Raw genomic sequence first — 57,671 nt, forward strand, 5'->3', positions numbered from 1 at the left:
GACCCCGGAGCGTATCGTTCGGTCCATCTCGGCTATTTTACGCGCTGCTGAGAACATCAGACCGAATGCGTGCTCGGCAACTGATCGATCTCCGTATCCAGGGGTGGTGTAAACCTGCACACCGCGTTTTGCTGCGTCATGCAGATCGACGTATGTTCCTGCCCCCGTACCCATGAAAATGATCGCCCGGATTGAGGGACAAGCATCGAGAACAGCTGGTGGAACAACCGTGTGCTCGACGAGGAGCACTTCGGCCTGCGCGCTCATTGCCACGACGTCTGCTTGCGTGGGGTTCCCTTCGTTGATCGTGATCGCACCCGGCACCGGCAACTTGCGGTCCTTTATGACGCGGGCCAATTCTTCAGTACAATCGACAAATATCGCGCCCATGCGACTTCTCCCTGAGGTGGCGTTCAGCCACCTCCCAGCCGAGTCCGGCCTAATCTAGAGGTTGTCTCCGGCCTCGGCCGCAGTTCGGATCACCTGAAGGCACTACGCGGCGGCAGACACCTTGTCGGCATTCAACGCGTCGGCGAGGATGGCAGTGGCCTCGTCGAGTTCTCCATCGGAGAGGGTGACGGGCGCCAGGAAGCGAACAATGTTGCGATTAACCCCACACTTGATCACAAGCAGCCCCCGCTCGCGAGCCCGCTCCATGACCTGTTGCGCACGATCTGCATCGGGCCTCTTGGTCACGCTGTCCGACACGAACTCGATTGCGCGCATAAACCCGACGCCACGCACGACGCCAATGTCGGCGTGCTCTGCCTTGAGCGCATCAAGGGCGGCGGACAATTTCGTGCCCAAAGTTGCGGCGCGCTCGATAAGTCCGTCTTCTTCGAAGGCGTCGAGAACCGCCAGTGCTGCAGCGCATGCGATTGCATTGCCACCATATGTGCCACCGAGTCCACCGGGAGCGGGTGCATCCATGATCTCGGCCTTGCCGACGACGCCCGAGATCGGAAAGCCACCGGCCAGGCTCTTCGCGACCGTGACCAGGTCGGGCTGAATCTCCGCGTGCTCAAAGCCAAAGAGCTTCCCGGTGCGACCGAACCCGGTTTGAATTTCGTCGGCGATGAGGACGATGCCGTGGCGCTGCGTTATCTCTCTGAGAGCACGCAGGAACTCTGGTGGAGCCTGCAGGAAGCCGCCGTCGCCCTGCACGGGTTCAATGATGATGGCGGCGACGCGATCGGGCGCGACCTCAGTGGCGAACACTTCCTCGAGCGAGGCAATGGCGCCTTCTGTCGTGATGCCGCGATAGCTATCAGGATAGGCCGAATGGAAGACCTCGCCAGCAAAGGGGCCGAAATTCTGCTTGTACGGCTGAGCGAAGCCGGTGAGCGTTACTCCAAGCAGCGTGCGCCCATGGAAGCCGCCGCGAAAGGAAATCACGCCTGGGCGGTTGGTGTAGGCGCGCGCAATTTTTATGGCGTTTTCCACGGCTTCTGCGCCGGTCGTGAGGAATACGCTTTTGTATGCTGCACCCTTGCCGATCAGCTTGTTGAGTCGCTCCGCCAGAACAATGTAAGGCTCATACGCTGCCACCTGGAAGGCTGTGTGAGTGACGCGCTTGAGTTGCTCCTGGACCGCCGCAATCACCCGGGGATGGTTGTGGCCAACATTGAGGACGCCAATGCCTCCAACAAAGTCGAGATAGCGGCGACCGGCGGTGTCCCAGATGTGAGCACCTTCGGCCCGATCTACGATGATCGGGTGTGCCGTCAGCAGGCCCCTGGGGATATTGTTCGAGCGGGCCGTCAGAAGTTCATCTTGGCTGCGCTGGTTCGAAGACATGGGTTTTCCTTCCATCATGGAGTGACTGTGTCGGGACAAGGCGTCGGAAACCAGCCGGGTCAGATCCTCTGGCGGATCAGCCGAATGCTTCGAACGTCCCGACCACTGGCTTGTCCCCACTCGCGTCGAGGACGCACGCGCGGCCTGGAGACACATTTTCTGTCGTAATGCCCAATGCTGCGATGTCAGGTGGAATTTCGGCATTCAGCGCAAAGCTGGCCGCCAGCCGCGCCGCTGCCGCTCCGCCCATCACGCCATTACCACCCTGCCCCGCCAGCCAGATGAAGCTAGGCTCTTGGGCGTCGCGTCCGATAACCGGCTCATGGTCGGGAGCGAATGTCCGCAGCCCGCCCCATTTGTGCTTTACGGTGCGAACCTCCATCGTCGTATAGGTATGGATCCGATCAATAGCGATCGCCACTTCCAGTTCATCTGCTTGCGCATCGCAGGGCTCGGACATCGCCATATCGACTGGCGACACCATGATCCGGCCGGCTTCCGGCTTGAAATAGAACGTCTCGGCGACATCGAAAGTCATCGGCCAACTCTGTATGGAACTGCCCGAGGGAGGGTCGAACACGACCGCGGTCCTGCGGAACGGGACCACATTTCGATAGGGCAGCCCCGCAAGCGACGCGATCTCCTGGACCCAGCCTCCAGCGGCATTGACGATCACCGGCGCTTCAAAGGACCCGCTTGGTGTGGATATCCTCCAAACGTTGCCTGAACGCTCCAACACTTCGACCTTCCCGTTTGTGACCAGCCGCCCGCCTCGCGCCCGAAGCACTTTCAGATAGCCGGTCAGGAGGGCGTTTGTGTCGATGTCCATACAGTCCGGCTCATAAAGCGCAGAGACAAATTCGCTTGTCCTGATAACCGGGCAGAATCGCAAAGCTTCTTCCGAAGAGGTCAGCTCGATTGATGCGCCTCTGCTCAGAAGCTCATCCGCCTGCGCGGCGAGCTGCGCTTGCTCGCCATCGCGGGCAAGGAAGAGCGCGCCGCGGGGCGTGACGAGCGGGACGTCCGTAAAACCGTCTGGGGGCGTCTCGAGAAAAGCTCGGGATGCGGTGACAAGCCGGCTCCAAAGGGCCGGGCCATAGTTTTCCGACATCACGGCCGCAGATCGGCCGGTGGAATGATACCCCGGCGACGACTCCATCTCGAGAACGATGACTTTGCCTTGCAAGCTCAGCTCGTAGGCGACTGAAGCGCCAGCGATGCCAGCACCAACAACAATGAAGTCTGCTGTCTCTACACTCATCTTTGTTCCTCAAGCCGTTGTTTTGCGTTCGGACGGGTGCCCGCGACAGACTTTAGAATACCGCTTCACCAACCTGGATGTTGTGCGTGGGAGTCAGCACCTTGACTTCGCCAGCGGTATCGCGAGCTCCAAGAATTAGAATTTCGGAATTAAATCCGGCGATGTTGCGCGGCGGCATGTTAACCACGCAAGCGACCAGCTGACCGATCAGGTCATCCACTTTATAGCTGGTGATCTGAGCACTTGACCACTTGCGACCAAACGGCCCGAAGTCGACCTCCACCTTATAAGCCGGATGTCGCGCACGCTCGAACGGCAACACTGCCAGAACGCGCCCGATGCGTATTTCAACTTTTGCAAAATCGTCATAGACGATCTTAGCCTTTTCCATGTCTCACCTCTTTGTTCACTGTGAGCTTCTGGCGCAGCGAAGTTGGATGGATCACCGGGTCAATTGTGGGCGTTGCTATCGATGTTGGACGTCGCTTCAGCAGATTGTGCCGCAGCTGATAGCGGATGGGTCGGGCAGACCTTGAAGTGCACTCCACCGCATTTGCGGTCTGCATCGTTTGGCGTTTTCACGGTCTTGCCGGCCTAGCTAGCAGTGTTTCAGGCGCAGCTCGATCAGAAGTTTGTCGCCCTTCGAGATCGTGGACCCCCGCAGCAAAGTCTTCAACCTAACGGGTTACTACGATCTAATTCTTGCTGGTCTCAGACCAGGTCGCGCGGGCCACGCGCAGAAAGTTCCCCCCCATGATCCCTTCGATGTCTTGCTGCACATAACCTCGCGCTCGCAATGCGGTGGCGATCTCCGGCAATTGTTCGGGTGTTACGATCTCGCCCGTCGCAAGACGGTACTCATAAGCCGGTGGCCACCAATCATGGGGGTCGAGTCCTGTTGGAAGATCGCTGTGCTGTTGATTGAAAACATAGTCGAGCCCCAGGCCGACGTGCCGCGATCCGACGAGCTGTGACACGTAGTCAATGTGCCTGACGACGTTCGCCGTGGAGGTGCCCCCTACGCCCAGGAATTCGCTGATGCCGCAGATCCCGATGACGCCATCGGTTGCAGCGCAGGCACGGATTTGCTCGTCGTCGATGTTGCGCGGGTGGTCCTGCAGGGCTCGGGCGTTCGAGTGGGAGAACACGACCGGCTTGGTGGACAACTCAACGATGTCGAGGCTGGTGCGTTTGCTGGAATGGGAGCAGTCCATCATCATCCCGACGGCATTGATCTCGCGTACGACTGCACGGCCGAGCGCGGTGAGACCGCTACCGCTGCCGTGACAGCCACCAGCGATCGAGTTGTCGCGGTTGTAGGCGAGATGTATCTGCCGCACACCCAGGTCGCAGAAGAGCCGAACCATGGCCAAGTCGTCCTGCAACATTGCTGAACCCTCCAGATCAAAGGCGATGGAAAGCCTCCCCGTCGTCTTGGCGAGCAGTACGTCGTCTATGGTCTCGGCGAGTATGAAGCCGTCACTATGGCGGGTGATCCAGGCACGGAAGCCGGCGATCACCCGCACGACCTGGGCCAGTGGGGTAAAGTCCATACCGACATTGATCGAGACGAAGTTGGCGCCAGCCTTCCGGTGACGTTCGAGATGGGCAAGGTCCTGATCAGGCAGCAGCGGCACACAACAATGTGCGTCCCAGACCAATGGCACTGATCCATGTTCCGCGCCGAGCGTCAGGGTCATGAGGATCTCCATCTATTGTCAGGGCCGGAAATAGCGTCAGCCCGGGTCCGGTCGTCGATGGACGGGAGGCCAAGAGAAGGATCCGGCGTCAGCACGGCGCTCAGGAGCAGCTTGGTATAGGCGTGCTGCGGCCGCTGCATGATGTCAGGGGCGGAGCCATGTTCGATGATACGACCCATGCACATCACGCCGATCCGGCTCGCCATATGCTCGACCACCGCAAGATTATGCGAGATCAGCACGTAGGTCAGGCCGAATTCCACTCGCAGATCGTCGAGAAGATTGAGAATCTGGGCCTGGACAGACACGTCGAGCGCGGAGGTCGGCTCGTCGCACACGACGATCTCCGGGCGCATGATCAAGGCTCGCCCAATCGCTACGCGTTGGCGCTGTCCGCCGGACAGTTCGCCCGGCAAGCTGTCGAGGACGCGCTTGGGAAGTCCGACCAGATCGAGCATTTCAACCGCTCGGCGGTTCTGTTCGCGTGGCGAGCCAAGCCGATGGACGCGCAGCGGCAATGTCAGGATCGAGCCGATCGACTTGCGCGGATTTAGTGAACCATTGGGATCTTGGAAGATGATCTGAATCTTGCGCGCCCGCTCAAGGCGTGACAGCGCGGCCACGTCGGTGCCGCTTACCAGGATTTCGCCGCTACTGACCTGCTCAAGCCCAACCATCAAGCGTGCAAGCGTGGATTTCCCACAACCGGATTCACCGATGAGCCCGAAGACGCTACCTCGCTCGACGTTGAAGCTGACACCGTCCACTGCCGAGAACAGCTCTCTTTTTCCAAGGAGGCCCAGGTGTGAGGAATAGCTCTTTCGGACGCCGCGCAGAGCAAGAGCAGGCTCGAACACCATCAGACTACCCCCGCAGCAGCCCTAGACACTGCCTGTTCAGGGACCAGAGTGCAGCGACAAGCGTGGCCGACTCCAGCCGTGCGCATGGTGATCGGTTGCTGCCGGCAGACGGCGGAAGCGAACGCGCACCGGTTTGCGAAGCCGCAGCCTCTCAAGTCGCCGGTAAAGGTTGGCACGGTACCCGGGATCGTTCCCAGGCGTCCGGGTTTGCCTGGCTGCGGCAGGCAGGATAGCAGGCCCTGCGTATAAGGATGCGTTGGGTTTGCGAACAAAGACCGCGCTGAGGCGCTCTCGACGATCTCGCCGCCATACATGACCATGACGCGATCGGCGAGGCGCGCGACGACACCGAGATCGTGGGTAATAAAGATCAACGCCATGCCGAGCTCTCGCTGCAATCTCCGGAAAAGGCCAAGCACCTGGGCTTGGATGGTGACGTCGAGCGCTGTCGTTGGTTCATCGGCGATGATCAGGTCCGGTTCGCACATCAGCGCCATCGCGATCATCGCGCGCTGGCGCATGCCGCCGGAGAGCTGATGGGGGTACTGCGCGAGACGGTAGCTCGCTTCGCCTATACCGACCATTTCGAGCAGTTCCTCGGCCCTTCGACGACCCTGCGGACGGTTTCCCCGCCTATGCCGCAGAAACACCTCCGTGAGTTGCTCACCGATGGTCAGGAGGGGATTGAGGGAGGTCGTCGGCTCCTGAAAGATCATCGCCATCCGATTGCCACGCAGATCTGCCATCCGTCGCTCGGATAAGCGCGTTATGTCCACGCCGCAAAACCGGATGACTTGAGCGCGACGGCAGGCCGCTTTCGGGAGCAAGCCCATCAGGGCGAGCGATGTCAGCGACTTCCCGCAGCCGGATTCGCCGACTATGCCGAGAACCTCACCGCGCTCCACCTGGAAGCTTATGCCCCGCACTGGATTGAGGCTACCGGTCGCGAGTGCAATTTCAATCTCAAGACCTTCGACTTCCAGGACGGCGCTCATCGGCCATTCCCCCGCCCCAGAAGATCGCGCAGGCTGTCACCGAAAACATTGATCGCCAAAACGAGGATGAGCAGCGAAAGGCCTGGGATATAGAGCAGCCAGGCATCGAAAAACATGTATTGCCTGGCCTGCGCCAGCATCAGCCCCCAAGACGCCGTGGGCTCCTGGACACCGAAGCCCAAAAACGACAGGGCCGATTCCAAGAGAATCGCATAGGCCATCTCGATCGTGGCGATGACGATCAGCGCGTCGAGAATGTTAGGCAATATCTCGGTAGCAAGGATGCGTGCTCCCGACGCGCCGATAGCGCGCGCGGCCTGCACGTAGTCAAGACCGACACTTTGCTGTGTTGCGCTTCGGGCCACGATAACGAAGCGGTCCCACTGGAACAGCCCCAGGATAAGGATTGTCACCAGCAAAGACGCCCCGAATACGACCACGACCGCCATGGCCACGAGAAAGACAGGCAGTGCCAGCCGCGTGTTGATCACGAACATGAGAATTTGATCGATACGGCCGCCGTAGAAGCCAGCGATCATGCCGAGCGTCGTGCCAACGATGCCCGACAAAAGCATTACACAAACCCCGATAATCAACGCCACGCGTGTGCCGTAGATGAGCCGGGAGAGATAGTCGCGTCCGAATGCATCGGTACCCAGGAGATGGACAGGATCATGCCGCGCATAGCCGATGGGTTGAAGCAGACGGCGAGAAATGTCCTGTACATAGGGATCATGCGGTGCAAGCAAAGGTGCAAACACCGCAATCGCCGCGAATGCGAGCAGGATTGCACCACTCGTCAGGGCGCCCGGACTGCGGACCAGACGGTGCATGAGACTGACGTGCCCACCAAGCGCCAAACGTCTGTCGAGCACGTCGATATGCTCACTCATCGCGCCAGCCTCATGCGTGGGTCGAGTGCCGCGCTCAGGAGATCGCCGGCAAGCGTAAGAAACACATAGAATGCCGCGACCACGAGCGTGATTGCCTGCAGCACTGGCAGGTCGGAGCGGATCGTGGCGTCGTAGCCCAGCCAACCGATACCCTGCAGTGCGAAGATCTGTTCGACAACGATCGAGCCCCCGAGCAAGGCTCCGAATTGCACGCTGGAGATTGCGACGATCGACACGACAACGTTACGCAGAGCATGGCGAAAAAGGATGCGGCCGGTGAGCAGACCCTTGGCTCTGGCGGTGCGGACATAGTCCGACCGCAAGGCGTCAATCATGCCAGAACGCGTAAGGCGCATTAGTGCGGGCGTTGCGAAATAGCCCAGCGCAAGAGTGGGCATGACGAAATGCGCCCACGAGCCGTTCCCGGATATTGGAAGCCAGCGCAGAGTGAGGCCGAAGAAGACGATCATGATCAGCGCGAACCAGAATGTTGGCATGGCTTGGCCGACGACTGCGATGCTCATCGCGAGGCGGTCGATGAGTGAACCGGGCTTAAGGGCAGCCAAGATGCCGAGCGGCACGCCGAGCGCGAGGGCAAAGACCAGCGCACTCACACCGAGCGTCAGGGTGACCGGAAGTCGCGTGGCGAGCATGGTCGAGACCGGTTGGCGATAGTGGTACGATTTTCCGAAATCGCCGATCGCTGCCTTACCGAGCCAGTCCAGGTACTGAACGACCACCGGCCGATCAAAGCCATAGAAGTTGCGGATTTGCGAGATGTCTTCGCCCGATGCCTCCCGTCCGGCAACCGCAACCGCCGGATCGCCGGCCAGATAAGCCAGCGAGAAGGTGAACATGGAAACGACCAGGAGGGTGAGGACTGCTGAAACAAGGCGCTTGAGGGTGAACGTCAGCATCGGCACACCTCAACTCAGCGCCAGACGGCGCGCGCGACGCGCAGGAAATTTTCTCCCAGAATACCCCTGATGGCGCTTTCCGGATAGCCTTTGGCCAGCAGCAGATCTGTAAGCTCGGGAAGCTGCTCCGGCTGAAAGAAGGCTGTCATCTTATCGTAGTTGCCGCGCTGCGGGGATTTCACCGAGGCCATGTAGGCCTGCTCAGCCTCAACGTCGTAAACATAATCGAGGCCGAGACCGACGTGGCCGGGTCCGATCAGTTCAACGTAGTAGTCGATCTGCCGAGCAAGCATTTCGGTCGTGGCGATATTGTCGCCCATGAAGATGCCGACGCCGACCACCCCCACCAGGCCGCCAGTCGAAGCGCAGGCGCTCGCCTGGTCGTCCCTGATGTTTCGATCGTGTTCCCAAAGAGTTTTGGGATTTGAATGGGAGAAGATTACGGGAGCATTCGTTACCTCCATCGCTTCCATGGAGGTCCTGTAGCCGGTGTGGCTGCAGTCCACGATCATGCCGACGCGATTCATCTCCGCGATGAGATTGACGCCGAATTCGCTCAGGCCCGCGTCGGTGCGTTCGTGGCATCCGTCGCCCACAAGATTCTTCCTGTTGTAGGCGAGCAGCATCTGACGCACGCCGAGATCGTATAGCAGGCTTACCCTCTCGAGATTGCCGGCGAGCGCGTTGGTGCCCTGCAGGTTGAAGGAGACTGCAAGCTGGCCTCCCTTCTTGGCGGCCAGGATATCCTCGACTGTCTCCACGATTCTATAGTCTTGCGTCTTCTCGCGAAAAATGCGCCGCTCCCTTGCGAGCAGATCCAAGATGTCGAGCAGGCTCTCGGCATCGGAAGCAACCGTTAGCGAAACGAAGTTGACGCCGCTCTTCGCCATGCGCGGCAATGTGCGGTTGCGCAGGTCCGCACGACCTATTTGAACCCACGGCACGGTCAAATCACAGACCAGCGCACTATGATGAAGGTTCGGCGCTTTTTGCGGTTGGGGACCGGGGTTCATTTCGCTAGATCCTGCTTTTGACGTGCATGAATGGCGGATCCTTGCATCAGCGATTCGCCGGCGGCCTCATGGCGCGCATCTACGATGGCAGTGGCTATTTCCAGCCGTATTCGTAGAAACGTGGAATCTCATCCGGATAGGGCCTGAAATCGAGGTCGGAGTTCCAGGTATAGCTGCGAATCCCGCTAAACATCGGCACCCAATAGGCCTGCGAAGTGATCCGGGCGATTGCCTTGCTGTAGTGTTCCTTGCGTACGCCCGGATCCGTGCTTGTGTCGGCAAGTTTCAGCGCATCAATCACCTGCTGATCATGTGCAAAGTCATCGTCACCACCGTTAAAGAACACGCTGGTACTCGCCGATGCGTCCGCGAGCGAATAGGAACCCCAGTTGGTAAGGAAGAGAGGCGTCTTGTTGGCGACCTGGGCGTCGCGATAAGCCTCCCAGGGCAGCCGGTTCAAGGTGGTCTTGATGCCCACCGCCGCCAGATAGCCCATGACCGCTTCAGCCTCGTAGGCCGGTGCCTCGGCATAGATAGGAAGCTCAAGGCCATCTTTGAAACCCGCCTCGGCGAGGAGTGCCTTGGCCTTTTTCGGGTCATAGGGGTATTTCACCGCTGCGGCTTGGTCGCAGCCGAACTGGAGTGGGTGGCACGGCGTGTCGATCACGCGTGCAGCACCTGCCATAAGATTTTCTACGATGGCCTTGCGATCGATCGCGTAGTTCAGCGCCTGGCGAACCCGGATGTCTTGGATCGCTGGTGTCTTTGTCCGCCCCATCGCATCGAGACCCATATAGAAGACCCGATATGTCTCGGCGTTAGCCGCGGCCACGCCCGGCGCGTCCTTGAGCTGTTTGACCAGATCAGGCGTCATATCCGCGCTCACGTCGGCACCGCCGGACATGATCTCGGCAACTTGCGTCTGCGCGTCGGGTATCTCACGGACGATCACATTCTTGATCTTCGCAGCTCCTTTAGGACTGCCCCAGGTATAGTCGTCGTTGCGGATTAGCACGTACTCGTTGCCGGGCTTCATCTCCACGACCTTTAACGGGCCGGTGCCGATAGGTTTGTTCGACATCCCGGCCGACCCGACGGACTTGTAATATTCATTCGGATAAATTGGCATCGGTCCCGCCAAGAACTCGATGGCCTGGGGAAACGGTCCCTTGGTATGAATGCGCACCTTGTATTGATCGACCTTTTCGACCTTGTCGATCCAACTCACGATGCGCTTGAATTTTACACCATCGTCATGCGCGACGGTATTGTACGTGTAGACGACGTCATCGGCACCGAAAGGCTCGCCGTTGTGGAATTTGACCCCCTGCCGAAGCGTGAACTCCAGCGTTGTATCGTCGATCCACTTCCAGGCCGTTGCCAGATTGGGTTTGTAGTCTCCGGTCAGAGGATCCCTGTCGATAAGGGTGTCGAAGACCATCTTGTCGAACCAGATGCCAGTCCGTGTGGCGCCATAATAGTTGTCGGCGTTGACCATCACACCATCAACGCCCCAGACGATGCGTAGCGTGTCGTCTGCTTTGTTGGCCAGAGCCAGATCAGTTCCGAGCAGTGCGAAAACACCGCAGAGGCTGACGGAAATCGCATTTTTGAGCATCGTCGTTCCCCTTGTCACATGACCGCCTCGTTGCGTGCGGTGCAAAAATCTAGCGCGCCGTTTCATAAAACGCTAATATCAATACATGGCCCAATTGATGCCCAAATAGTCACAAATGCCAATCGAGCTACGCCATCTGCGCGCGTTCCATGCTGTGGCAACGGAGCTGAATTTTCGCCGCGCCTCGGAACGACTCAACATTGCCCAGCCAGCCTTGAGCCGGACCATCAAGGATCTCGAACACATGTTGTCCGTGACGTTGCTACAGCGCACCACCCGCGTTGTGGGGCTGACGGAGGCAGGCAGTTGGTTTCAAAGGGAAACGAGGGGTCTTTTGGATCAGGTGGATCAGGCAATCCACCGTGCGAGACGCGTGCAGATGGGCGTCGCGGGGGCGCTACGCATCGGCTTTAACGATCCGGCGATCAACGGCCTTTTGCCGGAGATCATTCGTGTATTTCGTGCCGCCGCACCAGAGATAGATGTCATTCTCGTGGACGAGTCGACGCCAACAATGATCGACCTCATTCTCGATCGCGAACTGGACATCGCGTTCCACCATGGACCTTATAGTCATACCCAGCTTGACCGGATCATCATTCGCAACGAACGGTTGATAGCCGTCCTCCCCGTCTCGCATCCATTGGTCGCGAAAGAGACAATTTCCATAACTGATTTGTCAAAGGAACCGTTTGTTCTCGGTCGACTGCAGACATGGCGAGTTTTCCACCGCGTCGTCAGGGACTTCTGCCTTCGCCACGGGTTTGATTTTCTTCTTGGGCAACAAGCCGAACACAGCGATGGCATTATGGCCTTGGTGGCTGCAAACATCGGCATCACGCTGCATTATGACGCAGAATGGATACATAGTCGGCCCGGTATTGTCGTACGAAGGTTAAAAGAGCCTGCGCCGCGGATAGTAACACAGGCGAGTTGGCGGCGAGATCGCGGGGGCCCCGCGATGGAACAATTCCTGAGCGCGACGGCAGCAGTGGTGAAGGAGAAAGGGTTGACCTTTGATCCTCCCGCCGGAAAGTAGACGCTCCAAAAACCCTGGAAAGTGACTTCGCGAATCTCGACGTTTCGCGACGGCATTAGCACCTTGTGATCTGAGCACTCGACCGCTTCCCGCCCGCGAGGGCCGAAATCGACTCCAGCTTTGTAGGTCGCTCTGCACGCGCTCAAACGAGCGTACCGCCAGGACGCGACCGTGCGGATGCCGACTTTCGCTGCATCGTCGTGAAAGCCGTCCGAGCGTTTTGGATGGGCGATCATTCTTTGCCTCATTTTTTGCGCTTCTGGAGCGGCAATATCGGGTAGATCGCGGTGGCGAATTGAGCATTGCTATCGACGCGGGATATCTCTTCAGCAGATTGTGCCGCGATACATGGCGGATGATGCGGCAAACCTTGGAGAACGCCGTGACAATCGCCCAGCAACTGAAAGATCCCTCGCTTTTTACCGAGCTTTGCTACATCGATGGAAATTGGGTGGGAGCGAACAGTGCCGTCACCACTCCGGTGGATAACCCGGCCTCAGGTGAGATTATCGGCAGTGTTCCGAGATGTGGGACTGAGGAAACACAAGACGCTATAGCGGCCGCGGACCTGGCTTTCAAATCGTGGCGTCGGAAGACCGCAGGCGAACGCGCGGCGCTGTTGGAGCGGTGGTTCGATCTCATTATTGAAAACAGTGATGATCTCGCGCGGATCATGACTTTGGAACAGGGAAAACCACTCGCGGAAGCGCGCGGCGAGATTGTCTACGGTGCCTCATTCGTGAAATGGTTCGCCGAAGAGGCCCGACGCGTATACGGCGAGACGATCCCGGCAGCGTCAGCTGACGGCCGCATCATCGTGCAGAAACATCCCATAGGGGTTGTCGCTGCAATCACGCCGTGGAACTTTCCGAATGCGATGATCACTCGCAAGGCGGCTCCAGCTCTGGCAGCCGGTTGCACCATTGTGATCAAGCCAGCAGAACTCACGCCCTTTTCTGCCTTGGCTCTCGGTATCCTTGCCGAAAGGGCGGGCATACCCAATGGCGTTATCAACATCGTGACCGGCCAGGCCGCCGAAATAGGCCGGGCATTAACAAGCAGCCCCGTTGTAAGAAAGCTGACCTTCACCGGATCGACCCGCGTGGGCAAGATTTTAATGGAGCAATGCGCAGCGACGGTGAAGCGGGTCGGGCTCGAACTGGGTGGCAATGCGCCTTTCTTGGTATTTGACGATGCCGACCTCGACGCGGCGGTCGCCGGCGTGATGGGAAGCAAATTCCGCAACGGTGGTCAAACTTGCGTGTGCGCAAACCGCATCCTTGTTCAGGATGGCGTCTATGACGCATTCGCCGAGCGGCTGACCGCGGCAACCTCGAAGCTCATAGTCGGTGACGGCCTTCTGGAGGGCACCGCGATTGGTCCTATGATCAATCAGGCGGCGATAACCAAGATCCAGGAACATGTCGATGATGCCACGTCCAAAGGTGCAGCCGTAGTCGTCGGCGGCAAGCTGCGATCAGGTCTATTCTATGAGCCGACGGTTTTGCGGGATGCCACGGTTGAGATGAAGATCGCGAAGGAGGAGACGTTCGGCCCGGTGGCCCCGCTGTTCAGGTTCTCGACCGAAGAGCAAGCCATTGAAATGTCGAACGACACTCCGTTTGGTCTAGCATCCTATCTCTATACACGAGACATCTCACGCGCTTTCCGCGTGGCCGAAGCTCTTGAGTTCGGGATGGTCGGAATCAACGCAGGATCCGTATCGACCACAGCTGCGCCCTTCGGCGGCATCAAAGAATCCGGCCTTGGCCGCGAGGGATCGCATCACGGGCTGGAGGAATTCCTGGAACTGAAGACGCTCCACCTTGGTGGGATCTAAGTGGTAAATGGAACAGCGCATCTCACCGCCTGAAAATGAGAACACACCAAAGCTTTCGCCCAGGCGCCAACGCATCGCGGCTCTGCTTTACGTGCTTTTTTGCATATTCGGCATCGCGGTAGTCGTTTGGTTCAAGGTATAGTTTTGCCGCGACCGAAACCAGCCTGTCCGGCAGACATCTGCCTGTCATTCGTTGCCCACGACGGATCAAGTCTCAAGGCGCCGGCGGATCGCCGTTCCCCGTCCGAAACGGCCAGTGTTCGAGGAATGAGTTGCGATGCGCAAGCCCAGCACGAATTACCTCAATATCGACGGGTATTCGTTGGAGGGAAAAATCGCAACACCTGCTTTCGAGTTGGAGGTGACAGGAGAAGCTACGCGCGCAAACGCCCATTCGAATCCAGATACCTTTCTCCTTTTCAGCAACACTCCCCGTGGCTCCCGTCTGAAGGTAGGCGCATTGTGGAAGCGTCGCAGTCGAGGCGGTGGAATAGCGTACTACTTGATCCTGCATCTTGGGTTCGGGCGCTGGTCCGCATATCTTACGCGATGGCATGGGAAGGGCGACAACACGCTCTGGTCTGTTGTTCCCTTCGATAGTGTAGTGAGAATGCAGCACATCGGTTCTGAGGCGCAATGGCCCGAAGAGTGCTGAATACCCCCTAAAGCGTCCAATCAGCGAAACTCGGCCAAGCCGCCATCGAGCCTTGCAAGAGGACGTCATGCTTCGGAACGCTTTCTATTCGGCGCGCACGATCGGGGCAATCTCCAGCTGATCTGCCACGGCCTGCCAGCGATCGGCGAAATAGCCATAAGCGGTCTTGATCTGCACACCGACGGGAAGCTCCGGGCATTCATTCTCGCCGTTGCTGCCCCAATTGACCCACCCGGACTGCCGTCGCTGGACGATCTGGAAGGCCCCGGACGGCTCCGATGTCCACCAGATCATGGCGCGACCCGTCGCCTCGTCAAATTCCACGGTCTTGTCGGCTGGACCAGGAAATATCGTTTCGTGCTCGACCGCGGACACGTCGACAGGCTGATCTGTCAGGACCCAACGACGATCCGTCAGGTCCGCCTTGACGTGCGCGGCGGCACGAACGCGCGCCAGCCGATCACGCAGCTCATTTTCCTCGAGCACGCCCTCCCATTTGCAGAACAGCCGCCAATAGAGATCCCAATGCGCGGATTCGATGTCGCTGAGATGCGAACGGAATTCCTCGAACTTCCGGCTTTGGCTGGGCGAGTTGGTCACCGTGTCCGCCACCATCGCGACGAGCTCGCCGGCATAGGGGTCCCCTGCCCGATAGCGCGTTCCGCCATAGGCGGCAAAGCGGTCGAACACGAGTTTGCCGTTGCCACCCTCGAACTCATCGCCAACGGTGATCTTGTTGGCGACGGAGCGGCCGTTGATGACGGTTTGGAACGGATCGACCCAATAGCGGCGCTGGAAAAAAGGCGTCCCGTAGGTGAAGACCCAGTCGATTGAGAAACGCTTGCCCTTGAGTTCATCCAGCAGGCCATCCGGGATCGTGCCGTGCATGCGATAATGGTGCAGAACCGGACCGCGCTCCAGCGTCTCGATCGTAACGGTCGTGTGTTCGGGAGGGTTGATGAGGCCATTCTCCGGGGTGAAGAAAGGCCCGTAAAAGCCGCCCAGGGCATTGTTGCCGGATGGCAGGAGTTCGAAATCGTCAAGCAATGACCGGAAGTGACGAACCCCCCATTTAGAGGAGCCCAGGCCTCGAGCTGTGCCGGAGCAGAGCTCAAGGTCGAACGCGCCAGTGTCAAGGCGCACGAAGCAATCCGCTTCCCTGCCTTCGAGAACCTTAAGGCCGGAAATGTCAACCCAAGCAGGATCGCATGGTTCATCCATAGTCAGCCGCAGACGGCCAACGAAGCTTATGGTCGCCACGAATCGCGTTTCTCCTGGCTTGGCGTCCTGCGTCAGGCGCTGGCACAACACCCGGTTGCCGGCGTCGTCGCGAGCCCACCACAGGGCATGCGGCAGGTCAGCCATGACGGAAAAAGCGATCGGCTCATGGTCGCGCCGGCCGGCGAGAGGATCTGTGATGGTGACGGCATGGGTCATGCTGGTTCTTCCAGTGCAAGGGTGGCGAGCTCGGATGGAGCGGCGCCGCTAGGACGTGGCGGTTACCGGCCCGAGCCACGGGGCGGCGCTTTCTTGCTGAAGCGGAAAAGCCCCGGCCGCTGCTTCAGGCTGTCGATCGCGACGGCCACGATGATGACGACGCCCTTGATCAGAAGTTGGGTGAAGAATGGCACGTTGAGCAGGATCAAACCCGTGCTCAGCACGCCAAGGATCACGGATCCAATTAGGGTGCCGACAATTCGGCCGCGGCCGCCGGCCAGACTGGTTCCGCCAAGCACCACCGCCGCGATTGCGTCCAGCTCGTAGCCGGTGCCGGCGGTAGGCTGGGCCGAAATGACGCGGGCGGCGAAGATGACACCCGCCAGGCCGGCGCAACCGCCTGCCAGGACATAGACCGACGTGACGACCCGCTTGACACGGACGCCTGCGAGTTTGGCTGCCTCGGCATTGCCGCCCACGGCATAGACATGGCGGCCATAGCGCGTCCGCTCCAGGATGAACCAAATGATCAGGTAGACGGTAGCCATCACAATGACTGGCATAGGGATACCCCAGAGGTATCCATTGCCGATGTCCTTGAAGTTCAAGGCGCTCGACACGATCGGCTGGCCTTCGGTGATGGTATAGGCAAGGCCGCGCAGGAAGGTCATCGTCCCCAGGGTGACGATGAATGGCGCGAGCGAGAGGTAGGCCGTCAGCGCTCCGTTAACCAGGCCGCAGGCGGCGCCGACGGCAATGCCGACAAAGATGGCGGCGGGGGCCGGCACACCCGCTATGGCGGCGATGACGGAGACCACGCCAGAAACGGCAATGATCGATCCGACCGAAAGGTCGATGCCGCCGGTCAGAATCACGAGCGTCATGCCTGCCGCCAAGATGGCGTTCACCGAGATGGCGCGCGCAATGTTGAGCAGGTTGTCGACACGGTTGAAGTTCGGAGCGATCGCCGACATCAGGATCACCAGCGCGACGAGCACCATAAGAATGCCCACGCGATCCCACCATTTGGCGAAATCGAAGGGGGCGCGATCCGGAGCGGTCGGTGATGCCTGAGTGGTGTCGTCTTGAGCAGTGTTCACGGTCGCACTCCTGTGTTTCCGCCATGAATCGCGGTGCCCGTCGCATGAAGCATCACTTCTTCTTCCGATGTTTTCTCCGAGACCAATTCGGACACGATCCTGCCCTCGCGCATGACCATCAGGCGATCGCTTATTCCGATCGCCTCCGGCAGATCAGACGATATGATCAGGATCGCCTTGCCGGCGCGGGCGAGTTGGTCGATCTCCTCGTAGATCTCGCGCTTTGCACCGATGTCGACACCGCGCGTCGGCTCGTCGAGGATCAGCACCTTGGAATCGCGAAGCAGCCATCGCGCGAGTGCCGCCTTTTGCTGATTTCCTCCAGACAGAGCCTTCACGGGCAGCAAGGCTGCGTTGAGCCGGAGTTTGAGCCGCTTCATCTGCTCCATAACCGCATCGCGCCGTTTCGTGCGATTGACCACGCCTGCGGCAACGAAGCGGTCGAGTGAACTGATCGCAATGTTGTCCTCCACCGAATGCTCGAGGAACAGGCCTTGCTCTTTGCGGTTCTCGGGCACCATGCCGATGCCGTCGGCAATCGCCTCGAATGGGTCCGACGGGCGACTGGGTCGCCCTTCGATTGTGACTGAACCAGCGGTGCGTGGGTCGGCTCCGAAAATCAGGCGTCCGACTTCGGTCCTGCCCGAGCCGATCAACCCAGCCATGCACACAACTTCTCCGGCCCGGACCGAGAAGTCGACCGGGCCGACGTTTTCGCTGGCCAGACCCGCGACCTCGAGGACGGTGGCACCAGGGTTGCGCTTGTCGTGATGGTAGAGGTCGGCAACCGGACGCCCGACCATCATGCGAACCACTGCTGGCGGGCTGATCTCGGCCAAGGTGCCGGTTCCAACATAGCCGCCGTCACGCAAAACGGTGACGCGGTCCGCCAAGTGCCAGACCTCTTCCATGCGGTGCGAAATGTAGATGAGACCAACGCCCGCCGAGCGCATTTGGGCAATGATACGGTAGAGTTCCTGCGCCTCGGCGCGCGACAGCGCCGCCGTCGGCTCATCGAGCACCAGCACGCGGGCATTTTCGCCCACGGCGCGTGCGATCTCGACCATTTGCTGCATACCGACGCTCAACGAGCCGAGCGGTCGTCGCGGATCGATGGTTGAATGGATGCGTGCCAGCTTCTCTCGCGCCTGCTGCTCCATACGGTGACGGTCGAGCATGCCCAAACGCGTGCGCGGCTCACGTCCAAGCGCGAGATTCTCCGCGACGGTCATGTCGGACACCGTGTTGAGCTCCTGGTGGATGATGGCGATGCCGTGGTCTGTGGCTTCGATCGGGGAACGGATTTCGACTTCGATGCCGTCGATCAGGATACGCCCAGCGTCGCGTTGGATATTGCCGGCAAGAATTTTCATCAGGGTGGATTTGCCGGCGCCGTTTTCGCCCATCAGCGCATGCACTTCGCCCGCTCGTAGGTCAAAACGAACCTTGTTCAACGCCAGCGTGGCACCGAAGCGCCTCGAAACATCTTCGATGACAAGAAGCGGAAGTTGGGTGCTCATGGCAGCCTCACGGGTCTTGAGGCGGGGAGCGGCGCAAGGCCCCTCCCCGCAGGGGCTGGTCTGGGAGACTTTACCAGCCGGGATACTGGGTGACGTTGTCGCGAGTGACGAGAACGCTTTCGATAAGGATGGTTTTGTCCTTCGGCGCCTTGCCGGCAATCATGTCCTGCGCGACCTTGACCGCCTGGCGCACCATCTCCGCCGGGTTCTGCGTGGCGGAGCCGATGAACGGTGATCCTTCCCGCTTCAGTTCGGCGACCGCTTCGGGGCTGCCGTCCACGCCGGTGACCTTGATCTGGCTGGTCTTGCCAGCCTGTTCGACTGCGAGCACCGCGCCGAGCGCTGACGGATCGTTCATGCCGAAGATACCGGTGACGTCCGGGTTGGCCGTCAGCATGTCGGTTGTCACGGCGAGGCCAGAGGCCCGGTCATTCTTCGAGGCTTGCTGGCCAACGATCTTGATATCGGGAAACTTCGCGGCGACAGTCTTGCAGCCATTGATGCGGTCGATGATGGTCTGGATGGGCGTGCCGTCCACCAGGAGCACCTGACCCTTTCCGCCCATTTGCTGGAACAGGTACTCGCATGATTTCTCGCCCGCCTGTACGGCATTGGTCATGATCACCGCGTCGGCACCGTGAGCCGGAGTATCGACTGCGATGACAATGATGCCGGCATCCTTGGCCCGCTGGATAGCCGGCTCGATGCCGGCTTCGTCTACCGCAGAAATGACGATCAGATTGACGCCCTGCTGCATGAAGGCATCGATCTGGGTGTTTTGGTTAGCCAGGTCGAGTTGCGCGTCCTGCACGTTGACGGTGGCGCCGATCTGCTTGGCTGCATCTTCCGCGCCTTTCGTCATGGCGGAGAAGAACGGATTAGACATGTCCTGCACCATCAGGCCGATTTTCTCGATCTTGCTGGGAAGCTTGCCTTCGGCACTTGCCGGTGATCCCCCGCAGGACAGGCCGAACGTCAGAAGGGATGCGGCGGCAATGAGCCGGATATTAGTGGTTGCTTTCATGGCGTTTCCTCCTTGTAGTCTGCCATCGTGATGTGATGGCAAATTCGGTTTCCTTGACTGCCGAGCCGCGACAATCACCGCGGTCAGACTCCGAGTTTCGATTACCCTAATCGTTTAGGTACGGGCGCGAAAAATTCGGTCATCATCTTTCCAATTCAAGTTGTCGTTAGGCTGCTTGTGAGGCCATCGGCCCGCGCGCATGCGCTCCGTCTCTCGAACACCCGCAGGAGCTGCGGATTGTCAGACGGGCAGGCACACGCTGCTGATCCTCGGGAAGATAGATTGGGGTGGCAACATTGCCCTGCTTCTCGGCTTCGACCTGCTTGTCAATAATCCTGCGCAGGGTCACCGCCGCGAGGTGTCCGATCTGCTCGCTATGCTCGTTCAACACCGTCATCGGCGGATCGGTAAGCTCCGACCATGCGAATTCGTCATACGCCACAACAGCCATTTCCTGCGGTATTGCGATGCGCCTTTCAGCGGCAAGTTTCATGGAGCCGAGCAGCAGCGGGTTGTTGCCTGCGATCAGCGCCCGCGGAACTTTGCCGGTGACGTCGAGATGACGCGCCAATGTGCTGTAACCCGACCGTGCGTCGTTCTCCGATTCCAGAACCAAGAGGTCGGCCCCGTGGCTCCGCGCTGCCTCCCTTATGCCGCGCTGACGATCGAAGCGCGTCGACCATTTCGACGGATAAACCAGAAACACCCAATCCATGTACCCATGATCGGCGAGATGTTTGCCCACCATCAGACTGGCATTGTAATTGTCGGTCGTCACACTTGGCGTATGCGAGGCCTCGGCAGGCGGCGAGGAGTCGACAAAGACCAGCGGAATATCCCAGCGCTCGAGCAGTCGCGTGTTCTCGGCCGTCAGCGTCAGCGTCGAAATTACACCGGCGGTCCTCGACTCGATTAAGCGGTGGATCATCCTGTCCTCCAGACGGGCGTCATACAGCCCGTTGACCGCAACGTCGCCGACAACCACCGTCCACTCGGAAGGTTCCAGCGCCTGCTGTATGCCTGCCATCAGATCGAGATAATAGGAATTGGAAGTACTTGCAGTAATGACGGCAACCGAGTCTCGGCTGGCCCGGCGCAGTTCCTGGGCCGCGCGGTTAAGGACATATCCGAGGTCGCTCGCAGCTTTCAGCACCTGCTGTCGGCTTGCCGAGGAGACCCCGTCGGCTCCGCTCAGAGCGCGCGACACCGTGAATACAGACAGGCCTGTTGCGCGACTGATGTCGCGCATCGTTGATCTTGCCAAGGGTCGATCCTCCGGTCGTCAAGTCAGCCCACAGGCGTAACCTAAACGATTAGGATGAATACCCCAGCGCTCAGTGCGTTGTCAACCGTCGGTCTGACGAGTAGCCGCAGCAATGCAAAAGCGGCCGCCAACTTGATCCGATCAAGCTACTGAGGCCTGAGGCCAATGAAAACGCTCGCTCTCGTTATTAGATGGCCAATTCGATCAGAAACGGTGCTTTCTGCTTGAAACTTTGCCGCATCAGATCAGCGCATTGTTCGAGGGTGGCGGCGGGAGCTGCTTCAACGCCCATACCGTTTGCGAGCTTGACCCAATCGATGTCAGGGTTCGACAGATCCAGCATATCCATGGCAACCGGCCCAGGCACCGCCCCGACACCCTTGTACTCGCCGATTAGTATATTGTATTTTCTGTTGCTCAGGATGATCGTCGTACAGGGCAGTCGCTCTCGCGCCTGCGTCCAAAGTGATTGCAGAGAATACATAGCCGACCCATCAGCTTGGAGGCTGATGACGCGGCGTTCGCCATCCGCTCCGATTGCTGCACCTGTCGCTACTGGCAGCCCATCCCCTATGGCGCCCCCCGCCAGATGAAGCCAATCATGCGGCGGCGCATCGAAAGTGTGTTGGTAGAAGCCCCGCCCGTACGAGACGCTTTCGTCTGATATGATTGCGTGCTCCGGCATCACAGCGGAAAGTGTTAGGGCCAAGCCCTCTGGAGATGGTTTGCCAGTGACTGGTTCAGGCCGGCGCCCTGAGACAAAGCCTGTAGCCTTGGCTGCACCTAGCGCAGCGGCAAGTGCCTCCAATGCAGCCATTGGATCCTGCTCGGGCCGAGTGAGAACATGGATCTGGGCCTCTGGGGAATACTGGCGGGAAGGCTTCCCTGGATAGGCGAAGAAGCCGACTGGAGCGCGGGCGTTGACGAGAATGATGTGACGGAAACGCGCCAGGGCATTCACCGCCTCATCTGTATTATAAGGCACACGCTCAAGTCGCATGCGCCCCTGGCCGCGCTCCAGGCGCGCGTTCACGAAATCGCCCATGACGCTGGCGCCGGTGGCGCGCGCAATGCGGTCGACGAGTGCCTGCGCCGGCGCGAGAACGGCTCCGCCAGCCAAAAGCAGCAGTACGTCCTTGTTGTCGCGCAGGACATGAGCTGCAACTTCGACCGCGTGCGGATCCATCGGCGAGAACCCTGCTTTTGGCAAAGGCTCCGCCACTTCACCGCCTTCGTCCCATGATGCGTCGGAGGGTAGGATTAGGGTCGAGATGCTACCTCCGCCCACGTGCGCTGCCTGCACAGCCACTGCGGCGTCGCGCCCGACATTTGCCGATGACAAGCTGGTACGAACCCATCCGGAAACCGTGCGGGCGAGTGCTTCGGTATCGGCAGTTAGTGGCGCATCGAAGGGCCGGTGATATGTCGCCTGGTCACCGACGATGTTGACAATGCCGCTTTTTGCCCGGCGGGCGTTGTGGAGATTGCCGAGCCCGTTGCTCAGGCCAGGCCCGCAATGCAACAGCGTGCAGGCGGGCTTTCCTGCCATCCGGAAATATCCGTCGGCCATACCGGTGACGACGTTCTCCTGGAGGCCCAGAACGCAATGCATTCCCGGGATCTGGTCGAGCGCTGCCACGAAATGCATCTCGCTCGTGCCCGGATTGGCGAAGCATGTGTCAACCCCTGACGCGAGCAGCGTCCGAACCAAGCTTTCGGCACCGTTCATCTTCGAAAACTCCCATATCGCGGACATGCCCACCCTAGGGCGGTCATTCCGCAAAATTTGAAACAGCCGCGCTCAGCTTGCGAAGCGATCGCCTGCGGTGGCGGTTCTGCCGCAGGTCTCAGGGGCGAATCGGGGGATAGACGGGCGACCTACACGTTTGGCCCTGCAACTTAAGTGGCGCAATTCATTCGCCAGGTACGCAGAATGTACGTTTGTTCGCCGCCAAGAATTTCCCCATAGGCCCTTCCCGCTATCCCTTTCCCGACGACGGATTGGACCCAAGTTTGCATAAACTTGGGGATCAACCAAAGTCGGTGACCACAGTCACGCCCGGCTCATCCGTCTTGTCCATCTTCATCAAAGCCGTGATGGCGCCCGCGAGATCGGTGGTGGAACCGATAAGGCGGTCGATAGGAAGCAGTCCCTGACCGATCATGGTGAACATCGGCTCATAGGCGTGAGATTGCATGCCGAGGCTTCCGTAGATCTCCAGTTCCCCCATGATGACGTCTTCCATTGGTATCTCGGGAGAGCTCTGAGACCCGAGGGTCAGACCGACCTGGATGTGGCGTCCCCGCTTGCGCAGACTCTTGACCGAATTGAAGCAGGTGACTTTGTTTCCAAGCGCGTCCATTGAAACGTGTGCCCCACCGCCGGTGGCATCGACGACCGCCTTTGGGACGTTCTGGAAATCATTGGCGTTGATGCAGATGGTCGCGCCGAGGGACTTGGCAAGGCTGAGCTTTTCGGCCGTGATGTCCACCGCAACGATCTGGGCGCCCATGGCATGGCCGATCATGATGGCCGATAGGCCGACGCCGCCGCATCCGTAGACCGCGAGCCACTGGCCCGGCTTCAGACGCCCCTGCTCGACGACGGCCCGGAACGAAGTGACGAAACGGCAGCCGAGGCTTGCCGCGGCCTTGAATTCGAGCGCGTCGGGCAGGCGGACGAGGTTCAAGTCGGCTTGCTCCACGGCGACATACTGCGCGAAGGATCCCCAATGCGAGAATCCGGGTGTAAATGGCACGTCACAGATGTGCTGATGGCCGGTTCGGCACTGATGACAGTGGCCGCAGCCTGACGAAAACGGCATCGTGACGCGATCGCCAACCTGCCACCGCGTGACATCTTTGCCCTTCGCCACCACAGTGCCGGCGAACTCGTGTCCAGGCACATGCGGCAAAACGATGGAGGGATCGTGCCCAACCCATGCGTGCCAGTCGCTACGGCAGACACCGGTAGCCTCGACTTTTATGACCGCGCCGCCCGGGCTCCCATTCGGGTCGGGGACAGTCTTGATTTCTGGCAGGCCCGAAAAAGTCTCGTATACAACTGCTTTCACTTACCTGCCTCCTGGTTTTGCCTGAATAGGCCCGGCTTGAGAGCCGCGCGTCTCGATCACTTGAGAGCCAGAGCGGACTTAATAGTTTCCGCGCGCAGCCTCGGCCAGGATCATGTTTTCCCGCGTCAGCTCAGCAACCGTTTGCCTAAGGTGGGTGTTCTCGGCTTCCAATTCCTCCAAGCGCAACAACTGGTGGCTCGTTTGGACGTGATACTCCCGAAGCCACCGCTCGTACGTCGCTTGCGTCACGCCTATCAGCCGAACCGCTTCAGCGACGCTGAGCCCTTGAGACATCGTCACGTCAACCTCACGCAACTTTGCGGCGATCTCGTCAGCACTGTGTTGGTGGGTCATCGAGTCCTCGCTTCAGCCTCTATTACACTTGCTTCATGTAATTTCTTTAAGCCGGTAAGCTCTCTTGGCAGTTCCGCCGAAAAGGTTAGCCTTTTCCGAAGCTGAATAGCTGCTTGCTAGCCGCTTGAATGCATTCCAAAGGACATGATAACTATATGATCTTTTATCTACCGGAAAATTTGACTCGAACATACACCTGTCGGGACCGAACAATTCAATCGCCGTTTCGATGTAAGGGCGCCACGCCTGGGCGAGCTCGGCAGACGTCGACGGTTTGTCCAGATGTCGGAAATCAAGATCAAGACCAACTATGTGCAAACCTAGCCCCCCAAGCTTTACATACACGTTCTTGCATTGGGCAAGTTCTTGCATGCTCGCTTTCCAGCCGGCGAAAACCTGCTCCCTCTTGCCGGCATAGACCCCGATCCCGAGGGGGGCGCCAAGATGGTCGAGGATCATGGTGGTTCCGGGAAAAGTCCGCGCCAGATCTGCAAATTCGGCGATTTGCGGATGATAGAGCCAGCCGTCAAACGATAGTCCATACCGCTCCAGACGCGAGAACCCGGCCCGGAAAGCTGGATCCATCAGCAGCCTCGGGGGATAGTCGAGCGGGGTCGATTTGATGGTTTGATCAGCGTCCCAAGGCGAATTATGCCTTACGCCCTTGAACCGCTCTCCGCCGCGTTGCATTTGCATTTCAAGGACGCGGTCGACACGTTCCCCTAAAAACAGGTCGGCAAATCCGACAATTCCTGCGCAGACCCTGACATGCCCATAGGTACCGCTCGCAGCACAGGCGGCTACTCCGTTTGCGAACTCGACCTCGCCAACTGGCGCCAAGTCAGGATCACCTCCCTCGCGGTACATTGAGCGGCACTGGACATAGACCGTGCCGACTATATTGTGGCCCACATCTATATCCGCGAGCATATCCGCCAGCATGTAGCGGTGGCCTCTATCCCAAAGGTGATGATGAGCGTCGATGATTGGAAGGTCGGGCTCCAGTATCTCTTCACGGTGTTTGGCGAGCCATTCCTCCGATATGGCAAACATGGACTTCTCGATCTCTTTGATGGTCAAAGCAATTCCCTTCCTGATCGGATCCTTGTGGATTACGAATGCTTCCTGGCTTCCGCAATGTTTGGTGAGTTGCCGGCGATACGGGATACGGCCCCACCGTCGAGCGCAACTATCCGGTCAGCCACGCGCAGTGCATTTGCGGCGATTGTCAGCGACGGGTTGATCCCGCCACTGGTGGGAAAGAAGGAGGCATCGACCACGTAGAGGTTCTCGATCTCATGGGCGCGATTGTCGCGATTTAAGACGCTGGTCTGCGGATCCATGCCGAACCGACATGTCCCGCAGACATGCCCGAGGACCCGGTTCTCGCTGGCGCGGTAGATCTTCTTGAATTTGAGCGGCTTGAGCGCGTTTGCGATATGCAGTCTGAACTGCGCCAGGCGCCTCGCTTCGAACGGTCCGATTGAATATTCGAGTGTGATGTTCTGCTTGTCTTCCGAGAGCCCGATACGGTTGGACTGATACGGCAGATCCTCCATGAACGATACAAGAGCATGTGCGCCCGACAACATGCGCCGAACGCGAAACTCTACGATCGCTCGGATGACAGGATACAGAAGGCCAAGGGGTCGCCAGACCTCCTGCAACGTCTCCTTGAACCCGGCCGCTATGCTTCTGGCCGGAGGCATTCGTCCGTTTGACTGGATCGTCCCGAGTTTCATGCCATCGATCAAGTAGAAATCATTCATAGCAATTTGCTTTTGCGGGCCGCTCGTATATCGCGTCTTGGTATAGACGATGTAATAATCGACGAAATGCCGCATGAGATTTCTGCCCACTTGGCCAGAGCCATTGGCGAGACCGCCCGCTCCATTCGAGCGCAAGAGAATAGCAGGCGTGTGCACGGCTCCGGCGGCGAGAATGACCTTCCTGCCGGACAGGCGAATTTGCTTTCCACGCCAACGGGCGTTGACGGCCGTTACCCGCCCGTCGGCGGAGTCGAGAGTATCGACCTCGCATTCCGACAACAGCGCGGCTCCATGCTGTTCGAGGGCCGGCTCAAGACAGGCGGTGACGCTATCCCGCTTGCAGCGCTGCGGACATATATAGCCCACACACTCACGGCATCCCGGGAGGTATTCGCAGGCTACCGGCACATGGTAGGGATGAAGGCCCTTGCTCCGGAAGTTCTCGGCCAGTTCTTCGACAGAGGCGGTGAAAGCGGGCGGCACTCCGATGCTGCGTGTTTCACCTGGCGGACGCAGCGGGTCCACGGTCGCACGCACGCCGTAGAGACCCTCGGCCTTTGAATAGTATTCATTGAGCTCGTTGAAAGAGATCGGCCAGGACGTCGGCAAATTGGCGTCCTCGGCATCGCGATAGTGGGACGCCGGGGTGAAGTCGGACGGGAACAGGCGCTCCATGACCATGCCGTAGAGCGCGCTGCTGCCGCCCGTACCAATGCCCAGGACGGGCCAGATTTGGCGTGTGTGGGTTCCTGTGACGTCATTGATGGAGCCTGTGAAACGGCCGCCACGACGCTTCTGTTCAGCGGTAAGGCCGCCGGATCCGCTCCCTGTCAGAGCCTCCAGCCAGTCTCCCGCCAATGAATCCGGCGAGTCGACATGATATCGTCCCCTCTCGCAGAAGAGGACGGACTTTCCGGCCTTGGCAAGAGCATAACCTGCTGTTGCGCCCCCGACACCTGTCCCTATGACAATGACATCCCACTCACGCGAGAGTATTTCCGGATCGTCGATAAACTTCTTCACTCTGCAAAAAGCTCCAATTTCGGCTCTGCGCTGAGCGACAGGCCGCATTTCAATTAACGATTGCTATAACCGCTTCGATCTCTACCCGGACGTGCGCCGGCAGCGATCCCATGCCAACCGCGGAGCGAGCGTGGCGGCCGCGATGCCCCAAGACTTCCACCAAAAGCTGCGAGCACCCTTCCATCACCCGGGCGTGGTCGCGAAAATCGGGAACGGCATTCACCATGCCGAACACCTTCAGAAACTCGATGTCATCGAGTGAACCTGTCACGGACCGTGCAACTGACAGCAGATGCTTACCGCAAAGCCGCGCAGCCTCGCGGGCCTCGTCAAAGCTGCAGTCAAGCCCCACCTTCCCTGTCAGAAAGGAACCGTCGGACAAACGCGGGACTTGTCCCGAAATGAAGATCAGCCTGTCGATCTTCTTGAACGGCACGTAGGTATAAGAAGCTGGCACAATTTGCGGAAGCTCAATCCCAAGCTCCTCTAGTCTGTCTTTGGTAAACGTCATCTCTCCTCCCCATCGGATGTTGCAAGTATCGCGTCGGCGTAGAGGTCCGGGTCCACATTTCGTCCACTCAAGACGACGACGGTTATACGCCCAGTGGTCCGCTCGCGATTGGCCAAGAGGACGCCAAGCGCCAAGGCGCCGCCCGGCTCGACCACCAAGCCGAACTCCTCAAACGCTTTTTTCATGCCCTGCATTGCCTGCACGTCGGTGCCCGTCATGACACCAGACAGGAGCCTCTTGTTGACCTGGAACGTCAGCGGACCAGGAGATGGGGAGAGAATGGCATCGCAGATGCTTCGGTTTGTGAACGGAAGCGTTACGATGTGCCCTTGCTGCAGGCTCTGGGCGGTGTCGTCATAGCCCTCGGGCTCGACCCCCCATACTTCGGTAGCTGGGGAAAGCGCTTCCATGGCCAGCGCGCAGCCGGCCATGAGCCCACCGCCCGAGCACGCGGCGACGAACGTGTCTATGGCGGTGCCTGCTAATTCCTCCGCGACCTCAAGCGCGACGGTGCCGGCGCCGGCGATCACGTGCCGATGGTCAAATGCCGGTATATAATGCAGGCCTTCATTCTCGACGGCGCCTTCAATGAGCGATTGCCTATCCGCGCTGTCCCGGTCGAACAGCCTGATTTCGGCGCCCCATGCGCGCGTCCGATCGAGTTTGGCCGCCGGTGTGGTTGACGGCATGAAGACGACTGTCCGCGCGATCGAAGCTTTGCGTGCAGCCCAGGCAACCGCCTGGCCATGATTGCCGGAAGAAAGTGCCACGATACCATGTCGACTCGCCTCGCTTGAGAGCTGCGAAACCGTGTTCCATGCCCCGCGCACCTTGAAGCTGCCGGTAGGCAGCAATGTTTCCGCTTTGATCAACAACCTCCCGCCTGCCCGCTGGTTCAGGGTTTCGCTTTCAAACAAGCGGTTTCGCGGGAGTACGTCCCTTAAGCGTTTGGCCGCCTCCTCAATTTCTCCGAATGCTGGAATCTGTACCTCTAATGAGTTTTGCGCGGCGTTCATAAGGGCATCCCGTGAATTTGATATATCGTATAGCGTTGCTGATTCTTAGTGTCAACGGGGGGAATACCGCCCTTGTGGAGGGTCTTAGGCGCACCGGACCGTGGGGGGCCGGGCGCGATGGGCCGGTGAGTTCCGGCGCTCTGTAAGGGCATAGCGGCCACGTTCTGCCGCAATCTGGCATTGGCATGCTTCGACACCGCCCCAAGCCCTGCGTCTTGAGGTGTGTCGCGGCGGGAGGTGGTATTGTCTCGCCACTTTGCCCAGCCGAAATCACGACTACCGCTCGAAAAAGAAATTGACAGACGCTCGAAACTGGCACTTATGATATATCAAATCAAAGCCCTGCCAGCTCGGCACGCCAGAGGACATAGGCCATGGCAACAGCAGATATCGCCCGACGCTGTGTCGCATTTCCTGGGAAAGTCGCGACTTGGAAGGCGATGACCTCCGGGATCAGCACAGGAGCAGCCGATGCAAGCCTATAGATACATGTTGAGGCGTTTGGCCGGACTGCCTCCGCTGCTGCTTGGCGTGGTGACTATCGCTTTCATTCTATCGCATCTGGCGCAGGCAGATCCCTTGACATCGATCCTACCGGAACGGCAGCTCAGCAATCCGGAGGCCGTAGCGGCGGCCAAGGCAAGATGGGGCCTGGATAAAAGCCCAATTGAGCAATACGTCGTGTACATCAAGAACATCGCTTCCGGCGATCTTGGCACGTCTTTCCGGACCAAGCGCCCAGTGTCCCAGGACCTTCTGGAGCGCCTCCCCGCGACTATGGAACTCGTTGTGGCCGCATTGCTGGTTGGGTCTGCTTCCGGGATCTTGCTGGGGGTCCTGGCGGCGAGAATGCGTGACACGCTAGTCGACCATCTCGTCAGGCTATTCGCACTGCTTGGCTCTTCGCTGCCAGTCTTTTGGTCGGGTCTGGCCGCCTTGTCTATTTTCTCGGTTCAGCTCGGGCTGATGCCAGGCCCTGGCCGCCTCGATTCGCGCTCGCCGGCCTTGGACACGTTCACAGGATTCTACACGGTGGATGCGCTTCTCCAGGGCAAGTTTTCGACCTTCCTCGAGGCTTTGTCGCACCTGATATTGCCCGCCGCAGTGCTTGGCTGGTCAATTACGGGCATCATCTCACGCTTGGTCCGCGCCAGCATGCTCGATGTCCTCAGTCAGGATTACATTTTGATGGCCAAGGCCAAAGGCGCAACCGACAGGGGCGTTCTCTTCCATCACGCCTTGAGAAACGCACTCATTCCCGCAATAACGGTTATTGGATATTCTTTCGCATTTCTTCTTACTGGCGCCGTTCTGACCGAAACGATTTTCTCCTGGCCTGGAATTGGTTCGTATGCAGTCGACTCCGCGCGGGCGCTTGACTACCCCGCGATCATGGGGGTGACCTTGCTCGGTGGCGCGTTCTTCCTCCTGACAAACCTCGTCACCGACCTGACATACGTATCCGTCGACCCCAGGATCAAGCTACAATAGGTATCCAGATGACAAGCATCCCATCCACCTTGCCTCGGACGGGATCGAGGCGCCGTCGTAACCTTTGGTCGAGCGCGCCGGGCTACATCGGCCTGGTCATTATTCTGTTCTGGATTTTCGCTGCGATGACTTCGCAATTCTGGGCGCCTTACCCGTCTCTTGATATGGTCGGGCATCGCCTGCAGCCGCCCAGCTATTCACATCTGTTTGGGACGGACTCGCTTGGCCGGGACGTATTTTCCCGAACAATGGCCGGCGCGTCATATTCGATCCCCATCGCAACGACGGTGGTGGTTGCGGGTGCTCTTTTCGGTAGCGCGCTCGGCGCCATCGCCGGTTTTTTCGGAGGATGGACCAACACCTTGATCATGCGCATGGTGGACATAACGCTGTCGTTTCCCCCGATGCTGTTGGCCATGGCGGTAGCGGCGTCCCTGGGACCCGGCCTGTGGACGGCGACACTGGCGATGATTGTGGTGTGGTGGCCGCTTTATGCCCGGCTGATGCAAGCACAAGTCATAAGCGTCAAACACATGGAGCATGTAGACGCGGCTATTTCGTCCGGAGTCAGGCCGCGGAGGCTGTTGACTCGCTATATTCTGCCCCTCTGCTGGACGCCGATCCTGATCAACGCCACGATGGATTTCGGCCAGGTCGTGCTGCTTGCGGCCTCGCTCAGCTTTATCGGGCTGGGCGCCGCCCCGCCTGCGCCCGAATGGGGCGCGATGGTCTCCGACGGTGCTGTCAATTACTATTACTGGTGGATCGCCACAGCACCGGGATTAGCTATTCTCACCGTCGTGCTGGCGCTGAATTTCATCGGCGACAGAGTGCGTGACATCCTTGACCCGAGGAAAGGCTCATGAGCGATGCTGTCCTGCTTGAGGTTCGAGACCTCAAGGTCGCCTTCGACACTCCCGAAGGTCATGTGGACGCTGTCAGGGGCGTGACGTTTTCGCTCCGAAAGGGCGAGATCATAAGCGTGGTTGGCGAGTCAGGATCGGGAAAGAGTGTGACGATGCGCGCGCTCATGGGCCTCCTGCCCCAGTCGACCCTGATCAGCGGCTCTGCGAAGCTGCTTGGAACCGAATTGGTTGGCATCGCCCCGAAAGAGCTGCAACGGCTGCGCGGCTCTCGAATGGCAATGATCTTTCAGGACCCTCTCACCGCACTCAACCCAGTCTTGACGGTCGGCGACCAGGTTATGGAGGCGATCCGCATTCACAACTCCGCGATGTCGGACACCGACATCCGCAGGCGAGCCACGGATTTGCTTGCCGAGGTGGCAATTCCGTTCCCTCAGAAGCGAATGGAGCAATATCCTCATGAGTTCTCGGGCGGAATGCGCCAACGGGTGGTGATCGCCATCGCCATCGCCAACAAGCCCGACTTGATCATCGCCGATGAACCGACCACGGCTTTGGATGTCACGGTACAGGCCCAGATTCTTGAGCTGCTGGAAGAGCTCTGCCATCGCAACAACACCGGGCTGGTGCTGATTACCCATGACCTCGGCGTCGTTGCTGGAATCGCGGAAGCCGTCTCCGTGATGTACGCCGGGTCGGTCGTCGAGCAGGCGAGCGTCGACGACCTTTTCGACAATCCCGCACATCCCTACACCCGCGGTCTTCTGGGCTCGCTGCCGGAGATCAATGGGGAGATTGGTCGCCTGATGGACATCGGCGGCGCACCCCCCACGCCAGAAACGGTTCCGAATGGCTGCGCATTTCACCCGCGGTGTAGTTTCGCCATCGAGAAGTGTCGCGCGCTATCTCCTTTGCTCACCAAAGTAGGCAATTCAGCTGTCGCATGTCACCTGGCAAATGGCCTTCCGACATACCGCAGTCCAAGGAAAGCGGCATGACGGACATTCTCCAAAATCTATCGGCCCCCCATGGTGATATGGAAATGGCTGCCCAGGCGCCGGCGCCCGCCCTGCTTTCCGTGCAAAACCTAACCAAGGAGTTCGGCCTAGGCGGTGCCTTTGCAACCGGCGTCGGCGCCCCCGTTGTACGAGCCGTCGCAGGCGTCAGTTTTGATCTGATGCGCGGCGAGACGCTTGGCCTGGTCGGAGAATCCGGTTGCGGAAAATCGACGCTTGCGCGGTGTATTTTGAGGCTGACCAAACCGACCTCCGGGGCAGTCCTTTTGAATGGCGTCGACCTGTCAAAGCTTAGCAATGACGAGATGCGCCAGCAGCGCCGGCATCTTCAGGTCGTATTTCAGGATCCCTTCGCATCGCTGCACCCACGAATGCGGATTGGCGAAATCGTTGCCGAACCTCTCGGCCTGCTTGATCTCACGAAAAGCGAGAGGCGGAGCCGCGTCCGCGAGCTGATCGAATTGGTGAAGCTGAACAAAGAGCACCTTCAGCGATTTCCACACGAGCTCTCGGGAGGCCAGCGCCAGCGTGTGGGTATAGCGAGGGCACTCGCGGTCAACCCGAAACTCATTATCCTCGACGAGCCCGTCTCGGCGCTCGATGTCAGTATCCAGGCGGGCATCCTGAACCTTCTCGCCGATATGCAAGAGAGCCTCGGCCTCGCTTACCTATTCGTCGCTCACAATCTGTCCACCGTCCGGCACATATCTAACAGGGTCGCTGTCATGTATCTTGGAAGGATCGTCGAGATCGCCTCCAGGGAAGAAATTTTCGGCAATCCTCGGCACCCATACACGGTTGCGTTGCTATCGGCCGTTCCGACGGCTGATCCCCGAACCGAGCGTCGCCGAAAAAGAATCGTCCTTCAGGGCGATTTGCCAAATCCCGTGAATCCTCCAAGCGGTTGCCGATTCCGAACGCGTTGCTGGAAAGCACGCGACATATGCACAACAGAAGACCCGGTTCTGCGCGAATTAGGGAATTCCCGTGTAGCGTGCCACTTCCCTGAGCCGGACCGTGCATCGCAATCCCAAGCGCAATAGTTCGGTTGAGATCTTTTTAGGCGCCTGGCGAGACAGGGACGGGCGCATTGAAGCCTAAGAAGCCGCGCCGAGCTGTGCTAAGCTTATCTGCGTTCCGCCGAACTAAGCCAGAACCTTCGCGCCACATCTATGCCGCACGTGGCCGCCCTCTTCCAAGACCCTGCACTCGACTGGCGCGATGCATGGGCTGCCTGCGATCGGGGCTGTCCCCACGGACGTGGCGCGCCCGCACCTATTTACCAGGTCAAGGTTCACAGGCCGCCGGCGGTGCCCTAAAAGGAACCGCTCCGCACAACTCCACCCCGCAGCCCGATCGGTCTAGCCTTTTTTGGCCGCCCGGCGCGCGCGAAGTTTTTCGGCCCCAATCGCGGCGTTTCGCTCCATCATTTTCCAAAGACTGCGTGGGCTGGCGCCAAGCTTCTTGACAGCCTTGCCCCGTTCAGGAGGTGCAAATGCCTCGACCGTATTCTTCCGGATCGCCTCAAGCACGATGTCAGCGACAAACTCCGCGGTGACGGGAGTCCCCGCGAACGACAAGGCCATCGCGTCGTCTTCCGCTTCCTTGTCGAGCATCGGCGTCTCGGTCGACGTTGGATGGACAATCGTGAATTTTAAAGGGCTTTCTCGCTCCTCTAGCGCAAGCGCAAGGTGATAGGCACGAAGCGCATGCTTGGCTGCCGCGTAGCTGGCGATGCCCGGAAAAGGCAGGAAGGCGGTCATGCTGCATATCGTCACGAGATGACCGTGGCCTTGCGCCTTGAACTTGGGAAGTGCCGCCATCATCCCCCTGACAGGCCCGAAGAAGTTGGTCATCATCGTATCTTCATGCTGCTCCATCTTCAAATCGCGGGCGTATCCGGTGTGGACAATGGCGGCATTGTTGACCAACACATCCAAGCGGCCGAATTTCGTCCTGGCTCCTTCGAGAACGTCGTCCCATTGCTGCGACGAGCAGATATCGAGCCGAACAGCTTCTGCCTTTGGCCCAATTCCCTCTGCGACGCTTGTTGCGCCAGCCAAGTTGATGTCGGCCAGAATGACGGTATTGCCGGCTTCGGCTGCCCGCTTGGCCAACGCCGCGCCGATGCCGCTCGCCGCGCCGGTGATTAGGAACACTTTGGATTTGGACATTGTTTTTCCCTCGTGTGGCACGCCTAAATCGCTTCCAAAAAGCTCGCTCTAGATAGCCTTTGATCGGCTGTCGTCAGACCAAGAGCGACCGGGGGCTACATTTAGGATAAAACGATATATCATACTTGCATTTTGTGCGAGAGGGTGCAAGTAGAAAAGGTCACCCCGGCGATACTTGGTCCAGCCGTTTCTTGTTGAGCCAAGGTTTTACAGCGTCTTTCCGTTTCGAGACCTGAGCACCTTTGGATATATCAAACGCCCAAAACTCACAGGAGACTTTTTTGAAAAACGCCCTGAACGCACGTCTTGCGAGCGGCAAGGCCTGTCTAAACGGTTGGTTGGCTATCCCCTCGGGATTCTCCGCCGAAGTCATGGCCAAGGCCGGGTGGCACAGCATCACGGTGGACCTTCAACATGGGGTCCAGGACTACCTCACCATGGTGCAGTGCTTTCAGGCGATCGGCGCCTATCCGGTGACGGCCATGGTTAGAGTTCCGTGGAACGAACCTGGCATTATCGGCAAAGTACTCGACGCTGGCGCTTGGGGCGTCATCTGCCCGATGATCAACACTGCGGAGCAGGCGAGGGATTTCGTCGCTGCCTGTCTCTACCCCCCTGCTGGGAACCGATCGAACGGCCCGGTTCGGGCTGGTGGCTATGGAGAGCCCGGGAACCTCTATCAGGAATTCGCAAACGAGGAACTGGTTATATTGCCGATGATAGAGACACGCCAGGGCGTCGAGAATCTTGATGAAATCCTGGACGTTCCTGGCATTAGCGGCGTCTATGTCGGCCCAAGCGATTTGGCCTTCTCGTTTGGCCTGCGACCGACCTTAGACCTGGAGGATACGAGAATCCTTGCTGTCTACGCACGCATAATCGAGGAGACAGGCAAAAGGGGGCTGATTGCCGGCCTCCACTGTGCGGCTCCGGCCTATGCGGCAAGGATGATCGATATGGGGTTCCGCATCGTGACCATTACCAGCGACGCCACGCTCCTTGGCCAGATCGCGCGGGAAACAGTCAAGGAGATCCAGACCTCCGCAGGCGACCTCAGCCGATAGCGGCCGTTCCCGATCATCTGTCCGAAGACCAAGAGCAAAAGCAGCCGCAACCGCCGCGCCTTTGTGGCCAAACAGAAGGGTAATTGGAGTGCCCCAACTGGAAGCCGAACGGCTCGGGCCTGCCAGCGTGATAGTGTAAAGGCAAAGCCTCTGCCCATCGGCGTTGTGAACATCTCTGTGGTGTTTCTGCCGCCGTTTCGAATATACTGGTTGGCGCAAACTCCTGTGTCGAGCGAAGGTCACAAAGGATTGCCCCTTCGTCAGGGCAAGCCGATCGGCTGAACGTTGGGAAAGGAAGTCGATGTCTGTTACCGAGAGCTACGATGACGACGACGCTGCCCAGGAGGCAGACGAAGCCATCGACCGAAACCGCGATAGCCTTTCGGAACAAATCTATGCGCGGCTGCGCCTAGCGTTGATGACAGGTCTCTACGGGCCTGGCGCCCGTTTGAGCATCCGCAAGCTGGCGGTCAGCTACAATACGTCTCCAACGCCAGTCCGGGAGGCGATTGTTCAGCTCGTAAGGGAGGGGGCCTTGGAATTACGGCTTGGATACCAACCGCGGGTTCCAGTGCTGTCAATTCCGCGATACATCAGCATCAGGGAAACACGCGCTCCGCTGGAGCGGCTTGCTGCCGAATTGGGTGCGGTTAACATTACCGACGAGGAAATCCAAAGACTGCGCGAACTTCACGATACCTGGGTGAAGTCTGAGGCGCAGGAGCAATGGAAAGCTGCTCTTGCTGCTAACCAGGAGTTTCATTTTACGATCTACCGGGCGTCAGGAAACGAGGTCCTGGTTCACGTTATCGAAAACCTGTGGCTACTTTCCGGACCGTTCGTGAACAACCAGTATCCAAACATTCTGCAAGCGGCATCGAAGGTGCATCCGCACGTGTTGATCATAGATGCGCTCGTGCGCAGGTCGCCGAGCGAGGTCGGCGACCTCGTCTTGCGCGACACACGCGAAGGCTCCTACCTGATCCTTCAACAGTTGAAGGAAACGCAGCGGCTCGGCAAGAAGAAGACGGCAGCGAAGCAGAAAAACGGCCAAACGCTCGATTGAACCCCGCATTCAGCGCCAGCTTACAGCAAGATGTTCTGTCTGGTTGAAAACAGACAATGTCGGCCGACGTTTCGGCGCAACGCCCCGCAGGTAGACTTTGATCGACCGGCGGGTGAAGCACCTCGCCGGCCGATCGACTATCCTCGGGCTGGGGGTTGGCGGTACCAACCTATTGCTTGAAGCTTAGTTCACGCAGTGGCATCAAGTCGTTGAGGCTGTAGCGAACGCCTTGCACGTGTTTGTTATAGACGTAAATGTTGTCGGGATTGACGAGGCCGATAATGATCCGATCCCCTGTCATTTCCAGGGCAGCCTGCTTGAAGAATTCGTCACGCTTGTCCTCGGGAGCCGCCAGTGCCTTGTCCAGCAGTTCCTTCTCCTTGGCGTTCAGCAATCCGAGGCGCTCGGCGCCTGACCGCTTTGCCCACCGTGTCCCGGGGATCATGCCAAAATTGTCGATATACTGCCCCGTCCCATAATAGTCAGGGGCATAGAATGAGGCGGTCAGTGGCGTGCCGTCTCCACGGACGGTATCAAGCCAGACTGGAAAGGTCAGCGGTTCAAGCTTGATACGAATGTTGGCCTTGGACAGATCCTGTTGAAGCTTCTGCATGAGAGTGGACATATCCACCCCGTAATAGTTCATGTTTGGAAACTTCGCCTCAAGATCGAGCCCGTCTTTCAATCCAGCCTTTTCCAGCAGTTCCTTAGCCTTTTCGACGTTGTATTCAGGCTCCGGCAAGCCTTGCGTGCCTGGCCATTCGTTCGGAACCGGAGACGGCTGCAGCCGACCGGCGCCACCGACGGTGAACTCGACAAGGCCTTTGTAATCCACCGCATAGCCGATCGCCTGTCGAATTTCCTTCGTCATAGGAACGGGGTTAGCCTTCGCCCCAGGGCTAAGCGCCATATAGATATAGTTCGCCGATGGCAAAGAATCTACGACGATATCGGGGGATGATATAGTCTTTGCCGTGTCAGGATCGATTTGCATCGCGATGTCCACATCACCGTTCTGGATCAACTGCGCCTGCGCAACCGAGTCTTTCACTTGCTTGAAGAGCACCTCGCTGACGCCTGCTGGTTGCCCCCAATATTTATCGTTCCGCTTCAATCGCAACTCCGCATTGGGACTGTATGCCGCCAACACGAAGGGACCGCTGCCAGCCGAGTTGGACAGGAACCATGGCTCGGCAGGATCGGTGCCGGCGTCTTTCCCCGCCCGTGCGCCGTGTGCCTCGGCCAGATCACTATTGATGATCGCAGAGCTGCTCACCATGACCTTGCCAAGGAACTCGCCATCCGGCTGGGTCAGCTGGACTTTGACGGTGTGGCTGTCGGGCGCCTCCATTGACTTGATCGTGCCCAGCGTCCAGGCGTTACCGCCTTGGCCATTGATGAGCCTGTTCCAGGACCAGATGACATCTTTTGCCTCCACCGGAGTACCGTCTGCAAAGACGGCCTTGGGATTGAGCTTGAACACGAAGGCCGAGTTGTCCTCGTTGGCCTCCCATGACTCTGCCAGTCCCGGCTCCACGGACCTCCCGTCTTTGCCGAGATGAACAAGCGTTTCGTACGTAGCTGTCAGGTAAATCATGCACGTGTCGCAACCGGCCCGCGATGGATCGAGTGAGTTCAGGTCTAGATTCCGGGCAATCACAAGCGGCCTGTCCTGTCCCCAGGCGAAGGTGGGAGCCGCGACCGGAGCGATCAACGACGCGGCAATCGCGGCGACCCTCAACCCGTTCGGGTAAGGGCGGGATTTCAAGGAAATATTCATGGTCTTCCCCTTTTTTGTTTGGGCGCTTTTCATTTCGCCAGTCGGCCGCGCAACATTTGACTTGGCCGTATCGGGCGTTCGGACCGGATGCTGGTCGTGAACATCCGGCGATGGCTTCATGGATGCTTCGGAGAAGCCGGACGAGCGGTGACTGGCAGATTCTGCTAACGCGGGACTGAACGCGCGTGCCGCGCGACGGCCCCGCCCTAGCCAACTGCGAGTGTGGCGGCATTCTGTCCGTCCTCCCAACGGGTCTGTCATTTTGGTATATCATAATCGCCGCTTTTGGCAACGACGTTTTTGGCGATACCGCGCAACGCTCGTTTGATATATCAACATAGAACTTGAAACGATCGGATTCTGGCTCAGTCATGGGGCACACGGTGTGCCGCAAGGCTGGGCGACGCGCTTGCAATTCCCCGATGACGGATCACGCCCGGAAGCACGCATGCCCTTCAATCTGAAGAGGGCGGATCACATCCATCAGGAGCGCAATTGCTGTTGCGTCCCGCGAATGGCAGTGCACGACCGCCTCATGGTGTGTGGCGCGGTAAACCCCTCGTGAACGATGGAACCCCGAGACAGCGGGCTCCGGAATTGCGATACAAGTCCGATGAGCTTGGCCACGCCCGGATGATCGAGAACGTCCGCGAGTGGAAGCAGTCCTCCCAATGCAATGGCTTTCCCTCTCAAGCAGCTTGGCGTAATTTCAATTGTGGCCCACGATATATCAAATGGCTCTGGAGTTGCTAAGCTGCTTAGGGGAGGCTGCCGCCGCGACAAAAAGGGAGCGATTGCTGCGACCGCAGTTGTAGCCGATTTGACAAACGGGACCGCCCTATACCTTCCGGCGCACAATCATGGCAAATGGACGCAGCCAGTCGGCTCAAACCGCCAAATCGCTGCTTGGTCGGCGAGCAAGTTTTGTGGTCTCGCCGCAGCGATGCCTCTAAACTGCACATGACGTCAAACTCGCCGCGCAGTGCTGGACGTACTCAAGCCTCATATCCCGCCCACGATCAGGCACGCTATTCGTGCCCTCTCCGCCGAGGTAGAGGCAACGAAATCTCGCCGAGTCATACTTCAACAGCCCTGCCCGCGTCGGTACGAGAGCAAATCGGCGAGCTTTGGCGTCGACAAGTGCGGGGTTTTGGTGGCATCGCCTACGGAACGTCCCATGCAACCACGTTGGCGCCCGTCTTTACTGTGACAGCATGCGTGGGGAATGTGGCATAAGTGCTTTCGATCATGATGATCTCGCCATCGAAAGCCTTAGAACGCGCGCAGCCGAACTCCACCCGGCCTTAGGCGCGGCGAGTAGCCGCCGGACCGGCGGCTGTGGCAATCGCTCCCTTGGCCTTATATCACCTTCTGTTTCGGATTCTCTCTATTCGAATTGAGCAGTTCGATAATCCTGGAAGAACCCTCGCGCAAATCGCGCACCGCCATTTCGCCTGCTTCGGCCGGAGACCGCCTTTCCAACGCGTCGATCAGCAGCAGATGTGGGTGCACCCCAGACCTGCTCAGGCGTATGTTCCGATATTGATAATAGACAACTGGGTAAGACAACATCCAGAGGTTCTCGATGATGCGAACCAAAATATCGTTCATGGATGCTCTATAAACCGTAAAATGAAACTCATGATTAGCAGCAATTGCCGCTTGCCAATCCCCCTCAGCTTCGAATTGCATCCACTTGTCATTGATCTCCCGAATATGCCGGATACCCTCTTCTGTAATATTGACTGTGCTAAGTTCAGCGGCCAGCCGCTCAAGAGGTATGCGAGTGTCGCGGATCTTGATGTACTGTGCAATCGAGAGAACCGGCACGATAGGCTGGTAACCCGACCGCAGTTCCAGTGCTCCCTCTCTTACGAGCTGCATAACTGCTTCACGCACGGGTGTCGGCGAGGTGTTAAAGGTCGCGGCCAGCTTTCGGATGCTTAAACGGCTACCGGGCTCATACCGAGCGGTCATCAGCGCACTGCGCAGCTTGGCATAAATCTGATCAGCCAAGCTGTCGCGATTCAAACCTATGCGGTCGTCAGTTTCCTCATCCGAGCGTTCAACATCCGTCTTTGTCGCAAGCATCATTTCTCCCTGCCCGTAGCCGGGCACCGCAATACCAGAATCTCGTGCCTCTCAAAACGTGTAGCGGCAGGATTCACTGTCGGAGTCTGTGATCATCCACATGCAGCAGTCAGCCGCAACATGTTTTAGAGCAGTCCCGATGACGGATCAGCTGCCCTGTGCAGGTCTGCCGATCCAATGAGCGTCCACTGAGCGTTGACGGGCCAGCCATGGGCGGGTGCGGCGTCGAAGTTCACGAACGGCAAGCCACCGAAGGTGAGAGTCAAGGAAATGCATCAATTCAGCATCGTCGGCCTATCGTTGAACGATGCAGATGGCCGATTTTCCAAGTCGAGGATCGCTCCCATGCCCTCCCCCGCCAGCTCTGATCATTCCCGGCCTTTTCCTTAGCCAAAATGGGTTTTAAACGCGGATTGGACCCGGTATTGATCGTCGGTGCCGTAGACGACGCTCCAACACTGGAGCGCCGTACAGGGATGTGAGATGCCAAGTTGAAGGATGTCTCCCACCAAGAGGCCTTCGACGCCTGGTCCGGAAATGAAGGCGTGTTGGTCGTTCACCTTCGCGACCACCGGCAGTTGGTCATCTACTGAGGTAACCTTGACGCCATCACGGTAGATTCGCCGCACGATAGGGACCCCTTGGTCGGTTGGCGCATCGCGCCTTCCGAACCCTGCTATGGCAAGACCCGCTTCCGGCCGAGATACGACTTCCGCCCAAAGTGACAACACCGGCCTGATCGCATTTCCTATCGACCCATAGCGACTTCTTGCTGCTATTGCCGCGAGAGCCCGCTGCTGCATTCCGTCGTCAGAGAAGAAGATGGCTCCGGAGCGCAGCACCAGTGAGGTTGGGCCTTGAGTTTCCGCCACTGGCCGCAGAGCGTCGATCACCTCGTCGAAATAGCTCGAGCCGCCTGCGGTAATGATCAAGTGCTCGCCCAAAGGTACGGCTTCTCTGGCCGAACGATGCGCGTCAGCAACCAGTCGAAAAAGCTGGCGAAATACGATCTGATGGTCCACGCCGCTTCCGGCCGCAGCGCCGGCTTCGTAGGTTGCGACGCCTGCCAGTCTGATCGCGCCATTCGTGGCGATGATTGCGTCGCGGATCGCCATGGCGGTACCGATGTCTCTGGCGCCGGTCCGTCCGAACCCGACCTCGATCAACCCGAAGGCTCTGGCCTCGCCTCTCTTGCGAAGGGCTCGGTGCAGAGCCCTTACGGTTTCGACCGAATCCAGGAAGACATACGCGTCGACGTCCGGAAAGAGCGCCAGGGCCGCGGCCAGGTGAGTACAGCCGGTCATTCCACCGGGGGGGCTTCCGTAAATGATGCGCTTCACGCCTGCAGCCATTAGTGCAGACAGCTGCTGAACATTCGCCACGGTCGCCCCCCAAGCGCCGGCGGTGATGAGCGAGGCCGCTAAGCCTGGCATCATGGGCGTCTTGGCGTGAGGCGCCAGGAGCACTTTCTCGTTCTCGGCGAATTGCAGGAAATTGGTGGCATTGGATAACAGAGCTTCCTCGTCCAACGTCAGCACGGGCAGTGTCATGCTGCCGTCGTGCGGCGACCAATTCATCGCCCTGAGCCTTCCGTTCGATATCACGACCCCGGGCGGAACGCCTCGTACGCTCCCATCAAGCTGGAGGCCCGCGGCTTCATTAAAGTCCAGCAACTTCATTGTCGCACTCCGTTGGAAATCGCAGTCAAAGCTTGTCTGACACTCTCGTTGCCTTCGACGCTGGCTACGGAGCCAACGCTATCGGGACCGCTCAGAGCTGGCGGCGGACCGCGCTGCGATACACCGCACGCCCGAGACTGCCCACCCTGCCCCTGGCACAGGTGCGCCACTGATTCTCGCCGCGCGACAGGGGTCAGAGCGGATCTGCTGCATCCTCTCCCAAAGAACCAACTAAACTCAGTAGCGCGCCATGATAGATGCCTCGCCAGTCCGGTGGTGGGAGCCCCGCCTCTTCGCTTGAAGAACGAAGCCAGGGCCAATAACCGTTCCAGCGTTGTCGATGACTGAAGTTGTGCCCTCCTCGTTGACAGACAGTGCCCTCCACGCAGCCAATTCTGTTTATAGGTATCGCCTCCGGACTGTTGTCTTCAGGGCATCCAGCAACATCGCCGCGAGAACCAGAGCGCCTTGAATCATCTGAGTGTATTGCGGCGGCATCGAAAGGAGGTTGATCGCAGTTCTGATTGCACTCAATAGAAGCACGCCAGCAAAGACCCCGGACAATCTGCCGACGCCACCCTTTAGGCTCACTCCACCGATGACCACCGCTGCAAACGCTTCGAACAGCATCCCGATACCAAGGTTCGGGGTCGCCCCGGATGTTCGAGCTGCGAGCAACCATCCGGCAAAAGCCGCGAGTGCAGCCGATAGCACGAAGCTCCATGCAGCGATCTTTTCTACAGGGATTCCGGCCCGGAATGGCGGGATGGGGTTGCCGCCCACAAGGTAGAGATAGCGGCCAAACGGCGTCTTCTTCAGGACGAATGAAAATACCAAGAAAATGGCGACCGTCAGCCAGGCAAAGAGCGGGATTCCCGCTAACTTCACTAGGGCGATCGACCTCAGCGAAGCGGGCAATCCAAATACAGCCGAACCGCCATTGAACGCTACGACAGCGCCGCGAAGGAAGATATATGTCGCGAGCGTCGCAATGAACGCATTGATCTTCAGCTTAATAACCAGGAGGGCGTTGGCGAGACCGATGGCAACGCCCAAGCCAAGAGCAACCGCCAGCGTCCCTGGAATGATCAGCCAACCAGGGCTTTGCCCCCATCCCCATCCGAGCGGGCCGGTGCTAACCAAGGTCGCGGTAACCATGGCGGCAAGAGCCATGGTCGACTCGATCGACAGATCCATTTGGCCGGCGATGATCGTAATCGATAGGCCGACCGCGAGGATGCCGACAAACGTGGCCTGCTCGATGATGTTGAAGAAGATGCCGAATTGAGCATAACCAGGAATTGCGACACAAAACACCGCAAGAATGGTCAGCAGGATCAGCCATACGATGTTCTCGAGTGCGGCTTCGATAAGCGTCCGCTTCATTCCCTGCCCTATCTGCCGAGGGCGAACGGTTTCCTGGTCACTTAAACTTGTCATGGTTGCCTCGAAAGCAAGCCTGAGGCCGAGCGAGCGTGCTCGGTCCCCAGGGGGTCAAATCAAAACGTCAACCGATTGGAGTGACCTTGACGTCCGGGATCTTGCCATTTCCCCAAACGTCCGGGTCGTCAACGTTTTGCTTTGTCACGACCTTTCCAGGTATCTTGAAATAGGGACCCCATGACTCGATCGTCAGCGCAGCGTCAAGGCCAAGAACCTGATAAGTGCCGACGTTGAGAGGTTGTTTATTTACAAGCTTATCCAACACCTCAGCCACGGCCAATGCTTGTGCATACATGGGCTGCGCAACCGACGCTTGCTGCCAGCCGGCACGAATCTGAGCCAATCCACCGGGGTCGCCGTCGCCATCCAGGCACATGACCTCGCCCGGCTTCTTTCCGGCCGCTTCTAGCGCTCCTTGAACTGCGGACGCCAGATACCCCGAGTGATAGAAAATAACATCGATGTCGGGGTTAGCCTGCAGCTGGTTCTGGGCCGTGCTGCCGGCGTTGGTTGGTTCCCACTGCGGCGTCGGCTTGGTGATAAGCGTCACGTTGGGAAGCCCCGCCAACTTCTCGCCGAAACCCTTTGCCAGGCCCACAACGTACGAGTCGCCGGGATCTCCCATGATTTGCAGCACTTTGCCTTTGAGCGAACCCTTCCGCTCCTTGAGAAGCCGGATCGCCTCATCCCCAGCAATGCGGCCGATCTCAATTGTGCCGGCCACAGAGGTAAAGTCGAGCTTAGTGCTCTTGATCTCGCGATCAAATGCGATCACCGGAATTCCGGCGGCCCTAGCCTTCTCGACGCCAGGCACGGCTGCGTCGTAGTCGACGGCGGCGAGGACGATCGCCGTTGGATTTAGATTGATAATGTTGTCTATCTGGTTCAGCTGCAGATCGGACTTATTGCCGCCATCCAAGGTGATCATCTCGTAGCCGATCTGCTGAAGGAAGGCGGCCTCGACCTTTGCGGACGCCGGATAGAACGGGCCGCCCGAATCAGGAATTAGGAAGTACACCTTTCCTTTACTTGCAGCCGACACGCGGCTGGACGCCAGTCCGGCCACGGCTGCCAAGGCAAGCCCGCCTATCTGTCTTCTCGAAAAATTCATTGCTGCGCTCCCTGTTTTCTTATTGCCGAGGACAAACGATCAGGATGCGGATCGGCGAGCCGCATCTCCGGTAATCATTCGAATGACATCCTCGTGAGTTGTCTGGGCAGTCGGCACGTTTCCTGAAACCCGCCCCTGATGCATGACTACAATGCGATCCGCGATCTCGAAGGCATGGGTCATATTGTGGGTGACGATGATCACCGTGATACCCTGATCGCGCACGTGCGCGATTGTCTCTAAGCCACGTCGCACTTGCTCCACGCCCAGCGCGGCAAATGGCTCGTCTAGCACGACGAGCTTTCCACCCCAGTGGACAAAGCGGTTAAGTTCGATCGCTTGACGTTGGCCGCCCGAGAGATGCTCTGCGTTAATTCGCACAGAGCGGATGCGCGTGCCTCCTGCACTCAGCACCTTCTCAGTGATTGCCTTCATCTCGCCCTCCCGAAGAATCGGGATGCCAAAAACTCGCCTAGTGAGTTCGCGTCCCATGAAGAAATTCGCGACAACGTCGGCATTCAGGCAAACGGAGAGGTCTTGGTAGACGGTCTCGATGCCCATCTGCTTGGCGTCGTGAGGAGACTCGAAGACGCGCTCCTCGCCTTCGAAGAAGATCTTGCCGCCTGACGGCTTCAGTCCGCCAGAGATTACTTTGATCAACGTCGACTTGCCTGCGCCGTTATCACCCAGCAGGGCCAGCACCTCGCCTCGACCGACGGAAATATCCACTCGATCCAGCGCCATGACAGCGCCGAAATGCATACTGATGTCCTTCAGGTGCAATAAATCGCTCACGGCAGCCGCGTCCCTCATGCTGTTTCCGCAATTGATCGACCATATACGATATTTCATAATGGTCAAACCTGATATTTAGGAAATTGGACCGAGCCATCCCTCGCATCATGAGCTCAACAGTCACCATCGCGGAGAGATAAAAACCTTGTAGCTACTCGGAATCCCGGAGCCGCAGCCGCTTGCACGACGCGTTTTCGGTAGCGCCAACATCCTCACCGGAAGGGCGGATGGCCGCAGCAATTTGATGTTGGCATTTCATATTTCGTGCTGCGAACGATAAAATCGGCTCGACAAGCTCGGATTTTGCTATATCAAATCTGCGTTGATGAGAGAATTCTGGACGCGCTGTTTTTTGCACTTCGTAGTTGCCGCCGGCGGGGTGAAGGAGAGTATCGTTTGCACTTAGATTCGACCCAGTCGTTCACGCGACATGTTTCCTTCGAACTCGCCCTCGGGGAAAGTCCGGTTTGGGACGACGACCGGCAGACACTTTGGTTCGTCGACATCTTGGCGCCGGCGCTCTATCAACTCGATCCAGCTTCGGGACATTTGGCCGCGCATCCGATGCCCACGGCGGTCGGCAGCGTCGGCATGGCGCAGAGCGGACGCTTGATCGTCGCGCTTCGAAGCGGAGTACACCTTTACGACCCGGCGTCCCGATCGCTGGAGTTTCTCGTTCATCCTGAGCCGAATGTCTCGATCAATCGTCTCAACGACGGCAAAGTCGGTCCGGACGGCTGCTTTTGGGTGGGCAGCATGCACGATTCCGTTCCGCGCTCGCCTACCGCGTCACTTTACAGGATCACGCCGGACGGCAGGTGTACTCGGATGTTGGGCGGAATCAACGTGTCGAACGGTTTGGCTTGGAGCCCTGACGGCACAACGATGTACCACGCTGACTCGAGAGGTTCGGTCTCTGCATATGATTTCGATCCCGCCAGCGGCCAGATGTCCCGAATGCGGGTGCTGGTCACGCCCAGTGAGGCAGAAGGTCTGGCCGATGGTGCCGCGGTCGATGTCGATGGCTTCTATTGGAGCGCCGGAGTAACAGCAGGCTGCGTCAACAAGATTTCACCGGCCGGCGGCATCGTGGCCTCGATGCCGGTGCCCACCGATGCGCCAACGATGCCGTGCTTTGGGGGGCGCGATCTTCGAACCTTGTTCATAACGTCGCTCTCGACAGCCCGCAACGGCAAGCCGGACCAGGGAACCCTGATCTCTTGCCGGATGGACGTACCTGGCGCGCCAATCGGGAAGTTTGGGTGATGCAGAGCTCACCGATATTCGACGAGACCCGATACCCGCGTATCGCGGGCCTTTTCTTGTCGAACTCGCCACGCCCGAGTTCGGCTGGGCACACGGCCTCTTCCAGCAAAGCGAAGCATCTTCGCGCCTGCGCGCCCCGTGAAAACCGAAAGCAGCCCTCACTGCTGGCAGACAGTGTGGGGCCCAGTCTCGACCTGAATGCCCAAAAAATCGGGGTGCAATGCCAACCACTCAATGGCCGCGACGCTATTAGCCAAGAGGATATAGACGTGACCAAGCCTTTACCCTCGACCGAAATCGCCTATCACGACGTTCTTTTGCATATCGACGGGAATTGGCGTCAGGCAAGCAACGGCCGAACCTCTCCCGTCGTCAACCCGGCCACTGGCGAGGTGCTGGGCGTGTTCGCCCATGCTGGAGAGGTTGATATCAGAGCTGCGATAGAGGCCACGAGCAAGGGTTTCGAAACGTGGCGCGCGACCTCGCCCTTCGATCGGTCCAAGTTGATGCGGCAAGCCGGCGAACTGCTGAGAGCCCGCTCTGAGCATGTTGCGCGACTCCTGACACTCGAACAGGGAAAGCCGTTCGCCGAAGCCAAGGCAGAGACGCTGAGTGCCGCCGACATCATCGATTGGTTCGCCGAGGAGGCGCGGCGCACCTATGGGCGTATCATTCCAGCCCGCTCCAGCGCTGTTCGCCAACTCGTGATTAAGGAACCGGTCGGGCCGGTTGCTGCATTCACACCCTGGAATTTCCCCGTCAGCCAGCTTGCGAGGAAGCTTGCCGCCGCCTTGGCCACAGGCTGTTCAATCATCATCAAAGCCGCCGAAGAAACGCCTGCAGCGCCAGCCGAACTGGTACGCGTGTTCATCGATGCCGGCTTGCCGGACGGCGTCATTGGTCTTCTGTATGGAACACCGGCTGAAATCTCACAGCATCTTGTGCCCCATCCGGTGATCAAGAAGATATCGTTCACTGGATCGACTCCCGTCGGCAAGCAGCTGGCGTCTCTGGCCGGCCAGCATATGAAGCGAGTGACTATGGAACTGGGTGGTCACGCACCGGTGATCGTTCTCAAGGACGCTGATCTGTCACGCGCCGTGTCGACGATGGTTGCCTCCAAGTTCCGCAATGCGGGGCAGGTCTGCGTTGCGCCGACACGCTTCCTCGTCGAGGAGCCCGTCTATGACGAGTTCGTGGCGAAGTTCAGCGACGCTGCCAGCAAGATCAGGATCGGCAACGGGCTCGATGCAGAGACAGGCATGGGTCCGCTGGCCAACGCGCGACGGGTCGAAGCGACCGAGATGTTCGTTCAAGACGCGGTGCAGCACGGAGCCGAAGTGGTGGCTGGAGGCGAAAGGATAGGCAATACCGGCTTCTTCTTTCAGCCGACGGTCCTCTCCAATGTGCCCACATCTGCGCGCGTCATGAACGACGAACCATTTGGCCCCCTGGCGCTCATGATCCCGATGCGGTCGATTGACGAAATCATGGTCGAAGCAAACAGGCTGAATTTCGGTCTGGCGGCATACGGGTTCACCCGGTCGGCAGCCAGCGCCGCAAGGATCGGCGATGATATCGCTTCGGGCATGATGTCGATCAATCATCCTGGGTTGGCGCTCCCAGAAGTGCCGTTCGGTGGCATCAATGACTCGGGCTACGGCACCGAGGGCGGGGCCGACGCATTGGAAAGTTATCTGAACTCCAAATTCGTTTCCCATTTGCAAATCGACTGACTTCCCAAAACAGACGGAAACAATCCATGAGCACATACGACGTCGTGATCATCGGCGGCGGCATTGTTGGCGTTGCGACCGCAATGCGGATAAGTGACCGCTATCCTGGTTTTTCAGTTGCGATCATCGAAAAGGAGGCGGACCTCGCCCAGCATCAAACTGGGCGAAACAGCGGCGTCATTCATGCCGGCGTCTACTACAAGCCAGGCAGCTTGAAAGCCTTGTTCTGCAAGGAGGGGGTCGAGGCGACCATAGCTTTCTGCCGCCAGCACTCCATACCATTCGATCAATGCGGAAAGATGATCGTGGCGACAAAGCCGGACGATCTCCCGCGCATGACCGCTCTCCACGGACGCAGCAAGGAGAATGGCCTGAATGTCGAAGTTCTCGATGCAAAGGAGCTTGCGCGGCGTGAGCCCAGGATAACAGGCCTCGGGGCGCTATTCGTGCCGACCACTGGCATCGTCGACTATGCCGTAATCGCCCGCAAAATGGGTGCGGAAGTGGTGCGCCACGGTGGTGAAATCCTCACCGGCTTGAAGGTCGAGGCCATCAAGGAGGACCCGAACGGGGTCACGATCGAGGCGGGCCCGAGGACAATCAAGGCACGTCACCTGATCGTCTGCGCCGGGATTATGGCGGACCGCCTGGCCAAGCTCAGTGGACTGACCCTGGATTTTCAACTGGTGCCATTTCGCGGCGAGTATTACAGGCTCGGCCCGCACAAAAACGACATCGTTAGCCACCTGATATATCCCGTACCGGATCCCGCCTTGCCATTCCTCGGCGTCCACCTAACGCGCATGATCGGCGGATACGTCACCGTGGGACCGAACGCCGTGCTCGCGTTCGCGCGCGAAGGCTACAGGTTTGGCGATTTCAGCTTCAAAGATGTAGCCGAGATATTCTCGTACCGTGGGTTCCGCGTGTTTGCGAAGAACAATCTTCGTTTGGGTCTGTCGGAGATGGCCAATTCTTTGAGCAAACGACGCTATCTGGCGCTTTGCAGGCAGTACTGCCCCGAACTGAAGATCGACGACCTGGAGCCTTACCGTCCGGGTATCCGCGCCCAAGCGGTAATGAGCGATGGGACGATCGAGCATGACTTCATCATACGCTCCACGGCCCGGATCGTGCATGTCTGCAACGCGCCTTCCCCGGCAGCGACGTCCTCCATGCCAATTGCTCGCGCGGTCGTTGACCGCGCTGCAACGCAATTCGGCTGGTGAGGTGGGCATCCCAGCGCGTCCCGCGGCCATTGTGCAGAGTTGATCGGCCGAGTTAGGCATTCATACGCACCGGAAGATCTGCGGCTAACATCCGCCGTCATGCTAGTAGGATGTTAAAACCGGCGCACAAATGAAAAATGACTGGCTCGCTACGCCTAAGCCGGAGCTGGTTGCTTCTAGGACGAATGTCCCCAGGGCATAGGTCCGGCCGTCTACGGCCTTTGCTGTTCGATACCAAAACGCAATCGCCGGATGCTGTCGAAGTCTCCGCCCTTACGGAACTGATGTGGATGCGCCGAGTTCCGACGTGATCGCAATCCCATCCTCCATCGGACAGCGCCGAGTTCGCGTCGCGGCATTTACAGCGAGGCTCCCGCCTGAGGTGACTCATCGTTCAGGTGACATGCGGCGAAGCGTCCGGGCGTCACCTCTTTCAGCGCAGGCTCCACCCGAACGCACCTGTCGAAGGCGTGCGGGCATCGAGTGTGGAAATAGCAGCCGGTTGGAGGGTTGATCGGGCTCGGTATATCGCCGTTCAGGACGATACGCCGCCTCTGGTCGCCCACTTTCGGCACGGGAACGGCCGACATCAGCGCCTCCGTGTATGGATGCCTGGGGGCCGCGAAAACGTCACGCTTGGAGCCGAGTTCAACGATCTTGCCAAGATACATCACAGCCACGCGGTGCGTCAGGTGCTCGACCACGGCGAGATCGTGGCTGATGAAAAGCAGGGCGACGCCCAGTTCAGCCTGTAGATCCTGAAGAAGGTTGATGATCTGCGCCTTGACCGAGACGTCGAGGGCGCTGACCGCCTCGTCGCATACGATGACGTCGGGATTGGTCGCCAGGGCGCGCGCGATACCGATCCGCTGCCTCTGACCGCCGGAGAACTCGTGCGGCCATCGGGAACCGGCGTCTTTCGGCAGGCTCACCGTCTCGAGCAGCTTACCGACCTTAGCGTGGATCTCGCTGCTATTGGTCGCAAGTGAGAAATTGCGCAGTGGTTCGGCCAGAATGTCCCGCACGCGCATACGTGGGTTCAATGAGCTGAACGGGTCCTGAAATACAAACTGCATGCGCCTGCGCAGCGGCCACCACGCGCTTTGGCTGAATGCGTCGATACGCGTCCCGTCCAGGAAGATTTGTCCGGCAGTCAGGCTGGAAAGACCGAGTATGGAACGTCCGACCGTGGACTTTCCGCAGCCTGACTCTCCAACCAGCGACAGGGTTTCACCGCGATGAAGGTCAAACGACACATCGTCGACTGCATGCACGAAGCTCTTGGTCCCCCAAAAAGGTGTCGATGACAATGGGTAGTATTTCTTCAACCCAAGGACCTGAAGTATCGGCACCGTCATATCGGCTGCTCCATTGCGTCGACCACCGCATGATGGCAGGCGACCTCATGCGCCGGCGCCTTCATGATTAGCGGCGGGACGGTATTGCGGCATATCTCCGTCGCCCGAATGCACCTTGACGCGAAGGCGCAGTAGTCGATCCTGCGCTTCAGGCTCGGAACCATGCCGGGAATGTCGGCAAGACGGCTTGATTCGCCCGCCAGGGAAGAACCCAGTTTCGGAACCGATCCGAGCAAGCCGATCGTGTATGGATGCAGGGGACGCTCGAAAAGTTCGGTCGCCGTCGTCGCCTCGACCACACGCCCCGCATACATGACCATAACGCGGTCCGCGATCTCAGCGACCACACCCAGATCGTGCGTGATAATGACGACCGCGGCGCCGACCTTGCATTTCAGCTCGCGCATCAGATTGAGGATCTGAAGCTGGATGGTGACGTCAAGCGCGGTCGTAGGCTCATCGGCGATCAGGAGCTTCGGACTGCAGGCAATGGCCATCGCAATCATTACCCGTTGACGCATTCCGCCAGACAGCTGATGCGGATATTCGTTGATGCGACGCCGCGCTTCCGGGATTCCGACGAGATCGAGCATCTCATAGTGCGGCGCTCGGCTTCCTTCTTTCCCAGACCCTCGTGAAGCCGCACCGATTCGGAGAGCTGGTAGCCGATCGAGAGAACCGGGTTAAGGCTCGTCATCGGCTCTTGAAAGATCATGGCCATGTCCTTGCCACGGATCCGGCGCATGTCTCGCTCCGGCAGTCCCAGCAATTCCCTGCCCATCAATTTGATCGACCCGCGCGACCCGCCGGACGACGCATCGATCAGGCCGAGAATGGACATCGCGGTGACGGATTTTCCGGACCCGGATTCTCCAACGATCGCGAGCGTCTCCCCCGCCTCAACGCCGAATGAGACGCCGTCAACCGCGCGAGTGATGCCGTCCCGAGACCTGAAGTGCGTCTGCAACCGCGACACTTCCAACAAACGCATGTTAGACTTTCCCTGCAATTCGCGGATCAAGCGCGTCGCGCATACCGTCGCCAAGCATGTTGATGGCAAGCACGGTGACCGAAAGAAAAGCCGCCGGGAACATCACGATGTACGGCTTCACCTGCCAGAGCGCACGCCCCTCAGCCATGATGTTGCCCCAAGACGGTGTGGTCGGTGGCGTCCCGGCGCCGATGAACGAAAGGACAGCCTCGGTGATCATCGCCGAGGCGCAGACATATGTTGCGTGCACCAGAAGCGGAGCCAGCGTGTTTGGCATGATGTGGCGGTATATGATTTTCGCCCTATGAGTCCCCGAAACGATTGCGGCGTCGACATAGGGCTGTTCGCGCAATGACAGAACCACTCCGCGCACGAGTCGAGCGACCCGGGGTATTTCCGCGACGCTAATGGCAAAGATCACATTTACGATGGAGCCGCGCATGAGAGCGATGAGAGCTATCGCCAGGAGAATGGGCGGGATGGACATGAGACCGTCCATCACGCGCATGATTATGGAATCGGCGCTTCGCAAGAAACCCGAGACCAGCCCGATCAATAAACCCAAAACGGATGCGATGACGGCGACGGCCAGCCCGACGACAAGTGAAACACGGGTGCCATAAATGACGCGCGAATAAACGTCACGGCCAAGCATGTCCGTTCCGAACCAATGCTCGGCGGAGGGCGCGAGCGTTCTGAGCGAGGGGGCGAGCGCCGTCGGGTCTACCGTCCATAGGATCGGAGCGGCGACAGCGATGGCCGCAATCGACGTCAAGAGCGTTGCGCCGATCGTGATGGTTGGGTTGCGGAGCGCGAAGCCGAGAACACCTGTTCGCACCTTTACCGGCGGCAGAAAGTCCGCCGGTATGCCGTCGTCAATGTCGCTACTCATCGCGCATTCCTAGTATTTCACTCGTGGATCGAAAACCGTGTAAAGCAGGTCGATCAGCAGGTTGACGATCACATAAGAGAAACTGAAGAGGAGGACGACGCCTTGGATAACGGGATAGTCGCGTCGCAGGATGGCGTCGACCGTAAGGCGGCCCAGGCCAGGGATGACGAACACGCTCTCGGTGACGACAGCTCCTCCGATCAAAAGCCCGACCCCGATTCCAATCACCGTCACGATCGGAATCGCCGCGTTCTTCAGTGCATGAACGAAAAGGATCATCCGCTGGCCGACGCCCTTGGCCTTGGCCGTGCGTATGTAGTCTTGCTGCAGGACTTCGAGCATCGCGGCGCGGGTAACGCGTGCGATCAACGCGATGTAGCCCGTGGATAAGGTCAGGGAAGGCAGAATCAGCGATCTGAACCAAGGCCACAATCCTCTCTCGAGAGGGGCGTATCCTTGGACGGGCAGTATCTGAAAATGCAACGCCAGGACATAACAGAGTGCATAGCCGACGACGAAGACGGGCACCGAAAAGCCGACCACCGCAGCGCCCATAACGATGCGATCGACAAGCGTGCCTTGTCGCCAAGCGGCCACGACTCCCAGCGGCACCGCGACGAGCACCGCGAAAACAAGCGTGATGACCATCAGCGATAGAGTCGGCCCGGTCCGTTGCATGATCATCGTGCTGACAGGGAGGTTGGCGAAGATAGAGGTTCCCAAATCGGCGTGAAGCAGGCCCACGAACCAAACGCCGAAGCGTATCAGGAACGGCTGGTCGAGCCCCAAGCTTTCTCTGATGCGAGCGATGTCTTGCTGCGTCGCCTGGTCGCCGGCGATAATGGCTGCCGGATCTCCCGGGGCGATATAGAGAAGACTGAAGACGAAAAATGCGACGAACACCATCACCGGTATCGTCGCCATCGTTCGCCTTGTAACGTAAGACAACATGCGTTCGTTCCTAGGGTTCCGGTGAGACGCTGCCCCAGGCAGGGCCGTCGCGATAAAAGAAATCATTCGCTGCACGAACGATGTGGAACGAGAGGCGAAGCAGCTTCGCGCGAGGGTGTTCGAATCAAAGAGGCCGTGCAAGACCACGTCGTCGCACAGCCTCGCTCGACACTTCAGGCGGACTTCTCGACCCCGTAGAACAGCGGGAAGCCCTCTACGATGTTGCTGAGGGTCTTGAGATAAGCGGTCGGCTGCTTATAGAAACCGGTCGGTATGTAGGGCAGATCCTCGAAGTATTGTGTCTGCAGCTCCTTCGCTACGCGCATTTGTTCGGCGGCGTCGTCCGTCGCCATGAACTCTTTGCGCAGTGTTTCGATCCGTTCACTGGCAGGCCAACCGACGGCGCCTTCCTTGCCGATTCCCCGAAGATACGAGTTGCCTATCGGATTGATGCACACCACGCCCGCGAGGTAGTTGCACCACGCGCTCCAGCCGCCTTTCTCGACGGGTTCCATCGAGTTCAGACGCGGATACACAGTTCCCCAGTCCTGCGCCTGATAGTCGAGGCTGATGCCGACCCGGCGGAACACATCCGCGGCGACTTCGCACATAGCATTCAAAGCAGGGAGGTCTGTCGGGACGAGCAGAACGACCTTCTCGCCATTGTAGCCCGCGGCCTTCAGGTCGGCTTTAACCTTCTCTAGATCGCGCGGGGCGGTCAGAGCCTGCATGCCGGCGTCGTTCACGAATGGAGAGCCGGGCGTAAAGAATCCGACATTGTCCTGCCAAAGACTGCGATCGTTGCCCATGACCGCGGTCATGTAATCCGCCTGGTTGATGCCGGCGAGAAGCGCCCGGCGGATGGCGGGGTTGTTGAACGGCGGCTGAAGGTGATTGAGCCGGATGTGGCCCATCAAACCGCTCTTGTCTTTGACCTCCACGGCGATGTCAGGGATCTGTTGCAACAACGGAAGGAGGTCCGGCGTCGGCTGCTCCCACCAATCCATCTCGCCCGATTGCAGCGAGGCCGCCGCTGTCGAGGCGTCCGGAATTGTGTGCCATTCGACCCGGTCCACCTTGACCACCTTGCCCCCGCACATAAAGCTCGGAGGCTCGTCGCGAGGCACATATTCCTTGAATTTCTCGTAGGCGTTTAGCTGCCCAGCCATCCGCTCACTGGCGAGAAAGCGGAATGGCCCGCTGCCGATTATCTCGGAAATGGGCGTCGACACGTCGGTCTTCGCCAGCCGTTCCGGCATCATGAAACATACAGACGAGCCCTTTCCGAACACGAAGGGCAGTTGCGGGAAAGGCGTCTTGAGGCGAAACTCGATGACCTTGTCAGACTTGGCGCTCAGTTCGTCGGTGTTTGCCAGCAGATTTTTGCCGAGCGGATCCTTGCTGCCCCACCGTCGCATGCTGGCGATAATGTCACGTGCCAGAACCGGTTCATTATCATGAAAGCGCAGCCCGTCCCGCAGCGTGATTGTCCAGGTAAGCCCGTCCTCCGAAGAGGTGTGCCCCGCCGCCATCTGCGGCTGGAGGTTGAAATTTGCATCCAGGCCGTACAAGGTGTCGAACACCATCATGCCATGATGACGAGAGACGAGGCTGTTGGTCTGAACGGGATCGATCCCCGATAGGTCGGCCTGGGGAATGAACTTGATGACAGACTGACTTTGCGCTCTGACTATTGATGGCGCGAACATCATGGTGGCGGTTGCCGCTGTAGCTTTAAGCAGCGTACGTCTGGCGATTTTCATCGAACTCCGTTCCCATTTTCTGGTTAAGTGACAGACATCTTCGGCATAAGTGCCCTGTTGTTGACGCCGAACGTCAATTCCGGGCTATTCAGCCGAGAATCGATCCAATATGTTTCTGGTTATCTTCTCGGTGAATGGTTCGCTGCGCGTGAGTCCAACGATCCACTCGCACGATCCGGCGGTGACCACGTGACCCTTGCCGCGCGGCATCGAGACCATCATACCCGAGCCATAGCGGAGCTTGCGGCGAGCCACGTCCGGTTCATCGTCCACCATTGAAACGATGGTCTCGAGATCGTCGTCTCCTATGTAGTTGCGGAAGCCGGACCCGACCTGCTCATGCTCGAACAGAACCGCAGGGCTCATGGCCAGGATTTCGATGTTGTCGGGCACGCCGGAGGCGGGGACGGCGTATGGGAGCCCCTCGCTGAATGTATAATCGAGCCCGTCAACCTCGTATCCAAACACGCCAGCCTCCGAACCGAACACGTCCGCATAACTCAAATTCGTCCCGGCGAAGGCCCAGTGATGAGGGCGGAAGACGGTGAACCCTCGCGACCCCCGAGGTGTAAAGCTGCCCCAATTCGCATACATGCCGTGGTAGCCGTTGACGCCGACTGTCGAGGCGCCAGGCCAGCCGACGGTCGGGCTTTCCCAAGCGCATGTGACCAGATGTTTGCGCTCGGGGTCATCGCGCAATGGGTCCTGTTTCGGCGCCTTGGATTTCCAACAAATCTGCTTGCCGCCATCCTCTTCAAATCTGATCTGCCAGAGGAAGTTGCCGCCGAAGCGGCTTAAATTGCCGCCACGCTCGACAAAGGACTCGACGGCCTGGCGCATATTCCAAGACCAATACTCGTCGTGCCCACCGTCACGACGCAACTATAGCGATCGAGGGTTTCGGGCCGGGCGTGCAAATCGGTCTGGGTGATCACGTCGAAATCGTAACCTTGCGATTCCGCCCATACCGCGAAATGGCGATCGAACTGAGCCCATCCGGCGCAGGCATAATTCTGCGCCCATCCGCCCGGGTAGCCCCACTCCTTGGACGGGTAACGAGGCATCTCGTTCATGCGTGGAGCGCGGTCCAGCGTGATCCGCGGTGCGCCGTCGGGGAGCCAGACGAAGCCGCGCGACCAAGGCCGCCGCAGGCTCAGTATCGGCGAGCCCTCGTTGCGGTTTGCACCCCAGGTGCCGAAATAGTGGTTGGCGCCGCCCCAGTCGTTGTAGGCAGTCCAGGTGGCGGTGGCCAGGACGAACAGAATTCGCCCCTTCTGCGTCTGCGGAGTGGGGCGAACGACCACAAAATGATGCTGGACGAACCGCTCGCCGTGTGCGCGCTCGCAAGTCGAAACCACGCGGTAGAAACCGGAGCGCATGCCGTGCGGAATGCGCCAAGTATGCAGGACGGGCCAGTCGCATCCATCCATATAGGCGGTGGGCGACGTCGCGGCGAAGGCGCCGGCAAGGCCATCGGCCTGCTCGACCAGTTCCGGCGCATGACCGTCCCTGTAGATCGTCATCGACCAGCGGTCGGCGGTCGTCGAGGCAAGAAATTCCACGGTCTCGCCGGGATCGTAGGACATCCTTTCTGTGCAGACGAAGACCTCAGGAAAATCCCGATCCTCCCGCGGAGCCTGGAAACGGAAATCAGAGAAAACCGACTCGTCGGCGAAGCCCTTGCGCACGCGCCTCGGGGCGATCGCGTGAGAACCGAGTTCAGGGGGCACCCATCCAGTCGTCTTCATTCGCACCTCGACGATAACACGGGATTAGCAACCAGGTTCACGACCCGCATCATCAGCACTTTTACCATATATGCTATAGCGGTCGCAAGGCTGCAGAATGAAGCATTATTTGATTGATCCGGCCCGTTAGGTGTACTCAGATAATGCGAAGAAAATCCTTTTACCACAACCATATAGCCAGGGACGTCCAGCGCCTCCCGCGCGCCGACCGGAGCCAGACTTGCAATGTAATTTCATCAATCATTGTCGAATCAACCCCGCATCCCGACATTAAATGCCATTTTTGATATATAATGTTGATTAATGGCGCGACTCCGCAATACCCCTACGACACCAGCGTGATGGCCGCAGAGCTGAAATGGAGGCAGGTCGAGTCCCTTCCTTCGGGCAGCGCTCGGCGTGGGCACCCTCGGATCTACCGAGCAACATGCTCTCATGAGTCTTGCAGTGGATTCGATACCGTCCGAGAGGGTGGCAATCG

46 protein-coding genes and 2 pseudogenes (1 of these 48 running past the window's edge) are annotated in these 57,671 nt (G+C 58.9%); 11 read left to right on the forward strand and 37 right to left on the reverse strand.

The genetic code is table 11. The features are described 5' to 3' along the window. The 11 genes from NKJ01_RS04335 to NKJ01_RS04385 all read right to left on the reverse strand — a co-directional run. On the reverse strand, nucleotides 1-390 hold the 5' portion of the coding sequence (locus NKJ01_RS04335; RefSeq protein WP_352726420.1) for an NAD(P)-dependent oxidoreductase. 507 nt of this gene lie to the left of the window's left edge; the window shows 390 of its 897 coding nt (coding positions 1-390); its start codon is at nucleotides 388-390; its stop codon lies off the left edge, out of view. 102 nt (nucleotides 391-492) lie between these two features. After that, on the reverse strand, nucleotides 493-1,797 hold the full coding sequence (gene gabT, locus NKJ01_RS04340; RefSeq protein WP_352726422.1) for a 4-aminobutyrate--2-oxoglutarate transaminase: 1,305 nt from the start codon (nucleotides 1,795-1,797) through the stop codon (nucleotides 493-495). 76 nt (nucleotides 1,798-1,873) lie between these two features. Beyond that, a complete protein-coding gene (locus NKJ01_RS04345) occupies nucleotides 1,874-3,058 on the reverse strand; it encodes an NAD(P)/FAD-dependent oxidoreductase (protein WP_352726425.1) in 1,185 nt (394 codons plus the stop codon). Nucleotides 3,059-3,110: 52 nt separating this feature from the next. Beyond that, on the reverse strand, nucleotides 3,111-3,449 hold the full coding sequence (locus NKJ01_RS04350) for a tRNA-binding protein (RefSeq protein WP_352726427.1): 339 nt from the start codon (nucleotides 3,447-3,449) through the stop codon (nucleotides 3,111-3,113). Nucleotides 3,450-3,753: 304 nt separating this feature from the next. After that, nucleotides 3,754-4,758 carry a dipeptidase gene (locus NKJ01_RS04355; protein ID WP_352726430.1) on the reverse strand — a complete coding sequence of 335 codons (1,005 nt, stop codon included), beginning with the start codon at nucleotides 4,756-4,758 and terminating at the stop codon, nucleotides 3,754-3,756. After that, nucleotides 4,755-5,618, reverse strand: a complete 864-nt coding sequence (locus NKJ01_RS04360; protein ID WP_352726431.1) for an ATP-binding cassette domain-containing protein — start codon at nucleotides 5,616-5,618, stop codon at nucleotides 4,755-4,757. The genes NKJ01_RS04355 and NKJ01_RS04360 overlap by 4 nt, the downstream gene beginning before the upstream one ends. Next, the gene (locus NKJ01_RS04365; RefSeq protein WP_352726434.1) at nucleotides 5,618-6,613 is read right to left on the reverse strand and encodes an ABC transporter ATP-binding protein; all 996 of its coding nucleotides are present in this window, start codon (nucleotides 6,611-6,613) and stop codon (nucleotides 5,618-5,620) included. The genes NKJ01_RS04360 and NKJ01_RS04365 overlap by 1 nt, the downstream gene beginning before the upstream one ends. Beyond that, nucleotides 6,610-7,506 (reverse strand): ABC transporter permease, encoded by an 897-nt coding sequence (locus NKJ01_RS04370; RefSeq protein WP_352726436.1) that lies wholly within the window; start codon nucleotides 7,504-7,506, stop codon nucleotides 6,610-6,612. Before NKJ01_RS04370 ends, NKJ01_RS04365 begins: the two co-directional genes overlap by 4 nt. Continuing rightward, on the reverse strand, nucleotides 7,503-8,423 hold the full coding sequence (locus tag NKJ01_RS04375; protein WP_352726439.1) for an ABC transporter permease: 921 nt from the start codon (nucleotides 8,421-8,423) through the stop codon (nucleotides 7,503-7,505). The genes NKJ01_RS04370 and NKJ01_RS04375 overlap by 4 nt, the downstream gene beginning before the upstream one ends. 14 nt (nucleotides 8,424-8,437) lie before the next feature. Next, the gene (locus NKJ01_RS04380; RefSeq protein WP_352726442.1) at nucleotides 8,438-9,436 is read right to left on the reverse strand and encodes a dipeptidase; all 999 of its coding nucleotides are present in this window, start codon (nucleotides 9,434-9,436) and stop codon (nucleotides 8,438-8,440) included. Between the two features lie 94 nt (nucleotides 9,437-9,530). Further along, nucleotides 9,531-11,054: an ABC transporter substrate-binding protein gene (locus NKJ01_RS04385; protein WP_352726445.1), complete on the reverse strand. Its 1,524-nt coding sequence runs from the start codon at nucleotides 11,052-11,054 to the stop codon at nucleotides 9,531-9,533. Nucleotides 11,055-11,169: 115 nt separating this feature from the next. On the opposite strand from NKJ01_RS04385, the gene NKJ01_RS04390 reads away from it, so the two are divergent. Both NKJ01_RS04390 and NKJ01_RS04395 read left to right on the forward strand, forming a co-directional pair. Continuing rightward, the gene (locus tag NKJ01_RS04390) at nucleotides 11,170-12,093 is read left to right on the forward strand and encodes a LysR family transcriptional regulator (RefSeq protein WP_352726448.1); all 924 of its coding nucleotides are present in this window, start codon (nucleotides 11,170-11,172) and stop codon (nucleotides 12,091-12,093) included. A gap of 358 nt (nucleotides 12,094-12,451) precedes the next feature. Further along, nucleotides 12,452-13,933, forward strand: coding sequence for an NAD-dependent succinate-semialdehyde dehydrogenase (locus NKJ01_RS04395; protein WP_352726513.1), 1,482 nt, complete (start codon nucleotides 12,452-12,454; stop codon nucleotides 13,931-13,933). A gap of 739 nt (nucleotides 13,934-14,672) precedes the next feature. Here the strand turns inward: NKJ01_RS04395 and NKJ01_RS04400 are convergent. The 12 genes from NKJ01_RS04400 to NKJ01_RS04455 all read right to left on the reverse strand — a co-directional run bounded on the left by NKJ01_RS04400 (nucleotide 14,673) and on the right by NKJ01_RS04455 (nucleotide 28,680). Next, nucleotides 14,673-16,025 carry a hypothetical protein gene (locus NKJ01_RS04400; protein ID WP_352726450.1) on the reverse strand — a complete coding sequence of 451 codons (1,353 nt, stop codon included), beginning with the start codon at nucleotides 16,023-16,025 and terminating at the stop codon, nucleotides 14,673-14,675. A 62-nt stretch (nucleotides 16,026-16,087) separates the two neighbouring features. Beyond that, nucleotides 16,088-17,125, reverse strand: a complete 1,038-nt coding sequence (locus NKJ01_RS04405; protein WP_352726452.1) for an ABC transporter permease subunit — start codon at nucleotides 17,123-17,125, stop codon at nucleotides 16,088-16,090. Beyond that, nucleotides 17,122-18,645, reverse strand: coding sequence for a sugar ABC transporter ATP-binding protein (locus NKJ01_RS04410; RefSeq protein WP_352726454.1), 1,524 nt, complete (start codon nucleotides 18,643-18,645; stop codon nucleotides 17,122-17,124). The genes NKJ01_RS04405 and NKJ01_RS04410 overlap by 4 nt, the downstream gene beginning before the upstream one ends. Nucleotides 18,646-18,715: 70 nt before the next feature. Beyond that, nucleotides 18,716-19,669 (reverse strand): ABC transporter substrate-binding protein, encoded by a 954-nt coding sequence (locus tag NKJ01_RS04415; protein WP_023704384.1) that lies wholly within the window; start codon nucleotides 19,667-19,669, stop codon nucleotides 18,716-18,718. A gap of 166 nt (nucleotides 19,670-19,835) precedes the next feature. Further along, on the reverse strand, nucleotides 19,836-20,918 hold the full coding sequence (locus NKJ01_RS04420) for a LacI family DNA-binding transcriptional regulator (RefSeq protein ID WP_352726456.1): 1,083 nt from the start codon (nucleotides 20,916-20,918) through the stop codon (nucleotides 19,836-19,838). A 202-nt stretch (nucleotides 20,919-21,120) separates the two neighbouring features. After that, nucleotides 21,121-22,662 (reverse strand): acetolactate synthase large subunit, encoded by a 1,542-nt coding sequence (locus NKJ01_RS04425; RefSeq protein WP_352726458.1) that lies wholly within the window; start codon nucleotides 22,660-22,662, stop codon nucleotides 21,121-21,123. 301 nt (nucleotides 22,663-22,963) lie between these two features. Then, on the reverse strand, nucleotides 22,964-24,007 hold the full coding sequence (locus tag NKJ01_RS04430; RefSeq protein ID WP_027025768.1) for a zinc-dependent alcohol dehydrogenase family protein: 1,044 nt from the start codon (nucleotides 24,005-24,007) through the stop codon (nucleotides 22,964-22,966). A gap of 78 nt (nucleotides 24,008-24,085) precedes the next feature. After that, a complete protein-coding gene (locus tag NKJ01_RS04435) occupies nucleotides 24,086-24,361 on the reverse strand; it encodes an IS3 family transposase (RefSeq protein WP_023704388.1) in 276 nt (91 codons plus the stop codon). 33 nt (nucleotides 24,362-24,394) lie between these two features. Beyond that, nucleotides 24,395-25,441 carry an amidohydrolase family protein gene (locus NKJ01_RS04440; RefSeq protein WP_352726460.1) on the reverse strand — a complete coding sequence of 349 codons (1,047 nt, stop codon included), beginning with the start codon at nucleotides 25,439-25,441 and terminating at the stop codon, nucleotides 24,395-24,397. 32 nt (nucleotides 25,442-25,473) lie between these two features. Further along, nucleotides 25,474-27,153: a GMC oxidoreductase gene (locus tag NKJ01_RS04445; protein ID WP_352726463.1), complete on the reverse strand. Its 1,680-nt coding sequence runs from the start codon at nucleotides 27,151-27,153 to the stop codon at nucleotides 25,474-25,476. A gap of 49 nt (nucleotides 27,154-27,202) precedes the next feature. Next, a complete protein-coding gene (locus tag NKJ01_RS04450) occupies nucleotides 27,203-27,664 on the reverse strand; it encodes a RidA family protein (protein WP_352726466.1) in 462 nt (153 codons plus the stop codon). Then, nucleotides 27,661-28,680 carry a threonine ammonia-lyase gene (locus NKJ01_RS04455; protein ID WP_352726468.1) on the reverse strand — a complete coding sequence of 340 codons (1,020 nt, stop codon included), beginning with the start codon at nucleotides 28,678-28,680 and terminating at the stop codon, nucleotides 27,661-27,663. Before NKJ01_RS04455 ends, NKJ01_RS04450 begins: the two co-directional genes overlap by 4 nt. 471 nt (nucleotides 28,681-29,151) lie before the next feature. On the opposite strand from NKJ01_RS04455, the gene NKJ01_RS04460 reads away from it, so the two are divergent. Genes NKJ01_RS04460 through NKJ01_RS04475 form a run of 4 tightly spaced genes read left to right on the forward strand, consistent with a single transcriptional unit; the run spans nucleotide 29,152 to nucleotide 33,096 of the window. After that, a complete protein-coding gene (locus NKJ01_RS04460) occupies nucleotides 29,152-30,171 on the forward strand; it encodes an ABC transporter permease (protein WP_352726470.1) in 1,020 nt (339 codons plus the stop codon). 8 nt (nucleotides 30,172-30,179) lie between these two features. Beyond that, entirely contained in the window at nucleotides 30,180-31,037 is an 858-nt protein-coding gene (locus NKJ01_RS04465; protein WP_023723988.1) for an ABC transporter permease, read from the forward strand. Next, nucleotides 31,034-32,035 (forward strand): ABC transporter ATP-binding protein, encoded by a 1,002-nt coding sequence (locus NKJ01_RS04470; RefSeq protein ID WP_352726473.1) that lies wholly within the window; start codon nucleotides 31,034-31,036, stop codon nucleotides 32,033-32,035. Before NKJ01_RS04465 ends, NKJ01_RS04470 begins: the two co-directional genes overlap by 4 nt. 44 nt (nucleotides 32,036-32,079) lie before the next feature. Beyond that, a complete protein-coding gene (locus NKJ01_RS04475; RefSeq protein WP_352726514.1) occupies nucleotides 32,080-33,096 on the forward strand; it encodes an ABC transporter ATP-binding protein in 1,017 nt (338 codons plus the stop codon). A 318-nt stretch (nucleotides 33,097-33,414) separates the two neighbouring features. Here the strand turns inward: NKJ01_RS04475 and NKJ01_RS04480 are convergent, their stop codons facing one another. Further along, entirely contained in the window at nucleotides 33,415-34,227 is an 813-nt protein-coding gene (locus tag NKJ01_RS04480; protein ID WP_023704397.1) for an SDR family NAD(P)-dependent oxidoreductase, read from the reverse strand. 281 nt (nucleotides 34,228-34,508) lie between these two features. On the opposite strand from NKJ01_RS04480, the gene NKJ01_RS04485 reads away from it, so the two are divergent. After that, the gene (locus tag NKJ01_RS04485) at nucleotides 34,509-35,291 is read left to right on the forward strand and encodes an HpcH/HpaI aldolase family protein (protein WP_352726476.1); all 783 of its coding nucleotides are present in this window, start codon (nucleotides 34,509-34,511) and stop codon (nucleotides 35,289-35,291) included. 301 nt (nucleotides 35,292-35,592) lie between these two features. Continuing rightward, complete coding sequence (locus tag NKJ01_RS04490) at nucleotides 35,593-36,357, forward strand: GntR family transcriptional regulator (protein ID WP_352726479.1); 765 nt, start codon at nucleotides 35,593-35,595, stop codon at nucleotides 36,355-36,357. Nucleotides 36,358-36,526: 169 nt separating this feature from the next. On the opposite strand, the gene NKJ01_RS04495 is transcribed toward NKJ01_RS04490, so the two are convergent. The 7 genes from NKJ01_RS04495 to NKJ01_RS04525 all read right to left on the reverse strand — a co-directional run bounded on the left by NKJ01_RS04495 (nucleotide 36,527) and on the right by NKJ01_RS04525 (nucleotide 45,274). Beyond that, a complete protein-coding gene (locus NKJ01_RS04495) occupies nucleotides 36,527-38,137 on the reverse strand; it encodes an ABC transporter substrate-binding protein (protein WP_502905856.1) in 1,611 nt (536 codons plus the stop codon). Between the two features lie 430 nt (nucleotides 38,138-38,567). Further along, nucleotides 38,568-38,834: a class II aldolase/adducin family protein gene (locus NKJ01_RS04500; protein ID WP_352726515.1), complete on the reverse strand. Its 267-nt coding sequence runs from the start codon at nucleotides 38,832-38,834 to the stop codon at nucleotides 38,568-38,570. Nucleotides 38,835-39,496: 662 nt separating this feature from the next. After that, nucleotides 39,497-40,228 (reverse strand): GntR family transcriptional regulator, encoded by a 732-nt coding sequence (locus NKJ01_RS04505; protein WP_352726481.1) that lies wholly within the window; start codon nucleotides 40,226-40,228, stop codon nucleotides 39,497-39,499. Between the two features lie 386 nt (nucleotides 40,229-40,614). Continuing rightward, nucleotides 40,615-41,907, reverse strand: a complete 1,293-nt coding sequence (locus tag NKJ01_RS04510) for an alanine racemase (RefSeq protein ID WP_352726482.1) — start codon at nucleotides 41,905-41,907, stop codon at nucleotides 40,615-40,617. A 399-nt stretch (nucleotides 41,908-42,306) separates the two neighbouring features. Then, the gene (locus NKJ01_RS04515) at nucleotides 42,307-43,293 is read right to left on the reverse strand and encodes an ABC transporter permease (RefSeq protein ID WP_031200335.1); all 987 of its coding nucleotides are present in this window, start codon (nucleotides 43,291-43,293) and stop codon (nucleotides 42,307-42,309) included. A 121-nt stretch (nucleotides 43,294-43,414) separates the two neighbouring features. Beyond that, on the reverse strand, nucleotides 43,415-44,461 hold the full coding sequence (locus tag NKJ01_RS04520) for a sugar ABC transporter substrate-binding protein (RefSeq protein WP_023704403.1): 1,047 nt from the start codon (nucleotides 44,459-44,461) through the stop codon (nucleotides 43,415-43,417). 39 nt (nucleotides 44,462-44,500) lie between these two features. Beyond that, a complete protein-coding gene (locus tag NKJ01_RS04525; RefSeq protein WP_023704404.1) occupies nucleotides 44,501-45,274 on the reverse strand; it encodes an ATP-binding cassette domain-containing protein in 774 nt (257 codons plus the stop codon). Nucleotides 45,275-45,652: 378 nt separating this feature from the next. Here NKJ01_RS04525 and NKJ01_RS04530 point away from each other — a divergent pair, with 378 nt between their 5' ends. The 3 genes from NKJ01_RS04530 to lhgD all read left to right on the forward strand — a co-directional run bounded on the left by NKJ01_RS04530 (nucleotide 45,653) and on the right by lhgD (nucleotide 49,487). Beyond that, a complete protein-coding gene (locus NKJ01_RS04530) occupies nucleotides 45,653-46,522 on the forward strand; it encodes an SMP-30/gluconolactonase/LRE family protein (RefSeq protein WP_352726483.1) in 870 nt (289 codons plus the stop codon). Nucleotides 46,523-46,818: 296 nt separating this feature from the next. Beyond that, nucleotides 46,819-48,258: an NAD-dependent succinate-semialdehyde dehydrogenase gene (locus NKJ01_RS04535; RefSeq protein ID WP_352726516.1), complete on the forward strand. Its 1,440-nt coding sequence runs from the start codon at nucleotides 46,819-46,821 to the stop codon at nucleotides 48,256-48,258. Nucleotides 48,259-48,284: 26 nt separating this feature from the next. After that, nucleotides 48,285-49,487 carry an L-2-hydroxyglutarate dehydrogenase gene (gene lhgD, locus NKJ01_RS04540; RefSeq protein ID WP_352726484.1) on the forward strand — a complete coding sequence of 401 codons (1,203 nt, stop codon included), beginning with the start codon at nucleotides 48,285-48,287 and terminating at the stop codon, nucleotides 49,485-49,487. Between the two features lie 359 nt (nucleotides 49,488-49,846). Here the strand turns inward: lhgD and NKJ01_RS04545 are convergent, their stop codons facing one another. From NKJ01_RS04545 to NKJ01_RS04570, 6 genes and pseudogenes are all read right to left on the reverse strand, one after another. Beyond that, on the reverse strand, nucleotides 49,847-50,845 hold the full coding sequence (locus NKJ01_RS04545) for an ABC transporter ATP-binding protein (RefSeq protein ID WP_352726485.1): 999 nt from the start codon (nucleotides 50,843-50,845) through the stop codon (nucleotides 49,847-49,849). After that, nucleotides 50,842-51,836, reverse strand: a pseudogene (locus NKJ01_RS04550) (ABC transporter ATP-binding protein). Before NKJ01_RS04550 ends, NKJ01_RS04545 begins: the two are co-directional and overlap by 4 nt. A 1-nt stretch (nucleotide 51,837) precedes the next feature. Beyond that, nucleotides 51,838-52,728, reverse strand: a complete 891-nt coding sequence (locus NKJ01_RS04555; protein WP_352726486.1) for an ABC transporter permease — start codon at nucleotides 52,726-52,728, stop codon at nucleotides 51,838-51,840. Nucleotides 52,729-52,737: 9 nt separating this feature from the next. Next, a complete protein-coding gene (locus NKJ01_RS04560; protein ID WP_023704411.1) occupies nucleotides 52,738-53,679 on the reverse strand; it encodes an ABC transporter permease in 942 nt (313 codons plus the stop codon). 173 nt (nucleotides 53,680-53,852) lie between these two features. Beyond that, complete coding sequence (locus NKJ01_RS04565; protein WP_352726487.1) at nucleotides 53,853-55,442, reverse strand: ABC transporter substrate-binding protein; 1,590 nt, start codon at nucleotides 55,440-55,442, stop codon at nucleotides 53,853-53,855. An 84-nt stretch (nucleotides 55,443-55,526) separates the two neighbouring features. Next, nucleotides 55,527-57,190: pseudogene (locus NKJ01_RS04570) on the reverse strand (N,N-dimethylformamidase beta subunit family domain-containing protein). Nucleotides 57,191-57,671: the final 481 nt, after the last annotated feature.

It is taken from the genome of Mesorhizobium sp. M0276 (assembly GCF_040321755.1).
Lineage (GTDB): Bacteria > Pseudomonadota > Alphaproteobacteria > Rhizobiales > Rhizobiaceae > Mesorhizobium.

What these genes read in the sequence shown, in the direction of transcription:
- gabT (WP_352726422.1), bottom strand. Translation starts at nt 1,797, where the DNA reads ATGTCTTCGAACCAGCGCAGCCAAGATGAACTTCTGACGGCCCGCTCG.
- NKJ01_RS04345 (WP_352726425.1), bottom strand. Translation starts at nt 3,058, where the DNA reads ATGAGTGTAGAGACAGCAGACTTCATTGTTGTTGGTGCTGGCATCGCT.
- NKJ01_RS04350 (WP_352726427.1), bottom strand. Translation starts at nt 3,449, where the DNA reads ATGGAAAAGGCTAAGATCGTCTATGACGATTTTGCAAAAGTTGAAATA.
- NKJ01_RS04355 (WP_352726430.1), bottom strand. Translation starts at nt 4,758, where the DNA reads ATGACCCTGACGCTCGGCGCGGAACATGGATCAGTGCCATTGGTCTGG.
- NKJ01_RS04360 (WP_352726431.1), bottom strand. Translation starts at nt 5,618, where the DNA reads ATGGTGTTCGAGCCTGCTCTTGCTCTGCGCGGCGTCCGAAAGAGCTAT.
- NKJ01_RS04365 (WP_352726434.1), bottom strand. Translation starts at nt 6,613, where the DNA reads ATGAGCGCCGTCCTGGAAGTCGAAGGTCTTGAGATTGAAATTGCACTC.
- NKJ01_RS04370 (WP_352726436.1), bottom strand. Translation starts at nt 7,506, where the DNA reads ATGAGTGAGCATATCGACGTGCTCGACAGACGTTTGGCGCTTGGTGGG.
- NKJ01_RS04375 (WP_352726439.1), bottom strand. Translation starts at nt 8,423, where the DNA reads ATGCTGACGTTCACCCTCAAGCGCCTTGTTTCAGCAGTCCTCACCCTC.
- NKJ01_RS04380 (WP_352726442.1), bottom strand. Translation starts at nt 9,436, where the DNA reads ATGAACCCCGGTCCCCAACCGCAAAAAGCGCCGAACCTTCATCATAGT.
- NKJ01_RS04385 (WP_352726445.1), bottom strand. Translation starts at nt 11,054, where the DNA reads ATGCTCAAAAATGCGATTTCCGTCAGCCTCTGCGGTGTTTTCGCACTG.
- NKJ01_RS04390 (WP_352726448.1), top strand. Translation starts at nt 11,170, where the DNA reads ATGCCAATCGAGCTACGCCATCTGCGCGCGTTCCATGCTGTGGCAACG.
- NKJ01_RS04395 (WP_352726513.1), top strand. Translation starts at nt 12,452, where the DNA reads ATGCGGCAAACCTTGGAGAACGCCGTGACAATCGCCCAGCAACTGAAA.
- NKJ01_RS04400 (WP_352726450.1), bottom strand. Translation starts at nt 16,025, where the DNA reads ATGACCCATGCCGTCACCATCACAGATCCTCTCGCCGGCCGGCGCGAC.
- NKJ01_RS04410 (WP_352726454.1), bottom strand. Translation starts at nt 18,645, where the DNA reads ATGAGCACCCAACTTCCGCTTCTTGTCATCGAAGATGTTTCGAGGCGC.
- NKJ01_RS04415 (WP_023704384.1), bottom strand. Translation starts at nt 19,669, where the DNA reads ATGAAAGCAACCACTAATATCCGGCTCATTGCCGCCGCATCCCTTCTG.
- NKJ01_RS04420 (WP_352726456.1), bottom strand. Translation starts at nt 20,918, where the DNA reads ATGCGCGACATCAGTCGCGCAACAGGCCTGTCTGTATTCACGGTGTCG.
- NKJ01_RS04425 (WP_352726458.1), bottom strand. Translation starts at nt 22,662, where the DNA reads ATGAACGGTGCCGAAAGCTTGGTTCGGACGCTGCTCGCGTCAGGGGTT.
- NKJ01_RS04435 (WP_023704388.1), bottom strand. Translation starts at nt 24,361, where the DNA reads ATGACCCACCAACACAGTGCTGACGAGATCGCCGCAAAGTTGCGTGAG.
- NKJ01_RS04450 (WP_352726466.1), bottom strand. Translation starts at nt 27,664, where the DNA reads ATGACGTTTACCAAAGACAGACTAGAGGAGCTTGGGATTGAGCTTCCG.
- NKJ01_RS04455 (WP_352726468.1), bottom strand. Translation starts at nt 28,680, where the DNA reads ATGAACGCCGCGCAAAACTCATTAGAGGTACAGATTCCAGCATTCGGA.
- NKJ01_RS04460 (WP_352726470.1), top strand. Translation starts at nt 29,152, where the DNA reads ATGCAAGCCTATAGATACATGTTGAGGCGTTTGGCCGGACTGCCTCCG.
- NKJ01_RS04465 (WP_023723988.1), top strand. Translation starts at nt 30,180, where the DNA reads ATGACAAGCATCCCATCCACCTTGCCTCGGACGGGATCGAGGCGCCGT.
- NKJ01_RS04470 (WP_352726473.1), top strand. Translation starts at nt 31,034, where the DNA reads ATGAGCGATGCTGTCCTGCTTGAGGTTCGAGACCTCAAGGTCGCCTTC.
- NKJ01_RS04475 (WP_352726514.1), top strand. Translation starts at nt 32,080, where the DNA reads ATGGCTGCCCAGGCGCCGGCGCCCGCCCTGCTTTCCGTGCAAAACCTA.
- NKJ01_RS04480 (WP_023704397.1), bottom strand. Translation starts at nt 34,227, where the DNA reads ATGTCCAAATCCAAAGTGTTCCTAATCACCGGCGCGGCGAGCGGCATC.
- NKJ01_RS04490 (WP_352726479.1), top strand. Translation starts at nt 35,593, where the DNA reads ATGTCTGTTACCGAGAGCTACGATGACGACGACGCTGCCCAGGAGGCA.
- NKJ01_RS04495 (WP_502905856.1), bottom strand. Translation starts at nt 38,137, where the DNA reads ATGAATATTTCCTTGAAATCCCGCCCTTACCCGAACGGGTTGAGGGTC.
- NKJ01_RS04505 (WP_352726481.1), bottom strand. Translation starts at nt 40,228, where the DNA reads ATGCTTGCGACAAAGACGGATGTTGAACGCTCGGATGAGGAAACTGAC.
- NKJ01_RS04510 (WP_352726482.1), bottom strand. Translation starts at nt 41,907, where the DNA reads ATGAAGTTGCTGGACTTTAATGAAGCCGCGGGCCTCCAGCTTGATGGG.
- NKJ01_RS04515 (WP_031200335.1), bottom strand. Translation starts at nt 43,293, where the DNA reads ATGAAGCGGACGCTTATCGAAGCCGCACTCGAGAACATCGTATGGCTG.
- NKJ01_RS04520 (WP_023704403.1), bottom strand. Translation starts at nt 44,461, where the DNA reads ATGAATTTTTCGAGAAGACAGATAGGCGGGCTTGCCTTGGCAGCCGTG.
- NKJ01_RS04525 (WP_023704404.1), bottom strand. Translation starts at nt 45,274, where the DNA reads ATGAGGGACGCGGCTGCCGTGAGCGATTTATTGCACCTGAAGGACATC.
- lhgD (WP_352726484.1), top strand. Translation starts at nt 48,285, where the DNA reads ATGAGCACATACGACGTCGTGATCATCGGCGGCGGCATTGTTGGCGTT.
- NKJ01_RS04545 (WP_352726485.1), bottom strand. Translation starts at nt 50,845, where the DNA reads ATGACGGTGCCGATACTTCAGGTCCTTGGGTTGAAGAAATACTACCCA.
- NKJ01_RS04555 (WP_352726486.1), bottom strand. Translation starts at nt 52,728, where the DNA reads ATGAGTAGCGACATTGACGACGGCATACCGGCGGACTTTCTGCCGCCG.
- NKJ01_RS04560 (WP_023704411.1), bottom strand. Translation starts at nt 53,679, where the DNA reads ATGTTGTCTTACGTTACAAGGCGAACGATGGCGACGATACCGGTGATG.
- NKJ01_RS04565 (WP_352726487.1), bottom strand. Translation starts at nt 55,442, where the DNA reads ATGAAAATCGCCAGACGTACGCTGCTTAAAGCTACAGCGGCAACCGCC.